This window comes from Pseudolysinimonas sp., from assembly GCF_049651805.1.
Classification (GTDB): domain Bacteria; phylum Actinomycetota; class Actinomycetes; order Actinomycetales; family Microbacteriaceae; genus Pseudolysinimonas_A.
The window spans coordinates 1-56541 of the sequence record NZ_JBASCU010000048.1 but is presented as its reverse complement, the minus strand read 5'-3'; the positions used below and the strand labels follow the sequence as shown (position 1 = coordinate 56541).

Below are 56541 nucleotides of genomic sequence, written 5' to 3'. Positions count from 1 at the left end.
GCCGCAGCGGCAGCGGGATGCGGCGGGGCGGCGCGATGAAGGCGGGCAGGGTCATCTGCCCATCTTCACCCGCGCGTCACTCGACCGGGCGCGCAGGCGATTCCGAGCCACAACCGCGACGTTCGGCTACGCATGGCTACGCATGGCTACAATCGAGGACATGACGACGATTCCGGTGCGCGACCTTCGCAACCGCACCGCCGAGGTGCTGCGTCGCGTCGAGGGCGGGGAGCGGGTCACGATCACCGTGAACGGCGTCGAGGTCGCCACCCTCAGTCCCCTCCGACGCGGACGCCGCCGCTCGATCCCCACGCAGGAGTTCTTGCGCGGGGTGCGGCTGAGCGACCCGGGACTGCGCGACGATCTGGCGCGTCTCGCTGGTGACACCACCGACGACCTGGACCCGCTCCCGTGACGACGTATGGCCTACTCGATACGAGTGTGCTGATCGCTCGCCAGCAACACAGGCTCGAGAGCAGCACCGCGCTGCCCGATGAGGTGTCGGTGAGCGTCGTGACCCTCGCGGAACTCCAACTCGGCGTTTACGCCGCCCGTGACACCGAAACCCGTGCCCGCCGAATGGCGACTCTTGACGGGATCAGCGGCTTCGATCTGCTTCCCATCAATGCCGACGCCGCCACGGAATGGTCCCGACTGCGCTACCGGGTCGCCGAAGCGCAACGACGGATCAATGTCAACGACCTGTGGATCGCAGCCATTGCTCTGGCCAACGGGCTGCCGATCGTGACACAGGATGCCGACTTCACCCAGCTGGAAGACCTAGGCGGCCCCGCTGTCATCCGGGCCTGACTCCGGGTTGGCGGGTCGGTCGTCCGCGTGCCGGGAGAGGTGTCTCGCGTAACGCTCGGTGAGTTGCACCATGAGGTCGGGGGTGTCGCGGTCGAGCCCGAACACGTAGCCGGGGAAGTCGAGTTGCAGCTGCCGCGCCCAGATCTCTTCGTGCTTGTCGGGCGAGAACATCTCGACCGGCGACCCGACGGCCACCCAGCCGATCGGCACGACCGACTCGGGCGGCAGCTCGGTGCGCAGGTGCACGACGGCGTTGATGCGCACCTCGCTGCGGTCACCGATCACGGCGCCGTTGAAGATGCGGGCGCCGGTCGCGATGAACACCTCGTCGCCGACGCGGGCGCCCGAGATGGAGGCGAGCGGCCCGACGAGGCAGTGGTCGCCGATGCGGAGCGGGTCGGAGGACGACGCGCGCAGCACCGCGTTCTCCATCACGATGACGTGCTCCCCGAGCACGATCGGCCCGCCTTCGGCGCTGATGACGGCACCGTGCAGCACCTGACAGTCGGCGCCGATCGTCACGTCTCCGCTGACCACGGCACCGGGTGCGACGACGGCCTCGGGATGGATGCGCGGGCTCTGTCCGAGGTGCTCCACCAGCATGCGCCGACTCTACGCCGACGCCCCACGCCGTGGGCTACCGCAGCGTGCGCGGCGTGAACAGCGTCACGCCGATCCCACCGAGCAGCAGGGAGGCGACGGCGATCGCGAGCCGCCCGGCGCCGTCGGGATAAAGGAACAGCGCGACCGCGGCGACGAGCACCGCGAGCCCCCCGACGAGCGGCAGGATGCGCGCGCCCGGCCGCACCACGGCGGCCCGCGCGACAGCAATCCCGAAGAGGGCGAGCGTCAGGCCTGTGGCTGCGGCGAGGGCACCTGCCGCAGACCCGAACCAGGCCGGCGGAGGACCGGGCACGACCCCCGCGACGACGACGAGCGCGATTTCAGCGAGCGCGACGAGCAGCAGCACTGAGGCGCTGCCGAACGTGGCGGCGACCGGTGCGAACGAGTGACGGCCCGCGAGTCCAGTGCGACCGATGAGCAGCACCGCAAGGGCCAGGAAGGCGCTGTGGATCGCGGCGAGAACGACGGTGCCGACGAACGGCCAGAAGCCGAGTGGAAGCAGCACCGTGAGTGCGACCGCGGTGAGCACCGAGAGCACGACGACGAAGACGCCGACCTGGCGACTGAGCAGGGGCGCGGGGATAGCGGTCACGAGACTGCACCGAGGGTGCGCCAGTCGGGGAGGTCGAACGTCGGGGGCATCAGGCCCATTACTATCGCGTCGGCGACCGGGGCGGCAAGCGTTGCGGTCCGGGCGGCCGGTGTTAGGGTCAGGCATGGCCGAGGGGTCCTCAGGATCGGGAATCGTCGCGACCGGGCTCGCGCGGTCGTTCGGGCCCGTGCAGGCGGTGCGCGATGTGTCGTTCGAAGCCCGCCCCGGCGAGATCACGGCGCTGATCGGGCCGAACGGTTCCGGCAAGACGACGCTGCTGCTCATGCTCGCGACCCTTCTCGAGCCAGAGCACGGCGAGATCCGCATCGCCGGCCACGACCCGGTGTCCGATCCGCTGGCCGTACGGCGGGTCATCGGTTGGATGCCGGACGTGCTCGGTGCGTGGGCGGCCCTCACGGTGCGGGCGACGCTCGAACTGACCGGTCGGCTCTACGGCATCCCGAAGGCCGCAGCCGCCGACCGTGCCGCCGAGCTGATCGAACTCGTCGACCTCGTGCCCCTGGCCGACCGCCCGACCCGTGTGCTGTCGCGCGGGCAGAAGCAGCGTCTCAGCCTGGCCCGCGCTCTCGTGCACGCTCCCGAGGTGCTGCTGCTCGACGAACCCGCGTCGGGGCTCGACCCGGCCGCGCGCGTCGCACTCCGCAAACTGCTGCGCCAGCTCGCCGACGGCGGTCGCACGATTCTGGTCTCCAGTCACGTGCTCGCCGAACTGGAGGAGATGGCGGATGCCGCGGTCTACCTTGAGGAGGGCACCACGGCGAGCGCCGAGCGGATCGCGGCCGCACGCGCCGCGGGACGCGAGTGGCGCATCCGCTCGCTCGACGCCGAGGCGCTGCGCACGGCGCTCGGGGCGGAGGCGGCTCGCTGGGACGGAGCAGATGCGATCGTCGCTCCGAAAGACGACCGGGCCGCCGCCGGACTTCTGGCTCGACTCGTCGCCGATGGTGTTCCGGTGATCGCATTCGCACCCGCGGTGGGCGACCTCGAACAAACCTTCTTGGGGTTGTCGACGGAGACGCCATCGTGACCGCGCTCTCGGGAATCTGGACGATCGCGTCGATCGAGCTGCGGCAGCGGGTGCGCGGGTCGGCCTGGTACGTGCTGCTTGGCGTGTTCGTGATGCTGACGCTCGCCGTCACGATCGGTGCGACTCTGTCGCTCAGCTACGCCCCCGAGCCCGGCAGCGCGCTCTACTCGATCGTCGTCTACTTCGTGCTGCTGCTCGTGACACTGGTGACGCCCGCGCTCTCGGGCAACGCCGTCAACGGCGATCGGGATGCCGGCACCCTCGCCACGACGCAGGTCACCCTGGTGTCGACGACGCAGATCGTGCTCGGCAAGTTCCTCGCCGCGTGGCTGTCGTCGCTCGCGTTCCTCGTCGCCGCGGTGCCGTTCATCGTGTACTCGTTCGTGCTGAGCGAGGTTCCGCCGCTCACCGTTGCGACGTCGCTCGCCGTGCTCGTCGCCGAACTGGCCGTCGTGTCGGCGATCGGCGTGGGCCTGTCGGGCCTCGTGCGGCGGCCGTTGTTTTCGGTCGTCGTCACCTACCTCGTCGTCGCGCTGCTGAGCGTCGGAACTCTCATCGCCTTCGGTATCGCCGGCACCGCGATTCAGACGCCCGTCACCGCCGAGAACCGTTCGATCGACTGGAGCCAGTACGAGGGCGAGGAGGTCGAGTACGACCCCGACACCGGGCTGCCCCGCGATGCCGAGTGCACCCTCGTCTCGACCTACGAGTTCAACGCGCCGCGCTTCGACTACGTGTGGTGGCTGCTCGCCGCGAACCCGTACGTCGTGATGGCGGACGCGGCTCCGACCAGTTATGACGCCTACGACAACCCGGTCGATGCCTTTGGGTTCATCAAGTTGAGTGTGCGCGGAGCCCAGCAGCCGCCCGACCTGAAGCCCCGCTGGGACGAGTGCGACCCGGCGAACTGGAGCGGCCAAGGCCCGTCGGCGCGCGACCTCATCGGGGATTCGACGCCGAGCTGGTTCGTCGGGCTCGCCATCCACCTCGGGCTCGGTGGCGCGCTACTGGTGGGCGCGATCTCAGCGACCCGCACGCCGGCGCGTCGGCTGAGTCCGGGCAGCCGGATCGCCTGACGCCCTCAGTCGGACTCTTCGGCCTCGACCCGACCGCGCAGCGAACGCAACGCGCCGCGGAGAGCTCGTTCGGCATCCAGCCCCTGCTCGCGGGCACCGGCGACGAGGGCGAGCAACTGCGCGCCGAGCTCGTCCTCGGTGGACGGCACGGGCGCGGGCGTCACGTCGATGCCGACGCGCGACGCGCGACCGAGCATCTTGTCGGCGAGCGCGAGCCCCGGCATCCCGGCGGGGATCCCCTCGAGCACGCTCGTGCGATGGGCCTTCTCGACCGCCTTGATCGCATCCCAGGTGGCGACGACGGCCTCCGGGGTCTCGGCGACGACGTCACCGAAGACGTGCGGATGCCGCCCCACCATCTTCTGCGTCATGTGCGCGGCGACGTCCTCCAGCGTGAAGCGCCCGGCCTCCGCGGCGATGTCGGCGTGGAACAGCACCTGGTAGAGCACATCCCCGAGCTCCTCGACCAGTTCGGCGTCGTCGCCCGACTCGATCGCCTCGACCAGCTCGGCGCTCTCCTCGACGAGGTACTGCACGAGCGAGGCGTGGGTCTGGTCGCGGTCCCAGGCGCACCCGCCGGGCGCGCGCAGGCGTTCGAGCGTCGCGATCAGCTCGTCGAGGCGAGGATGCGGGGCGTCGGTCACTCCGCCATCCTCACATCCCGGCGGGTCAGGCGGGCGACGCCTCGGCGGACGCTTCCTGGGCAGCCTCCGCCGCCGGCAGCGGAACCCGCGGCATGGCGATCGCCGCGATCAGCAGCACGACGGCGACGATCGCCCCGCCGAGGAACACGGCACCCGCAGCGGCCTCCATCGTCGACGAAATGGTCTCGTCGCCGCCGTTCGCCAGGATGACGGCGTTGGCGACGGCGCCGAACGCGGCGGCTCCGATCGACTGGCCGATCGAGCGGGAGAACAACTGGGTTCCGGTCACGACCCCGCGCTCGCTCCACTCGACGCTCGCCTGCGCGGCGACCAGGCTGGGCACCGACGCGAATCCGAAGCCGACACCGATCACGAAGCAGAGGCCCGCGACCACCCAGATCGACGGGCTCGCGGCCGACCAGGTCAACAGGCCGGTGCCGATCAGCAGGATCCCCGCCCCCAGGATCGTCGTCGAGCGGAACCCGAACCGCAGGTAGAGCCGGCCGGAGACGGCTGCGGCGACCGGCCAACCGATCGTCATCGCGCCGAGCGCCAGGCCCGCGGCGATCGGCGCCGCATCGGTGGTCACGGTGAGGAAGGTGGGAACGTACGCGGTGAGGCCGATGAGAACCGCTCCGACGCAGAACCCCAGCAGGTTCGTCGGCCACAAGAGGCGACGCGTCAGGGCCCAGAGCGGCAGGATCGGTTCCGCCGCTCTGCGCTCGACCAGCACGAACGCGACCAGAAGGAGCGCCCCCGCCCCCAGCACCGCGAAGCTCTGCGGCGAGTTCCAGGCCCACCCGGTTCCGCCTTGCAGCACCCCGAGAATGAGCAGCGACACCGAGACGCTGAACAGCGCGGCCCCCGCATAGTCGATGCGATGTTCCCGGCGTTCCACCTTCTCGGTGAAGCGCGACCAGATCATCCACCCGGCGAGAAGACACAGCGGGATGTTGATCAGGAAGATGCCGCGCCAGAGGTCGAACTGCGCGAAGACCCCGCCGAGCGTGGGGCCGACGACGGCGGCGATCGCCCAGACGCTGGCCATGTAGCCCTGCACCTTGGCGCGCTCTTTCAGGGTGTAGATGTCGCCGACCATCGTGATGACGATCGGCAGGATCGCCCCGGCCCCGATGCCCTGCACCGCGCGGAAGACGATCAGGCTCGGCATGTCCCAGGCGAGGCCGCAGAGGATCGAGCCGAGCAGGAACACGCCGATGCCCCACAGGATGAGCGGCTTGCGCCCGAACAGGTCGGCCAGTTTGGCGTACACCGGCACGGTGACCGCTGACGTGAGCAGATAGATCGAGAACAGCCAGGGGAACGAGGCGAAGCCGCCGATCTCGGCGACGATCGATGGCACGGCGGTCGCGAGCGCGGTGCTGTCGATGGCGACGAGGCCGGTGGCGAGCATCATCGCCAGAAGAAGGGGTCCGCGCTCAGAACGGAAACCGACGGCAGTGCTCACTCGCCCTAGCCAACCATCTCGATGCACGGTCGCGCTGGTGGTTTCGTGGATGATGAGCGGGTGGATCTCGCAGCTCTCGCCCTGCTCGGCGTCGTCGTCGGGGTGCTGCTGTGGCGAGCACTCACTCGCGAACGCCGCGAGTACGTGCGGTTCAAACGCCTGCGCTCCACCGTCGCCCGGCAGCGGGTCTACCGCCGGTGGCTCATCGAGGGCGCGATCGTTCTCAGCGGTTTGTCGCTCGCGACCATCGTCGGTGCCTGGGCGCAGATTCCGCTCGCCCTCACCGCGGCGCAGCAGTGGGAGCCGATCGCCGCCGCGCGGGCGTTCCTCGCGACGGATGCCGGCATCCCGGTCGCCATCGCGATCGCCGTCGTGGTGCTCGCCGGCCTGGTGCTGCCGATCGTGTTCCTGCGCAATTCGCTCGAAGAGGCTCCGGCGATCGGTGACATCCGGGCCCTGCTCCCGCGCGCTCGCGGCGAGTTGCCTTACGGAGCGGCGCTGTCGGTGAACGCCGGCGTGTTCGAAGAGCTGCTGTTCCGCCTCGGGTTTCCCGCTCTCGCCTTCGCGGTGACCGGCGATGCGCTCGTCGCCTTCCTCGGAGCGACGCTGCTCTTCGGCGTGCTGCATCTGTACCAGGGTGCCCTCGGCATCCTGTTCTCGGTCGTGCTCGGTGCGGTGTTCGTCGCGCTCTACCTGATCACCGGGTCGATCGTCGTGCCGATCGTGCTGCACGCGATCATCGACCTGCGCTCGATGGTGCTCATCCCGATCGCGCTGGGCAGGGCCTGGGAAAAGCCCTGAGCGTCGGCGGCGGGTGGAAAGCTGGCGCCATGTTGACGTACGACGGATCATTCAGCGGCTTCTCGGTCGACGACGAAGCGGCGGCGCTCAGTTTCTACCGCGACTCCCTCGGCGTCGAGGTCGACGACACCGGGATGGGGCTCCGCCTGCGGCTGCCCGGCGGTTCGGTCTTCATCTATGCCAAAGACGACCACGTGCCCGCGACGTTCACCGTGCTCAACTTCCAGGTCGCCGACATCGACGCGGCCGCCGCGCAACTCGCTGAGTCAGGCGTCGAGCTGGAGCGCTACCCCGGGATGCCGCAAGACGAGAAGCGCATCATGCGCGGAAAGGCGGCGGGGATGGGGCCCGACATCGCGTGGTTCACCGACCCCGCGGGCAATGTTCTGTCGATCCTCAGCGAGTGAGCCGCCACTCCGCGGGTTGAGGAGCGCACCGCCTGAATCCGCCAGCGGTACGCGTCTCGAAACCCACACGCCTGCGCTCCCGGTTTCGAGACGCGTCGCCCTTCGGGCGGCGCTCCTCAACCAGCGGGAGACGGACCCTCCGCAAACAAGGCCGTCAGTACTCCGTCGACCCAGGCGATGAGGTCGGCGTCGGTGGCCTGCGGCAGTGGGATGGCCAGCGCCTTCGCGGCGCGGAACTCACGCGCGCCGGGGTAGAGGCGCTGTAGTCGCAACTGGCGGGAGTCGGGCAGTTCGGCGGGGGCGATGCGCAGGTTGCCGCCGACCGCGACGACCTCCGAGAGACCCGCCTTGATCGCCGCCCGACGCAGACGGGAGATCGCGACCAGGTTCTGCACGGCATCCGGCAGGTCGCCGTAGCGGTCGGTGAGCTCCTCGGCGACCGCGTCGATCGCATCGTCGGTGGATGCCGGCGCGGCCGCCGTGGAGAGCTTCTGGTACGCCTCAAGCCGCAGCCGCTCGCTTTCGAGGTACTCCTCGGGGATGCGCGCATCCACCGGCAGTTCGAGGCGCAACTCGGTCTGGCCTTCGGCGACGTCGCCGCGGAAGGTCGCGACGGCCTCACCGATCATGCGCAGGTACAGGTCGAATCCGACCCCGGCGATGTGGCCCGACTGCTCTCCGCCGAGCAGGTTGCCGGCCCCGCGGATCTCGAGGTCCTTGAGCGCGACCTGCATGCCCGACCCGAGTTCGGTGTTCGCCGCGATGGTCTCGAGCCGGTCCTGCGCGACCTCGCCGAGCGGCTTGCCGTCGTCGTAAAGGAAGTACGCGTAAGCCCGCTCCCGCCCGCGACCGACTCGGCCACGGATCTGGTGCAACTGCGACAGCCCGTACTTGTCGGCCTGGTCGATGATGAGCGTGTTCGCGTTGGTGATGTCGATGCCGGTCTCGATGATCGTCGTCGAGACGAGCACGTCGAACTTGCGTTCCCAGAAGTCGACGATCACCTGTTCGAGCACGCTCTCGCTGAGCTGCCCGTGGGCGACCGCGATGCGCGCTTCGGGCACGAGGTCGGCGAGCTGCGCAGCAACCCGGTTGATCGACGACACGCGGTTGTGCACGAAGAACACCTGACCCTCGCGCAGCAGCTCGCGCCGGATGGCGGCGGCGACCTGCTTCTCGTTGTACGGGCCGACGAAAGTAAGAATCGGATGCCGGTCTTCCGGTGGCGTCGCGAGGGTCGACATCTCGCGGATGCCGGTGACCGCCATCTCGAGCGTGCGCGGAATCGGGGTCGCCGACATCGCCAGGATGTCGACGTTGGTCTTCAGCTTCTTCAGCGCGTCCTTGTGCTCGACCCCGAACCGTTGTTCTTCGTCGATGATCACCAGGCCGAGGTCCTTGAAGCGGATGCCGTCGCTGAGCAGTCGGTGCGTGCCGATGACGACATCCACCGAACCGTCGGCGAGCCCCTCGACTGTCTCCTTCGACTCTTTGTCGGTCTGGAACCGGCTGAGCGCCCGCAGGTGCACCGGGAACCCGGCGAAGCGCTCGGCGAAGGTCTCCGTGTGCTGCCGCACGAGCAGCGTGGTCGGTACGAGCATCGCGACCTGCTTGCCGTCTTGCACGGCCTTGAAGGCGGCGCGCACCGCGATCTCGGTCTTGCCGTAGCCGACGTCGCCCGAGATGAGCCGGTCCATCGGGATGGGTCGCTCCATGTCGGCCTTCACGTCGTCGATCGTGCTGAGCTGGTCGGGCGTCTCGGCGAAGGCGAACGCCTCCTCGAGCTCGCGTTGCCACGGGGTGTCAGGCGGGAAGGCGTGGCCGACGCTCGCCATCCGCGCGGAGTAGAGCTTCACGAGCTCGACCGCGATGTCACGCACCGCCTTGCGCGCCTTGCCCTTTGCTGCGGCCCAGTCGGATCCGCCCATCTTCGACAGTGCCGGTGCCTCGCCCCCGACGTAGCGCGAGAGCAGGTCGAGCTGGTCGGTGGGCACGCTGAGCCGGTCGGGCGGGCCGCCGCGCTTGCTCGGCGCGTACTCGATGACGAGGTACTCGCGCACCACCCGGGCGTGCTGCGTGCCGAGCGGTCCGCGCGCGGTGCGCTCCCCCGAAGCGACCTCGCGCTGGATGAGTTCGACGAACCGGCCGATGCCGTGGGTCTCGTGCACGACGTAGTCGCCCGCCTTGAGCTGCAACGGGTCGACGACGTTCTTGCGACGGCTCGCGAGTCGCCGGGCACCGCGCGCGTCGATCGACGCCGCCCGGCCGTAGAACTCGGCCTCGGAGAGCACCGCGATCTTCGCGTCGGGCAGCGCGAACCCCGCCTCGATCGCAGCCTGCTCGAGCGTGGGTGCCACCCCGGCCTCGGCCAACACGTCGCGGGCGCGCTCGACCATCCCGGTGCCGGCGGCGGTCACCGTGACGTTCCAGCCGTCGCGCACCAGCCCGGCGACGTAGTCGACCGCGCCCTCGACCTGACCGGCGAAGCTCGGGATGACGGTGCCGGGAATGCGCACCACCTCGTCGGCGTCGGAGTCGAACGGGCTGAACGTCCACCAGGTGCGTGGGCTTGCCGCCTTGCGCAGTTGCGACACGGTGAGGAAGTCGCCGCGATCCAGGCTGATCGGCGCTTTCGCCCCCGCGGTCGCCGCACTCCACGCCGCGTCGAGGAACTCGCGGTTGGTCTCGGCCAGGCTGAGCGCGCGCGTCGCGACTCGCTCAGGGCTGAGGATCGCGACCGCGGCATCCTCGGGCAGCAGGTCGGTGACCGGCACCAAGTCGCCCACGAGGGCGGGGGCGAGCGACTCCATCCCCTCGACCGGGATGCCCTCGGCGATCTTCGCCAGCATCCCTTCGAGGCTCGGGAACTCGCGCTCCATCTCGCGGGCCCGCTGCCGCACGGCGTCGGTGAGCAGCAACTCGCGGCTCGGCAGCAGGTCGACGCGGTCGAGATCACCGTCGAGCGAGCGCTGGTCGGCGACCGAGAAGAAGCGCAACTGCTCGAGCTCGTCGCCGAAGAAGTCGGCGCGCACCGGGTGTTCGGCGTCCGGTGGGAAGACGTCGAGGATGCCGCCGCGCACGGCGAACTCTCCGCGTCGGGTGACGAGGTCGACGCGGGCGTACGCGAGCTCGGCGAGCTGAAGCGCGAGCCCCGCGAGGTCGTAGCCGCGCGCGCCGCGGGTGAGGTCGAGGGACTCGACGGTCGCCAGGCCCGGCACGACGGGCTGCAGGGCAGCCCGCACGCTCGCGACGACGACGAGGTGGCCGCGACGATCGACGTTCCAGCGGGCGATCTCGCGCAGGGTGCGCAGGCGGCGACCGACCGTCTCGGCGCTCGGGCTGAGCCGTTCGTGCGGAAGGGTCTCCCACGCCGGGAAGTCGAGCACGGTCGCGTCGGGCAGGTAGGCGAGTAAAGACCCGGTGACCGCCTCGGCCTCGCGGCTCGTCGCCGTCACGGCGAACACCGCCTGCGCGGGGCCGCGGGCGTCGAGCAGCGCGGCGATGACGGGCACCCGCAGCCCCTCGACGAGCGAGAAGTCGGCATCCTTCGTGCTCAGCTTCAGCGCGGTTTCGAGCGCGCGGGCGTGCGCCAACCCCGGAATCAACGCGTGCAGACCCACTCGTTCGAGCCTACCGGCGCGAACCGTCACTCGCGGGTTGAGTGCCCGCCGCAGGCGGGTGTATCGAAACCCGACCCGGGTAACCCGACAGGAGGTCTCGATACACCGGCCGCTGCGCGACCGGCACTCGCCCGCGAAGAAGATCAGTCCTTCGGGGCGTGCACGCGCTGTTGCGCCGTGAGAAGCCCGTCGGTCAGCACGAGCTCGGTGGCATCCGCAGCCTCGACGATGAGGTTGGGCAATGTCTCCTGCTCCGCCTTCGCGAACGGCGACAACACGTAGTCGGCGGGGTCCTGGCGTCCCGGCGGTCGACCGATGCCGACCCGCACGCGCACGAAGTCGGGCCCGGCGACGGCGATGATGTCGCGCACCCCGTTGTGGCCGCCGGGACCCCCGCCGGACTTCAGACGCACGGTGTCGAACGGCAGATCGAGCTCGTCGTGGATGACGATCAGTTTCGACGCGTCGAGCGAATAGAACTTGAGCAGGCCGGCGACGGGGCGACCCGACACGTTCATGAACGTCGACGGCACCGCGAGTGCGATGCGGTCGCCCCCCGGACGCACCCGGGTCTCGCCGACCATCGCGCCGGCCTTGTGTGCTTTGAGCGTGGTGCCGAGCCGCGACGCCAACTCGGCGACCACCATCTGCCCCACGTTGTGACGATGACCGGCGTAGCCGGGCCCGGGATTCCCGAGCCCGACCACAAGCCAGCGATCGTCGGCCATGCGAGGTGGGGTTACTCCGCAGCGTCGGCGGCCGGGGCGTCACCCTCGGCAGCCTCTGCGGCCTCACCCTCGGCGGCTTCGCCCTCGGCGCCCTCGACCTCTTCGGTCTCGCCCAGATCGACCTGGGTCTCGCCGGTGATGCCGACGATGAGCACCTCGGGGTCGGTCACGAGCGTCGCGCCGGCGGGGAGCTTGACGTCCTTCGCGAGGATGTGGCTGCCCTCCGTGAGGCCTTCGATGCTGACGGTGACGCTCTCGGGGATGTGCGTCGCCTCCACCTCGAGCGAGATCGTGTTCGAGTCCTGGTTGACGCTCGTCTCGGGCGCCGACTCCCCCTCGAGGTGCACGGGCACGTCGACGACGACCTTCTCGCCCGCACGCACCACGATGAGGTCGAGGTGCTCGATGACCTGGTGCACCGGGTCCTTCTGCACATCCTTGACGAGCGCGAGCTGGCTCTTGCCGCCGATCTGCAGGTCGAGCACCTGGTTCGCCTTGCGGATGATGAGCGCCGTCTCGTGACCCGGCAGCGCGACGTGCTGCGGCTCGGTGCCGTGCCCGTAGATGACGGCGGGGATCTTGCCGGCGGCGCGCAGGCGACGGGCGAAGCCCTTGCCGAATTCGGTGCGCACCTCGACGGTGAGCTTGTTGTCGTCCGCGTGGCTCTTGTCGTTCGCGGCCTTGTTTTCCTTGGCGGTAGCCATGGCTTTACTCCTGGATTCCGGGGCGTCAGCCCCACTTGTCGGTTTCAACTCGAACGCACGAAAGCGCGAGGAAGACGTAAAGGCTCGCCCACCGCGTCGATCACGGCCCCGCTGACGGAGCCCTCGCCGAAGTTCAGTGGCCCATGTTACAGGGCGTCGGAGTCGTCGGGAACATCCCACCGCCACCGCACCGCTCCGGCGATCGCGGCAGCGAGGAAGGTGGCGCCCGCCACCATCACCAGACCGTAGGTGGCCGGAAGGCGCCCGGGGAACCAGGGAGGCAAAGGGAACACCGCGACGAAGAGCGCCACACCCGCGACGAACACGATCGTCGCCGGCAGGATCACGCCGAACGACGACCAGCGCAGCAACAGGCCGGCCAGACCCGCGAGGGCTCCGGCCACCACGACGATCGAGGCCGAGATGCTGTCGTGGCGCAGCAACACGACGATCTGCTGCACGAAGGCTCCCCCGGCGACCAGAAGCAGCGCCGACGCACCGAGCAGCGCGACCGCGCTCAGCGACGACGACACCGCGACCGCCTTCGCGCTCGACGGCCCTGCGAGATGGCGCGAGCGGATCCCGAGGGCGGCTCCGGCGAGGAAGGTGCCCACCACAAGCGCGGTGCCCGAGAAGTAGAAGATCGTCGCGCCGTCACCGACCGCCGGATCGAGCTTCGACAGCATCCGCGTGATCTGGAACACCGGGCTGAAGATGCCGCCGGCGAAAGCGTTGCCGAACGGCACGACGAGGGCCAGCAACCCGAGCAGCCCGTGGATGGCTCCGACGACGAGCGCGCCCACCCAGTGGATGGCGAGCGAGAAGGCCGCGGCCGCGAGCAGCAGGGCGCCGCCCAAGCCGAGGGCGAGACCGCCCGGGTCGGGTTCCGACCGCGCCACGAGGGCGGCGTGAGCGGCAGCACCGACCCAGCTGAGGCCCAACCCGGCCACGGTGGCGAGACCCGCCACGAGGAGGCTGACGAAGGGCCGGAACACGGCGTCAGCCTACCCGCGGTCACTCCGACTGCCGGAGGCGATCCGTCACCAATTCGACGATCTCATCGGGTCGGAGCATCACATCCACCGGAATCACGTTCTCGTCGCCGGCGGGTTCCTCGAGCGTCGCCAGCTGCGACTCCAGCAGCGCGGTCGGCATGAAGTGACCGTCGCGCTGGGCCATCCGCGACGCGAGCAGCTCGGGCGCGCCGTGCAGGTAGACGAGCACCAGGTCGGGGGCGGCGAGCCGCAGCCGATCGCGGTACGCGCGTTTCAGCGCGGAGCACGTGATGACGACGGGCCGGTCGAGTTCGGCGGCGATGAGGTCGAGCCACGGCCCGCGATCGGCGTCGGTCAGCGGGATGCCTGCCCCCATCTTGGCGACGTTGGACTCGGGGTGCAGGTCGTCGCCTTCGACGAACGGCAGGCCCAGCGTCTCTGCGAGGGCGCGCCCGATCGTGGACTTGCCGGTGCCCGAGACACCCATGACGACGATGACGCGGCGGAGAGACATCCAGTCAACGGTAGCCTGATGCGGTGAATTCCCCGTCTTCTGCCACCGCCAACATCGGAGTCGTCGGCCTCGCCGTCATGGGCTCCAACCTCGCCCGCAACCTCGCCAGTCGCGAGGGCAATACGGTCGCCATCTTCAACCGCTCGCCGGAGAAGACCGACACGCTCGTCGCCGAGCACCCCGAGGCGAACTTCGTCGCGACGAAGTCGTACGCCGAGTTCGCGGCGGCGCTGCAGAAGCCGCGGGCGGCGCTCATCATGGTGCAGGCCGGCAAGGGTACGGATGCCGTCATCGACGAGCTCGTGAAGGTGTTCGAGCCGGGCGACATCATCGTCGACGGCGGCAACGCGTTGTTCACCGACACCATCCGCCGCGAGGCCGCCGTGCGCGCCACCGGCATCAACTTCGTCGGCGCCGGCATCTCGGGCGGCGAAGAGGGCGCGCTCAACGGCCCGTCGATCATGCCCGGCGGATCCGACGAGTCCTGGGTCACGCTCGGCCCCATCCTCAAGTCCATCGCCGCGATCGCCGAAGGCGAGCCGTGCGTCACCCACGTCGGGCACGACGGCGCCGGCCACTTCGTGAAGATGATCCACAACGGCATCGAATACGCCGACATGCAGCTCATCGCCGAGGCCTACGACCTCATCCGCCGCGGCACCGGCAAGACCCCGGCCGAGATCGCCGACATCTTCGCCGAATGGAATGCCGGCGAACTCGAGTCGTATCTCATCGAGATCACCGCCGAAGTGCTGCGCCAGGTCGACGCCGAGACGGGCAAGCCGCTCGTCGACGTCATCCTCGACCAGGCGGGATCGAAGGGCACCGGCGTCTGGACCGTTCAGACCGCCCTCGACCTCGGCATCCCCGTCTCGGGCATCGCCGAAGCGGTCTTCGCGCGGTCACTGTCGTCGAAGCCGCTGCAGCGTGCCGCCGCCGGCAACCTGCCCGGCCCCGAGGTGCACCCGGTCGCGGATGCCGACGCCTTCATCGAGGACGTGCGGCAGGCCCTCTACGCCTCGAAGATCGTCGCCTACAGCCAGGGTTTCGACGCGATCGTCGCCGGCGCGGAACAGTACGGCTGGAACATCCAGAAAGGTGAGATCGCCAAGATCTGGCGGGGCGGCTGCATCATCCGCGCCTCGTTCCTCAACCGCATCACCGAGAGCTACGCCGACGACCCGGGGCTCGTGAGCCTCATCACCGCGCCGTTCTTCCGCGGCGTCGTCACCCGCACGCAGGATGCGTGGCGTCGCGTCGTCGCCGCGGCGGCCGTCTCGGGCATCCCCGCCCCGGCGTTCTCGTCCTCGCTGTCGTACTACGACGGGCTGCGCGCGGAACGGCTGCCCGCCGCGCTCGTGCAGGGCCAGCGCGACTTCTTCGGCGCCCACACCTACCGCCGCGTCGACCGCGAGGGCACCTTCCACACGCTGTGGTCGGGAGACCGCTCGGAGATCTCGGCAACCGACTCACACTGAGCCACACCACTCGGTGGTTGAGCAGCCCGCGCAGCGGGCTGGGCCCACGCCGCCCGTTCAGGGCGGTGGGGAGCGAAACCACACCCCCGAGTAACTCGCGGGGGTTTCGACACGCGCCTGCGGCGCTACTCAACCACCGATAACGGCCAACAGGATGCCGGCGGCTGCTCCTAGGAGGACGACCGACCAGGGGGGCGCTTTCGCGACGACGAGGAGTACGAAGCAGGCCACGGCGAGGGCGAAAGTCGTGGGGTCGACGATCGCTGAAGTGAAGACGGGGTCGTAGAGGGCGGCGGCGAGGATGCCGACGACCGCGGCGCTCGCGCCCCGGATGAAGCCCTGTGCGACGGGACGGGTGCGGAGGGTGTGCCAGAACGGGAGCACGCCGATCAGGATCAGGAAGCCGGGCAGGAAGATTCCGATGAGCGCGAGAGCCGCCCCCGCCACGCCGCCCGGCCCGGGTTCGGCGAGCGCCCCGAGATACCCGGCGAACGTGAAGAGGGGACCCGGCACGGCCTGGGCGGCCGAGTAGCCGGCGAGGAACTCGTCGGATCCGACGAGACCGGTCGACACGACCTCCGCCTCGAGCAGCGGCAGCACCACGTGACCGCCGCCGAACACCAGAGCCCCGGCGCGCACGAACGAGTCGAGCAGCGTGACGACGGGCGAGCGCGCCAGGACGGCGAGCACCGGGAGACCCGCGATGAGCAGCGCGAACACCGCGAGGGCGACGACGCCGACCCACCGCGGAATCGGGAAGGCCAGGCCGCTGTCGTCGGATTCGGCCGACGCCCGGCACAGCAGCATCCCGGCGATCGCTCCGACGAGAATCGCGCCCACCTGCCCGAGCGGTCCGGTGAACGCGACCACGATCACCAGGGCGGTGACCGCGATGGCGGCGCGGCGCAGGTCGGGGGTGAGGGTGCGCGCCATCCCCAATACGGCCTGCGCGACGATCGCGACCGCCACGACCTTGAGTCCGGTGAGTGCCCCCGAAGCGATCGGGCCGTCGAACCAGGAGACACCGAACGCGAAGAGCACGAGCAGTACCGCGGACGGCAACGTGAACGCGGTGAACGCGGCCAGCGCACCGAACGGCCCCGCTCGTAACAGCCCGAGCGTGAAGCCGACCTGGCTCGACGACGGGCCGGGCAGGAACTGGCTTAGCGCGACGAGCTCGCCGTAGCCGCGATCGTCGAGCCACCGGCGTCGCTCGACGAACTCGGTGCGGAAGTAGCCGAGGTGGGCGATCGGCCCGCCGAACGAGGTGAGCCCGAGCCGCAGGAAGGCGGCGAACACCTCGCCGACGCTGCCCGTGGTGGCGGGGGCAGCGGATGCGGTCACCGCGGCATCGTATCGGCGGCGGGTCGAGGGTGGTTGAGTAGAGCGGTGTCGCACGACGAAGAAGACCCTCCGGAACTGCGCGGCTACGTTCCGGACGATAACCGGCCGTTGCGGCATCCGGCGACCCTGCGCGTGATGCGCATCGTGATCGTGCTGGGCGTGATCGGGCTGATCGTGCCGAGCATTGTGCTGACCGTGGGGCTGCAGACCCGAACCGCGAGCGCGATCTGCGCCTACGCGGTAGCCGGCGCACCGCTCGACGCCGACCCGGTCGCGCGATTCGAGGTATTCGGCCCGGCCGGTCCGTCGTGGTATTGCTACGCCCGCGAGTTCGGTGGCCGTGAGACGTTGATCGGTTCGCTCGGCCTCATCCCAGGCTAATTCCAGGGACGGGCTGTTAGCCTCCCCGCGGATGTCTTCTGCAACGAACCAGCGCTTTCGCCGCTTCAACCGTCGGGCCCTCGGTCTGACGGCGGGTGCGTTCATCCTCCTGATGGGCGTGGTCATATCGCCCCTCGCCGCGGGACCCTCTCTCGAAGAGCAGCGCGCGGAATACGCCGCCCGTTACGCCCAAGAGTTCGAGGTGCCAGTCGCGCACGCGGTTCTCGCCGCCAGCACGAGCGCCCTCAGCCGAGACACCTTCGGCGCGACCCCGGGGCCTGAGACGTTCATCCAAGGCGGGACGAACTACGACTGGGCGAAGCTGGTGCTGGTCTACGCGGGCTGGCCGATCACCGACAGCAACGTCACCGTCATCCTGCGCTGGATGCGGCAGGAGAACGGCCCTCCGGACTGGTATCGCCGCAATAATCCGCTCAACATCGGGGCGGGCGGCTTCGCGTCCTACTCGAGTCTCGACGAGTCGGCGCGGGTGGTCGCGAAGGCACTGACTACGAGCGGAATGTACAGCGAGATCGCCGCAGGGTTCGCCGCATCGGCCGACACGGCGACGATCGAGTATGCGATCTGGGCGTCACCGTGGGCGGGCGGCAACTACGCGTGGGGCGGCCACTGGTCCTATCGGCCGGTTGAGGTCGTCGCCGCACCGCGGAGCGCCTGGGGCTCCTAAGCGGCGCCGTCGAACATCGAGGTGACCGACCCGTCGTCGAACACTTCGTGGATCGCGCGGGCGAGCATCGGCGCGATCGGCAGAACCGTGAGGCGGTCCCAACGCTTCTCGTCGGGAATCGGCAGGGTGTCGGTGACGACGACCGAGTCGATGACGTCGCTCTGCAGAATCTCGACGGCGGGGTCGGAGAAGATGGCGTGCGTCGCGGCCACGACGACGCCGAGCGCGCCCTGCTTCTTGAGCGCTTCGGCGGCTTTGACGATGGTGCGTCCGGTGTCGATCATGTCGTCGACCAGCAGACACACCCGGCCCTCGACCTCGCCGACGATCTCGTGCACGCTCACCTGGTTGGCGACCCGCGGGTCGCGGCGCTTGTGGATGATGGCGAGCGGTGCGCCGAGTTTGTCGCTCCAGATGTCGGCGACCCGCACGCGGCCCATATCGGGACTCACCACGGTGAGGGTCGCGGGATCGAGTTTCGACCGGAAGTGCTCGAGCAGCACCGGCATCGCGAAGAGGTGGTCGACGGGGCCGTCGAAGAAACCCTGAATCTGGGCGGCGTGCAGGTCGACGCTCATGATGCGATCGGCACCGGCGGCCTTGAACAGGTCGGCGATCAGGCGGGCTGAGATGGGCTCGCGGCCACGGCCCTTCTTGTCTTGCCGGGCGTAGGGATAGAACGGGGCGACGACGGTGATGCGCTTGGCGCTCGCCCGCTTGGCCGCATCGATCATGATGAGCTGCTCCATGAGCCACTCGTTGATCGGTGGACAGTGCGACTGGATGACGAAGACGTCGGCGCCGCGGATGCTGTCGCCGTAGCGGGCGTAGATCTCGCCGTTCGCGAAGGTGCGGGCCTCGGTCGGAACGAGTTCGGAATCCAGCTCTTCCGCGATGTCTTCGGCGAGCTGCGGGTGGGCCCGACCGCTGACGATGACCAGTCTTTTCTCACCGGTGATCTTGATGGCCGACACGCCTGGCTCCTGCCCCTTTGGAGTTCCAGCTTAGAGGGTCACTCCTGGGCGTCCGCGGCAGCTTGGGCCGACGCGCGGTGCCGTTCGGTCCAGCCCTCGACGATCTTCAGCTGTGCGACGCTGACCGCGAGCGCGCCGGGCGGCACGTCGCGTCGCACGACAGTGCCGGCTCCGATCGTGGCGTCGTCGCCGATCGTCACGGGGGCGACGAACGAGTTGTGGGTACCGGTATGCACGTGCGACCCGATCGTCGTTGCGTGCTTGGTGAAACCGTCGTAGTTCGCGGTGATCGCTCCCGCGCCGATGTTGGTGCCCTCGCCGATGGTCGCGTCTCCGATGTACGACAGGTGCGGAACCTTCGCGCCGGCGCCGATCTTCGCGTTCTTGGTCTCGACGTAGGTGCCGATCTTGCCGCCCTCGCCGAGTTCGGTACCCGGGCGAAGGTAGGCGAACGGCCCGACCGTCGCGCCCTTGCCGATCACGGCGAGCGTCCCGTCGGTGCGCTTCACCACGGCATCCTCACCCACTTCGCAGTCGAGAAGCGTCGTGTCGGGGCCGATCCGGGCACCCCGCGCGACGGTGGTCGAACCCGAGATGTGGGTGTTCGGCAGCAGCTCGACGTCTTCGGCGAGAGTCGCGCGCAGGTCGATCCAGGTGCTGCCGGGATCGTGCACCGTCACTCCGGCTAGCTGCCAGCCGCGCACGATCATCGCGTTCAGCCGACCGGCGGCGCGGGCGAGTTGCACGCGGTCGTTGATGCCCTCGACGATCCAGGCATCCGGGGCGGGCACCGCTTCGACGGGCGCTCCGGATGCGTGCAGCAGTCCGACGACATCCGTGAGGTAGCGCTCGCCCTGCGCGTTCGCGGTCGCGAGCTGCGGCAACTGGGTGCGCAGTGACGAGACGGTGAAGACGTAGGTGCCCGAGTTGACCTCGCTGATCGCCCGCTCGTCGTCGGTCGCGTCGCCGTGCTCGACGATCCGGATCAACGCACCGTCGGCATCCCGCACGATGCGCCCGTAGCCGGTTGCGTCCTCGACGATCGCCGAGAGCAGCGTGGCGGCGGCGGTGGCGCGGCGGTGCGCTTCGAGCAGCCCGGCGATCGTGCCGGCGTCGAGCAGCGGCACGTCGCCCGAGATCACGACGACGTCACCCTCGAAGTCGTCGGGCAGCGCCCCAACGGCGACCTCGACGGCACGACCGGTGCCCGGGATGTCATCCTGGTCGACGACGAGCGCCTCCGGCAGGAACTCCGCGACCGCGGCGGCGACGAGGTCTCGCTCGTGCCGCACGACCGTGACGACGTGAGCGGCCGACAGTTCGCGCGCCGTGGCGAGCACGTGCCCGAGCAGTGGCACGCCCGCGAGGTCGTGCAGCACCTTGGGCCGGGATGACTTCATCCGAGTGCCCTGCCCGGCAGCGAGGACGACGATGGCGAGCCGTGAGTCGGTCATTGCCCCATTCTCTCCTGCCGAACGGGCCAGTCCTCACCTTCGATCGGCGGCCCGGCCGCCGTGACGGCGCCGACGATCAGGGTCGTGAGCCGATCGACGAACTGCTCCGACGACTCGGGGTCGCCGGTGAAGAAGTCGGCCCCGTAGATGATGCGCACGACACATTCCGAGAAGACCGTGCGCCCAGCGGCCTCGACCGCGGTTCGCTTGCCCGGCACGTGCTCGAAAACGCCGCGGAGGGCGATCCGGGATTCGATCGCGCCTCGGCCGCGGAACTCGGCGTCGACCGAGGCGCGCAGAATGACGGCCCGCAGCAGGGCCCCGTGCCGCTCGAAGGTTTCCAGCATCGCCTCGGTGGCCCGCCGAGCGGCCGTCTCGAGACCTTCGCCGGGCCGGACAGACTCGGCGAGTTGCGCCTGGGTCGACGCGACCCGCACCATGCCGTACTCGTAGACGGCGTAGAACAGGCCGTTTCGGCCGTCGACCCGCGCATAGAGCGACGGCGCCGAGATGCCGCATCGGCGGCACACCTCCGAAACCGTCAGTGCCTCCCATCCGCCGGTCTCCAGCAGTTCGAGGCCGGTTTCGAGGATGCGCTGCCAGCTCTCGCGGGTGCGGTCCTGTTTCGGCGGGCGCACCGCGGGCAGACGGGCGGACGGCGGGGTCGGCATCTTGCGATCATCTCGCACCCGACCCTCGCCGCCTGCGATGCTCACGCGTTCGCCAGCGTCTCCTCGCCCATTTCCTGCAACTGGTCGACGATCTCTTGCGGGCTGCGGTCGCCGACCTGCTTCTGCAGCATTCCGGTGCGGTCGAGCATGAAATCGCGAAACGGGCGCAGAAGTCTCGGGATGTGATGGAACGCCTGCCCCAGCACGTAGGCCTGTTGAACCTGCGCGGTGGTGTGCGGGATCCGCTTCTCGTCATACACAGCGAGAGCCGCCGCGACATCCGTCGTCGAGCTCAGGTCGACGTGTTTCAGCAATTTAGCGAGTGCGTAGCCGTCACCGATCGACATGCCCGCGCCATACGCGGCGTAGGGCGAGGTCGCGTGAGCCGCATCGCCGGCAAGCGTGATGCGGCCCTTCGACCACTGCGTGAGCGGCTTCCGATCGCGGATGACCCACCGCTGGGTGTTCTGAGGCGTCGTGGCCGCGATGAGGTCGGTGAGTGGCGCACCGAAGTCGCGCGCGGTCTCCAGTGCGTGGGCCTTGAGGTCGGCCGGCCCGGGCTTCTCGGGATCCCAGGCCTGGAGCACCCACCATTGGTAGCCGTCCTTGCCGTGGTCGCGAATCGACGAATAGCTGCCTTGCACCCATTTCGTGTGCGAGATCACCGCCTCGTTCATCGTGGCACTCGCCGGTAGCTGGTCGGTATGCCCGCCGATGATCTGAAGCCGGTGTTCGCGCTTCGGCGCGTCTCCCCACAGGTGCGCCCGCACCGTCGAGTCGATGCCGTCGGCTCCGATCAGAAGTGGCGTCTCGACCTTCGACCCGTCGGCGAAGGTGAGTTCGACACCGTCGCCGTGATCGTGGATGCCGGTCACCGTGTGATTGACCTTGATCACGCCATCGGGCATCGCCGCAAGCATCCGCTCGTAGAGCACCGGGCGCAGCATGCCGATGAAGCCGCCCTGATAGCGCGCAACCACTTCGGCAGGCAGATGCACGTCGGCGCGCACGTGCCCCGTGTACGCGTTCACGAAGGAACCGTGGCACGGCGACCCCAGGTCGACGACATTCACGCCCATCTCTTCGAGGGCCCGGATGGGCGGTGGCCAGAGGTTGAGGATGTTGCCCGCCGCACGGGCTTCCGGGTAGCGCTCGTAGACGCGCACGTCGTGTCCCACCGTGTGGAGCGCCAGCGCGGCAGCCATGCCGGCGGGGCCGCAGCCCAGGACGGCTATCGGGTTGGTCATCGTGATTCCTCTTCCTCGAGGGTCGGGTCCGAAAGATCGGGATGCGGCGACGCTAAGGCCCTGGATGCAATTTGTAAACCCATTACAGTTACTATCGACGACACCGATCCGAGCCATCAGCAACGAGGATGAACGCTCGCCACCGCAATCACTGAACCTGATATCAGGGATCGACAACCACACGTTCCCGGATAAGTCCCGCGGCCGTAGCGTGGCTAGGGCGCGACGGTGCGAGCCGCGACGCGGCGAGCGGAGATTCCATGTTCATGTACTTCCCCACCAACTACGTCTGGAGCATGGCCGCGGTCGCGGCCCTCAACAACGGCGGTTTCATCGACGAAGTCGACCGGGCGTGCAAGCCCGTGCTCGAGGCCTCCCAGAACGGCGACGACGTCGGCACCGAACTGCTCTACGCGTCGTGGGCGGCCGTCGCCGATCGGCTGGTCGCCTCTGCGGATGCCGATGTCGCCATCGGGCGGTTGATCGGCGCCGGCGACAAGCTCTACCGCGCGAGCCTCTACACCTCCCAAGCCGAGCGACTGCAGGCTCCCGGATGGGACGGCCGGGTCGCCGCGTACCAGAAGTCGATCGACCTGCTGCTGCGTCACATCGAGCTCTCGGGCAGTCCCGTGACGACCGTCGAGGTCCCTTACGAGAACACCAGCCTGCCGGGATACTTCCACCCGGCCGACGATGCGTCGGTGCCCGAGGGCACGAAGCCGCCGGTCATCATCCTCTGGAACGGTCTCGACTCGACCAAGGAGATGATGTACTACTCCGGCTTCCCGCAGATGCTCGCCCGGCGCGGCATCGCGACCCTCATGGTCGACACTCCCGGATCGGGCGAAGCGATCCGGATGCGCGGCCTGACCTCGCGTTATGACACCGAGGTCTGGGCTGCGGCCTGCGTCGACTACCTCGAGGGCCGCGGCGACATCGACCCCGCAGCGATCGGGATCACCGGCTGGTCGCTCGGCGGCTACTACGCGCCGCGCGCCGCGGCGTTCGAGAAGCGCATCGCCCTCGTCGTCGCGTGGGGCGCCAACCACGACTGGGCCGAAGTGCAACAGCGCCGGCTGCAGCGCGAGGGCGAGAACCCCGTGCCCCACTACTGGGACCACGTGCAGTGGGTCTTCGGCGCCACCTCGATGGACGACTTCATCGAAAAGACGAAGAACATGACTCTCGACGGGGTCGTCGAGAAGATCACGGTGCCGTTCCTCATCACCCACGGGGCGAACGACCGGCAGATCCCCGTCGCCTACGCGCAACGCTCGGCGGAGCAAGCCGTCAACTCCCCCAAACTGGAGCTGCGCATCTTCGACGAACCCGAGGGCGGCACGGAGCACATCTCGATCGACAACCTCACCTACGTCGCCGGCTTTGTCGCCGACTGGGTCGCGGAGACGTTCACCGAACTGCGCGGCTGACGACGCGTTAGCCTGCCAGCATGGCGACGAAGCCGCTCTCTCGACTCGACCTCAACCTGCTGGTCGCCCTCGACGCCCTCCTGACCGAGCGCAGCGTCACGCGCGCGGCCGAACGATTGAGCCTGAGCCAGCCCGCCCTCAGCGCATCGCTTTCCCGGTTGCGCATCCACTTCGGCGACCCGATCCTCGTGCGCGAAGGCAACAGCTACACGCTGTCGCCGCTCGCCATCCGTCTCGTCGATCAGACGGCGATCGCACTCGAGTCGGCCAGGCGGGTGTTCGCCGCGCACGCCGAGTGGGATGCGAGCGAGTCCACCCGTGAGTTCGTCATCTACGGCTCCGACTACTCGTTCGTCGCGATCGGGCGGCACGTCTCCGCGCTCGCGGCCGAGCGAGCTCCCGGGGTGCGGTTCCGGTTCAACCTGCACTATCCCCAGTTCGTCCAGGATGCCGGGCACGTTCTGCGTACCGTCGACGGCATCCTCATTCCACACGGCCCCGTGGAGGGCTTGCGGTATGTCGACCTGTTCTCGGATGGCTGGGTCGGGGTGGCCGCGACCGACAACACGCTGGTCGGCGACGAGATCACCATGGAGGTCGCGGCGAGCTCCCAGTGGGTGTTCACGTACCAGTCGCAGCTTGCCTTCACCTCCGCCGGTCGCCAGCTTCAGGAACTCGGCGTCGAGCCGAAAGTCCAGACCGTCGTCGAGGGTTTCCTCGCGATGCCCGCGTTCATCGCCGGAACCCAACGGCTCGGACTCATCCAGGCACGTCTTGCCCCGTTCGCCGCGAACCATGGTGGGGTGAAGGTCGTCTCCCTGCCGTTCGAGGCGACGCCTCTCCAGGAGGCGCTCTGGTGGCATCCGGTGCACGACCGCGACCCCGAACATGTGTGGATGCGGTTGCTCTTCGCGGAAGCCGGCCGAACGATCGCCGCCGAGTGACGCCCGGCTAGAGCTCGGCGCGGGTGCGGGCACGCGAGCGGACGCGCGCCGGGGGGATGGAAGGGGTCTCCCGGGATTCGGCGATCACGTTGCGGATCTCGCCGAGGCGCTCGACCCGCATGACGACCTCGTCGCCGAGAACGAGGGGCGAGGGCAACAGATCGCCCGCGCGTCCCCAGAGCTCCGCAAGACATCCGCGGCCGCACGTGCCGGAGCCGAGAACGTCTCCCGGCACGACCCGGGTGTCGCGGCTTGCATACGCGACGAGTTCCTCGAACGGCCAGCCCATGTTGCCGAGCAGATCGGTGCCGACGGTCACGCCGTTCACCAATACCTCGAGTTCGAGCTGCAGGAAGCCATCTTCGTCGACGAGGTCAGCCACTTCGTCGACCGTCACGAGCACCGGCCCGAGGGTCGTCGCAAAGTCCTTGCCCTTGCTCGGGCCGAGCCGCACGGCCATCTCGCGGGCCTGCACGTCGCGGGCCGACCAGTCGTTCATGATCGTGTAGCCGAAGATGTGCTGGGCGGCTTCGGTGGGATCGAGGTGCGCGCCATCCCGGCCGGGCACCGCGCCGATGACGGCGGCGACCTCGAGCTCGAAGTCGCGTCGGGCCGAGGCCGCCGGGAACACGACAGGGTCGCCCGTGGCGATCACCGAGTGCGGGTTGCTGAAGTAGAACGTGGGGTACTCGTACCACTCCGCAGGCACGTTGCCCCGGCCGTCCGGACCCGCCGTCATGCCCTCGACGTGCTCCTCGAAGGTCACGAAATCGCGGATCGTTGCCGGGCGCAATGGCGCGAGCAGGGTGACGCCGGCGAGCGAGACTGCGTCGTCGGTCATCCCCGCTGCGACGTCGGCACCGATCGCGAGCGCGCGGTCGAGGCCGGCTTCGAGGAGATCCTGGATGCCGACGCCGGCGGGGAGTTCGGCGACGCGGTCGCGCACGACCACTCCCTCGCGGATCGCGGAGTCCCCCGGGATCCGCCAGCGCGCCAGTCTCACGCGGGGACGCTCGTCAGCGCGGCGATGCGACCCATGAGGCCCGGCACGTCGCCTTGCACATGGTCGAGCTGCCACTGGCCGAGTTGCAGTGAGGCCTCGACGATCGTGCGGGCACGGTCGAGCCGGCGGCGGGTGAACTCATCCCACCCGGCGTCGTCAACGGCGGTCGCGCGCGCGAGGATGTCGCACAGCACGAGCGCGTCTTCGGCGGCCTGCGCGCCACCTTGGGCGATCGTCGGCGGGCAGCTGTGCGCCGCGTCGCCGATCAGCACCACGCGTCCCCGGTTCCACGGGCCGTCGATGAGGTGCGACGTGAACCAGGTGTAGTTGACCCGGGAGTCGGCGCCGAGGCTCTCGCGGATCTGCTCCCACGGACCGCCGTAGGCCCGCGACGACTCGCGCATGATCTCGATGGCCTGCTCAGGCGTCACCGCGGTGCGATCCTGCTTGTCTTCGACGAGGTAGGCGTACATCATGGCGTCGCTCGTCGGGCAGTAGCCGGCGATGTACATCGGCCCGCCGTAGTAGAGGTCGGTGTGCGTCACCTCCTTCGGGCGCGGCACGAAGGCACGCCAGATGCCCATACCCGTGGGCTCCGGCTTGACGTCGATGCCGATCATCGTGCGCACGGCCGAGTTGAGACCGTCGGCTCCGATCAACAGGTCGACGCGTGCGGTCGAGCCGTCGCTGAGCGTGAGGTCGACACCGTCGGCATCCTGAGTGAGCGCGTCGACGACGATGCCGTAGTGAACGCGCGCCCCGAGCGACGTCGCCCGGTCGAGCATGATCTGCGCGAGGTCGGGGCGGTACATACCCGCGGCGGCGGGAAAGTCGGGGCCACCGGTCTTCGCGTCGGGGATGACCGCGATCACCGGTGCGTCGGGCCCCGGCGCGCGAAGGCCGAGCCGGTCGGATGACCAGCACTTGGCTTGCACCTCGTCCCAGATCCCGAGGCGGGCGAAGCTGCGCAGCGCGTTGCCCTGGAGGGTGATCCCTGAACCGAGCGCCGACAACTCTGGCTTGATCTCGTAGACGTCGACCTCGACGCCATCCTCGGCCAGCAGGATGGCGGAGGCGAGTCCGGCGATGCCGGCTCCGGCGATCGCGACGCGCTGCACTGCGCTCATGGGCGTATCCCTTCGGTGGTGGATGCCGCTACTTGACGGCGATGGGGTTGACGGGTGAGCCGACGGCGCCGGTGATGCGCAGCGGCGGGGCGGTGAGCAGAAAGTCCCAGCGCCCGTCGGCAGCGCAGTCCTCGGCGAGCGCGTCGAAGTCCCACATCTCGCCGATGGTCAATCCCATATTGGGGATGACCACCTGGTGGAGGGGCTGGAAGGCGTCGTCGAACTCGTTGGGGCGCACCTCGAAGCCCCAGGTGTCGGTCGCGACCGCGGCGAGTTCGGTGGCGTGCAGCCAGCGGGCGGTCGTGAAGCTGAGCCCGGCAGCCGGGCCACCGGCATAGCCGTTCCACCCGTCGCGTTTGGCTCGCGCGAGCCGGCCGGTGCGCACCAGCAGGATGTCGCCGCGACCGACGCGCGCGCTCTCGCCCTGCGCCGAGATGGTGGCCTCGAGGTCGCCGACCGTGATGGGGTACCCGTCTTCGAGCTCGCCGTCGCTCCTGAGGTGTCGAGCGACATCCAGGAGCACCCCTCGCCCGACGAGCTGGGACGCCATATGCTCGATCCCGGTGACGAGGTCGCCCTCGCTCGTGACGACCCGTTCGGCCCGCCGCCCATTCCAGGCCATCCCGTGGTCAAAGATGTGCCCGAGTCCGTCCCACTGGGTCGAGCACTGCAGCGGCATGGCGATGACGTCATCCGCGCCACCGATGCCGTGCGGAAAGCCCTGGTTTCCGAGGGCGGCGTCGACGCCGGTGTCGGTCATGGTGTGCACCGGGTTGGTGCGGCGGCGCCAGCCGGTCTGCGGGCCATCGGTGTCGAAGCGCTGCGAGAGCGAGAACGTCGCGCCGCGCCGCACGAGGGAGGCGGCCTCGAGCCGCTTGGCCTCGTCGAGAAAGTTGAGGGTGCCGAGCACGTCGTCGGCGCCCCAACGGCCCCAGTTGCGCACGTCGTTAACGACCCGGGCGATCTCGCCTTCGGGATCCGAACGGTCCAGGGTCATGGGTCTCCTCCCGGCGATCCGCAGCGTCGCGCACCCGTCGGGTCTCCAGTGTCGACCAGTCGGCGATCATCATGGAAGGCGCACTCGATGATGCGGGTCATCCACCAGATTGATGACCCACACCGGTATCGGTGTCATCGATTCCCGGCATCGGCGTTCTCGTATTCCCTGATATCCCGTCGAGGGCGACAGTGGACCAGACCGGGCACGGAGCCCGTCACCGTGACCGAAGAGGATCGACGATGATCAAGTTGCTGTCCCACCTCGCCCACATCGAGATCACCGCTCCCGATGTCGAGGCGAGCGTGAAGTTCTACGAAGAGCAAGTCGGCCTGCGCGTCTTCGCCCGCGAAGGTGACAACGTGTACCTCCGCTGCTGGGGCGACTACTACAACTACTCGCTCGTGATCGCCCCGGGCGACCAGCCGTCGCTTGGCGCCATGGCGTGGCGCACCTCGAGTGCCGAAGCGCTCGACGAGGCGGCCAAACGGGTCGAAGCCGAGGGCATCGAGGTGACGTGGTCGAACGACCGCCTGAGCCTCGGCAAGAGTTTCCGCTTCGTCGGGCCGTACGGCCACACGATGGAGTTGTTCTGGGAGGTCGAGAAGTTCCACGGAACCGGCGACCAGGCGTCGATCTACCCCGACCGGCCCGAACGCCGTAGCCGCCACGCGGTCGCGCCGCGCCAACTCGACCACGTCACCGTCGCCGCGAGCGATGTGCGCGGGATGGCCGACTGGTACAGCCGGGTCCTCGGTTTCCGCATCATGGCCCACACCGTGCTCGAAGAAGCGCCGGTCACGGTCTTCACCGTGGTCACGACGAATGAGAAGTCCCACGACCTCGGCATCGTGCTCGACGGTTCGAAGGTCGCCGGACGCATCAACCACTACGCGTACTGGGTCGACACCCGCGAAGACCTGCTCCAGGCGGCCGACATCCTCATGGAGAACGGCACCGACATCGAGTACGGCCCGAGCATCCACGGGATCGGCGAGCAGAACTTCCTCTACTTCCGCGACCCGTCGACGATGCGCGTCGAGGTCAACACCGGCGGCTACCGCAACTACGTGCCCGACTGGGAGCCGAACGTGTGGAAGCCCTCGCAGGGCCCGAACAACTTCTACCGCAACTCGTCGATGCCGATGTCGATGACCGAATCGTTCCCGCCGGCCGACATGCCGTCGGCGACCGAAGAGGGCATCCACCCCGACACCCGCGAGGCGCTGTTGCAGAACATGAACCCCTACTCGAAGCACGGGCAGGGCTGATCCGAGGGCGCGAGGGAGTCACCGTGCACCCGGAGTTCGCGGGACGCACCGTCGTCGTGACGGGGGCGTCCCGCGGACAGGGCCGTGCCACGGCGCTCACCCTGGCCGAGCGCGGCGCACGCGTAATCGCGCTCGACCTCGACGATCAGGCGCAGTATCCGGATGCCGGCATCGTGTACCGCCGACACGATGTCGCGAACGAAGCCGACTGGACAGCGCTGGCCGAGTCGCTGCTGGCCGAGTCGTTCGCGGGCGACCCCGTTCATGGGCTCGTCAACAATGCGGGTGTCACGCTGCGCAGTCGACTCGGCGAGGTGAGCCTCGACGACTGGAACCGTGTTCTCGCCGTCAATCTCACCGGAGCGATGCTCGGGATGCGCACCCTCGCGCCCCTCATGATCGACGGATCGTGCATCGTCAACGTCGGCTCGACCGCGGCGCTGATCGGCCACTACCCGGTCGCCTACACGGCGAGCAAGTGGGGTCTGCGCGGCCTGACGCACTCGGCAGCGACCGAGCTCGGACCGCGGGGGATCCGCGTCAACATCGTGCATCCCGGCTACATCGAAACCCCGATGACGGCGAATGCACCCGCCGCGATGCTCGAAGCGCACCTCGAACTCACCCCCCTCGAAAGATCGGGACTGCCCACCGAGGTCGCCGAGGTGGTTGCGTTTCTGCTCTCCGACGCCGCCGGCTACCTGACCGGAGCCGAGATCCCGGTCGACGGCGGCACCAGCTCGTCGGGCGGCGCGAAGCTCATCGCCGACCGCATCGCCCGCGCCGCTCCGCGCATATAGATCGCATCGATTGCTGATATCCACGAATCAGCCTTCCCAATGACCTAGGCGCGGAGCATCGTGAGGAGCGATCGCTCCTTGCACCCACGAAGGAACCGAGAACGGCCCGAGGGCCACGTCGTCAAAGGAGACAACAACCCATGCATCGTCAACCCCTGTTGCGCCGAGCCCTCGTGGTCGGCGCGTCGGCGACCATCGCGCTCCTCGCGCTGGCCGCGTGCACCACTCCCGAACCCGCCGAGACCACCCCTGCAGCCGGAGGCACCGATTCGTCGGCCCTGCTCGCGGAGGCGTATGCCGGAAACTTCCAGGCTCCGCCGACCGAGCCGGTCGAGGTAACCGAAGACATCTCGCTCTGGCACGTGTCGTGCGGTGAGGCCATCGTCACCTGTTCGGCGCCTGCTGCTGCCGCCGTCGAAGCGGCCACGGCTATCGGCTGGGAGGCCAACATCTGCGACGGCAAGTTGAACCCGGAGGGTTGGGGCACGTGCATCCGCCAGGGCATCGCTGCCGGAGCCGACGTGATCACCCTGATCGGCGTCGACTGCGCACCCATCGCCGGCCCGCTCTCCGAGGCCGCAGACGCCGGAATTCCGACGATCGGCGTCGGGGCGAACGACTGCGACGTGATCGGCGGCGACCCGCTGTTCACCGCGGTCACCACTTCGCTGCCCGACACCGCGTACGAAGAATGGTGGAAGAACGTGGGCGCCACGCAGGCCAAGTGGCTCGTCGGCGTCAACGATGGCGCCGCGCAGGCCCTGCAGATCGTCTTCCCCGACCCGGCGTTCGGCCCGGTCATGGCCGCCGGCTTCGAGGAGGAAATCGCGAAACACGAGGACAGCTCGATCGTCGCAACCCTCGAGATCACCAACGCCGACGTCGGATCTGGCGCGCTGGTGCAGAAGTTCTCGACGGCGCTGCTGCAGAACCCCGACATCAACGCGATCGCGATTCCGATCGACGGCTGGCTTCTGGCCGGTGTCGCTCAGGCGATCGAAGCGTCGGGACGCTCGGAGCAGCTGGCGGTCATCGGCGCCTTCGGATCGATCCCCAACTTCGGCCTGATCGCCGAAGGAACGGGTGCGGATGCCACCGTCGCCTGGCCCACCGACTGGGACGGTTACGCCGCGGTCGACGCGAGCCTGCGGGTTCTCGCCGGTCAGGACGTACTGCCGACCGGCCTCGGGGTTCAGGCCGTCGATGCGGACAACAACCTTCCCGCACCCGGCACGCCGTTCAGCTTCGAGCCCGTCGTCGACTTCCGCGCCGCCTACCTGGCGGCCTGGGGCGTCGACTAAACCATGACGGTCCCGCCGGCACTTGAGGCCACCGACGTCGTGAAGACGTTCGGCGGGACCGTCGCCCTTGCCGACGCGCAGCTGCGCGTCGGCAAGGGCACCATCCACGCTCTGCTCGGCGGCAACGGCTCGGGCAAGTCCACCCTCATCAAGTGCATCGCCGGGGTGTATCGCGCCGATGCCGGACGAATCGTCGTGCACGGGCAGGAGCGGGCAGCCGGCGACCAGACCCCCGCGATCGCCCGCCGCTCGAGCCTGCACTTCGTGCATCAAGACCTCGGCCTCTTTCCCCAGCTCAGCATCGCCGAGAACATCGCCCTCGACCGCGGCTACCCGACCGTGCGGGCACTCGGCGCGGTGCGCTGGTCGCGCCTCGAGGCAGACGCCGCCGCGCTGCTCGAACGCTTCGAGATCGCCGCCTCACCGCGTACCCCGGTTGGCGCGCTTCGACCCAGCGAGCGCAGCATGGTCGCCATCGCGCGAGCCCTCGCCGACGCTCGCGACGACGCCATCCTGCTGCTCGACGAACCGACCGCGACGCTGGCCGAGCACGAGTCTCGGGAGCTGCTCGCCGCGCTGCGGAGGCGGGCGGATGCCGGCCAGACCATCGTGCTCGTCAGCCATCGGTTTCCTGAGGTACAGGGTGTCGCCGACGACGTGACCGTCTTCCGCGACGGCCGGGTCGCCGCGAGCGACACGATGGGGCAGATGCCGATCGAACGGCTGGTCGCCGCCATGACGGGTGGCGCCGAACTTCCGCATCCCGCGCGCGTCGCCGTGAAGGCGGGCTCGACCGAACGATTGCGACTCTCGGGGCTCGAGGCAGGAGCCCTTCGGGGGGTGGACCTCGCGGTGGCCGCCGGCGAGATCGTCGGCTTAGCGGGGCTCGGCGGCTCGGGGCGGTCGAGTCTGCTCCGCGCCGTGTTCGGGCGCATCCCGCTGCGCGCCGGTTCGATGGCGCTCGACGGCGTCCACTTCAGGTCCGAATCAGCAGCGCAGTCGATGGCGCACGACGTCGCTCTCGTGCCGGAAGATCGGCTCGGGGAGGCCGCGTTTCTCGACATGTCGGTGCGTGAGAACACCAGCATCACCGTTCTGCGCCGGTTCTGGCGCCGATTCCGGATCTCGCCGTCGGCGGAGCGGCGGTCAGCAGAAGGTCTCGTCACGATCTTCGGCATCCGTACACCCGGCATCGAGACAACCCTCGGATCGCTCTCCGGCGGCAACCAGCAGAAGGCCATCCTGGCCCGCTGGCTTCAGCGCGACCCGAAGGTGCTTCTGCTCGACGAGCCCAGCCAAGGCGTGGATGTGGTGGCTCGCGCCGACATCTCGGCCCACGTCGTCGCCGCCGCTGCACGGGGCACCGCCGTGATCGTCGCCTCATCCGACCTCGACGAGCTGTTCGCGCTCACCCACCGCATCGTGGTGCTGCGCGCGGGACGGATCGTCGCTGACCTCGAAACCGCGCGAACGTCCCGCGACGAGGTCGCCCACCTGTCGATGCTCGATTCCGAGGAAGGGATCTCCACATGAGCCAGGCCGCCATCACAGCGCGCCGTACCCCCGTTGCCGAGTGGGGCGAGCGCCTCGGGCTGCCGATCCTGCTCGCGGTGATCGTCGTGTTCTTCTCGGTCTTCCCCGCGAGCAGCCGCGCGTTCTTCTCGGTCGCCAACCTCACCGTCGTCCTGGCGAATCAGTCCGTCATCATGCTCGTGGCGATCGCGCTGATGTTCCCACTCATCGCCGGGCACTTCGACTTCTCGGTGGGTGCGATGACCGTGCTCGCCGCCGTGGTGTGCGCCGGAGCCAACGTGCGCCTCGGGCTCCCCCTCGCTGTCAGCATCCTGCTCGCGATCGCGGTCGGGCTCCTGATCGGACTCGTCAACGGCATCCTCGTGGCGCGATTCGGGCTGAACTCGTTCGTCTCGACGCTCGGTGCGGCAACCCTCATCGGCGGGCTCGTGCAGTGGTACACCGGTGGGCAGGCGATCATCGGCATCGACGCTGTACTACTGCAGTTCGGTTCACGTCAGTGGTTCGGGGTGCCTCGAGTTCTGTTCGTCGTCGTGATCGTCGCCGTCGTGGCCTGGTATGTGCTCGGCCACACGCCGTTCGGTCGCGCGCTCTACGCGATCGGCTCGAATGCCCGCTCCGCGGATCTCGTCGGCCTGCCGCGCACGCGCTATACGGTGCTCGCCTTTGCGACGTCCGGTCTGCTCGCCGGCATCGCCGGAGTGGCACTTACCGCACGCACCGGGGGCGCCAACCCGGATACGGGCACCTATCTGATCTTTCCTGCGCTCGCCGCGGTGTTCCTCGGAGCGACGGCCATCATCCCGGGACGCTTCAACGTTCTCGGCACGGTCATCGGCGTGCTGTTCGTCGCGGTCAGTGTGAGCGGCCTGACGCTCGCCGGCGCGCAGAACTGGGTGGACGCCGTGTTCAACGGCGCGGCGCTCATCATCGCCGTTTTCGTGTCGAGCATCCTGCGCAAGCGGCGATCAGGGGGCTGACGGGCCGAGCGACCGCAGACCGGGGCGGCCGTCAGCCCTTCCAGACCGTCTTGAGGTTGCAGAACTCGCGGATACCGGCAGCAGCCAGTTCTCGGCCGACTCCGGAGTCTTTCACCCCACCGAACGGCAACTCGGGGTACGAGATCGTCATGCCGTTGATGAACACGGCACCGGCGTCGAGGTTCTGGATGAACCACTCCTCGTCGTCGGCGTCGTTCGTCCATACCGCAGAGCTGAGGCCGAAGGTGGTGCCGTTGGCGATCGCCAGCGCCTCCTCGCGGTCTTTCACCCGGTAGACCGAGGCGACCGGGCCGAAGGCCTCCTCGAGATACAGGCGCATCGCGGGCGTGACGCCGTCGAGCACCGTGGGGGTGTAGAACCAGCCGGCGCGGTCGGGCGCGGAGCCGCCGGTCTGGACCGTCGCACCCTTGGCGACGGCATCCGCCACGAGCTCGGCGAGTTCGTCGCGCCCCGACTCGGTCGCGAGCGGACCGACATCCGTGGATTCGTCCAGCGGGTCGCCCACCGTCAGGGCCGCGACCTTCTCGGTGAACAGCCGCACGAACTCGTCGTAGACGTCGGTGTGCACGATGAACCGCTTCGCGGCGATGCACGACTGGCCGTTGTTCTGGTTGCGCGCCGTGGTCGCGACGGTGCTGGCTTTGTCGAGGTCGGCGGTGGGCAGCACGATGAAGGGGTCGGAGCCCCCGAGCTCGAGCACGACGTGCTTCACCTCCGATCCGGCGATCGACCCGAGTGAGCGTCCCGCCGGTTCGGAGCCGGTGAGGGTTGCCGCCTTGATCCGCGGGTCGCGCAGCACCCGCTCGACCCCGGATGCCGGGATGAGCAGGGCATGGAAGGCGCCGGCCGGAAAGCCCCCCCGTTCGAAGAGGGTGTCGAGGTAGAGGGCCGCCTGCGGCACGTTCGACGCATGTTTGAGCAGACCGGTGTTGCCCGCCATCAGCGCTGGAGCGGCGAACCGGATGACCTGCCAGAGCGGGTAGTTCCACGGCATGACCGCCAGCACGATCCCGATCGGGGCGTAGCGGGTGCCAGCGGCGGAGGCGTTGACCACCGACGGGTCGGCGAGCGTTTCGGGTGCCAGAAACTCTTCCGCGTGATCGGCGTAGTAGCGCATTCCCTTGGCGCACTTGAGCACCTCGGCGCGGGCTCCCGCGATCGGGCGGCCCATCTCGACGGTGATGATGCGGGCGACGCGCTCGACGTCGTCTTCGAGGAGCTGGGCTGCGGCCTTCATCCATTCCGCGCGCTGCGCGAACGTCGTCGAGCGCAGCGAACGGTAGGCGGCGTCGGCTGCCGCGATCCTGCGCTCCACCTCGGCTTCGCCATGCGGCTCGAACGTCTGCTCGGTCTGCCCCGTGAACGGATTGATCGTCGCGATGGCCATGCGGGTGCTCCTCGTCGGGTGAAGAAGTGACTCAACGAGCCTACGGCGCTCGAGAAGCGGGCTACGACGGAGGCTTCGGCCAGCATTATCAGGTCATATCGACGTCATGAGGTCGTAGGTGTGATGTATGCTGTTTCCGGTTGCGACGAGCGCGCCGAGAACGTCGAAGGTGTCGATGAAGATCACGGGGTACCGCATCCTGCGTTCCTTCCACGACTGGGGGCGTCCGGTCGGCGACGTCAACGGCCACATCGAGTCGGGCCTCACTCCCGTGCCGATCGTGCTCGTCGACACCGACGAGGGGCTCACCGGAGTCGGCATGGGGTCCGACCACGACATCGCGCGCATCTTTCCCGCGATCGAGGGCGAAGACCCCCGCTCGGTGGTGGCGCTCTACGACCGGATGCTCGCGCAAGTCTTCAAAGCCGGGCACTCGGGTGCGACCTTCGGGGGCATCGGAACCCTCGACATGGCGCTGTGGGACATCAAAGCCAAGGCTGCAGGTGAGCCGTTGTGGCGGCTGCTCGGAGCACGCGACCGCTTCGTCGCCGGCTACGCCTCCGGACTCGACATCGCGCTCGACGACGAACGGCTCGCCGCCTGGTACGCCACGATGGCCGCTCGAGGGTTCACCAGCGGCAAGCTCAAGGGCGGCAGAGACGCCGCCGCCGACATCCGCCGCCTCGGCATCATCGCCGACGCGCTTCGCGTCAACACTGCGACCCCCGCGCTCATGCTCGACGCCAACGAGACGTGGAATCTCAAGCAGGCCGTGCGCCACGTGAGCGCGGTCGAGGCAGTGCACGACCTGGCCTGGATCGAAGAGCCGCTACGACGCTGGGATGCCGCGGGTCACGCGCGGCTCACCCGATCCATTCGCGCCGCGGTCGCCACCGGCGAGAACCTGACCGGGCTCGAGCAGTACCTGCCGCTGTTCGACGCGGGCGCCGTCGACGTGGTGCAGGCCGGCAGCGTCTGGGGCATCACCCACTTTCTGCGTGTCGCCTTCGCCGCACACAGCCGCGACCTGCCGATGAGCCCCGTCGGCCTGACCGGCAACAACGCCGTCGCGCACGCCGCTGCCGCCATCCCGAATCACCTCTCTGCGGAGGTGCAAGACCTCGGAGCGCCGTTCGGAGTGAGCGTCGACCAGGAGTTCGCCGACGGCGGCATCGTGCTCGGCGACACTCCCGGCGCCGGGGTGTCGATCGACGAGTCGGCCATCGAGAAGCGGACTGTCGCGGCGGCCGACTGGCTCGTCAACGACGGACCCCACGTGCGACCCAAGCGCGCCGGGCTACAGCTCGTGGCCGACCCGCCCGCCCTGCGGAACTGATAGATCGGGCGCCCTACACTGAATCGCATGACCGAGGATGCTGGCCAGGGCTCCGGGCGGCGCCCCGTTCTCGTGGCATCCGCCGGTCGCGTTCCGCCCGCCCGGCTCGGCGTCGCGGTCGTCGCCGATCTCGTCGCGGCGATCGTCACCGGCACGCTCGAACCGGGCGAAGTGCTGCCCCCGGAGGGCGAACTCAGCCAGCAGTTCGGGGTGTCGCGCACCGTCATCCGCGAGTCGGTGAAGCGCATCGAAGAGAAGGGCCTCGTCGTCGTCGCCCAGGGGCGCGGCACGACCGTGAACCCGGCGAGCGCCTGGAACGTGCTCGACCCGGTCGTGCTCTCGGCGATGGTCGACCACGACGACTCGCTCGGGGTGCTCGACGAGCTCTCGATCGTGCGCGGCAGCCTCGAGGCCTCGATGGCGCGGGCTGCTGCCGAGCAGCAGACCCCGGAACGCACGGCCGCACTTCGTGCTGCCTTCGAAGAGACCCGACGCCGCATCGACGACTTCGAGGCGTACAACCAGGCCGACGCCGACTTCCACTACCTGATCATGGAGCAGTCGGAGAACCGGCTCGCCGCCAACATCACCCGCATACTGTTCGCCCGGGCCCGCGAGAGCGCCCGGTTCATCGGCACGCCCGGACCTGCCGCGATGGACGTTACCCTCGATGAGCACGAAGCGGTTCTCGAGGCGATCGTGCGCGGCGATGCCGACGGTGCTGCCCAGGCGATGCGCGATCACATCGCCAAGGCCTGGGCTCGCCGGCGCCCGCCGAACCCCCGCACCGGCGCTTAGCTTCAGCGGCGTCGCCGCCAGATGACGAACTCGGCAACGGCGAGGTTGGCGAGCCAGGCGGCCGTCATCGCGACGACGCGCCCGACCTCGTGGCTCGCTCGACCCGAGCAGGCGCACGATTTGCAGGAGCGGACCGTCACCGGCGGGCCCGTCGGCGAGCGACGCCATACAGGCCGATGAGCGCGCCGGAGGCGCCAACGCCGAACAGGATGCCGCCGACGACATACAGGATGACCGGCAGCGGGAACCCGGTGGGCCAACCTCGTCGCGACGGTCGACGGCGGGCCGGGCTCAGGTTCTGAGCCGCGCCAGTGCCCGGGATCGGGAAGGCAGCGGAACCGGTTGCTGTCGCGGGTCTTCGGTGCGGGGTGGGATGGCGACGAATCCGTGGGTCGGATCCCGCTCGATTCTCCACCCGTTGTCGTGGGTGAGCATGTGATGGTGTCGGCAGAGCAGGATGCCGTCGTCGATGTCGGTGCGCCCGCCTTCGGAGACCGGGACGATGTGGTGACTTTCACACCAGGAGACCGGCCTGTCGCATTCGGCGAAGCGACACCCTCCGTCGCGGGCGGCGAGGGCTTCGCGTTGCCGGGGGCTGAAGAAGCGCTTCTCGACGCCGAGCCGGAGTGCCTCTTCGGCGCCTTCTCGGAACTCGATGGGCAGGATGCCGGTGTCGCACATCGTGCGGGCTGCGGTTTCGACGGGAACCGCTTCGGTCTGGTCGCGGAAGAACGCGACCCCGGTGCCGGCGGCGAGGTCGCGGGCGGTGACAAGCACCCGCACCGAGTGCCGCTTCGCGCCGAGGATACGGTCAGGGTCGACCTCGCTGCCGATGCGCAGCAGGTCGACGAAGGTGTCGAGCGCGATCTGTCCGGTCGTGCGCGGGTCGGCGGCGATCGCGTCGGCCGCGGCCTGGGCCTCGGTGTCGACGAAGCGGGGACCGCCGCGGCGTGGTGAAGTTGCGGCGTCGTAGGCGGCTCCGACGATCGCGGCGGACTCGGGGTCGAGCAGCCCGCTCAACCGGGTCATGCCGTCGGCCGTCGGGATGAGCGACAGGTAGCGCTTGGCGCGGAGTTTGGCGTGCCGGTCGCGCACCCCGGCGACGTCGAGGGAGTCGCGCAGCTCCCGAGCGCGGGCAGCAACCTTCTCGACAGGGAGGGTCGGGGCGATGGAGACCAGGTGTGCCGCGGCGTCGGCGAGGTCATCTGCGGCGACGTCGGCGTCAGGAGACCCGAGCCCGGTCGAGATAGCATCCGCCTTCTCGATCGAAACGCGCCCGGAGGCCACCGCCGAGCCGACCTCGGAGAGCCAGGGGTCGGCATCCACCGTCAACAGGGTGCCCACCCGCACCAAGGCGATCGCGTCACGCTTGGAGGTGTCGGAAATCTGTTGCACGAGGTTCTCGGCGTTGCGCATCCCCTTGCGCTGAGCGAGCCCGCTGAACCCGAGCTCGGGCCGCGACCGATGGGCGATCTCGGCGGCGAACGCGGCCTGCTTCGCACCGACCAGCCGTCGGATCTCTGCCAGTTCGAGCGATCCCGCGATCAGCGCGTCGTCACCGAGCGCGGCCGGATCGGCCTGCAGCAGTTCGGCGGCGGTTGCCACGACGGGAGGGGTCATGCATCCATTCTCCCCGACATTCGAACGTATGTACTAGATAGACGAACCTGTCCGTTGATAACTCGTCGCGACGCCCCCTGTGGAGGACTCACTCTCCCACCGCGGTCAACGTGTAGAACCGCTCGAAGAACTCGCCGAGCTTCACCAGCACGCGCTGCTTCTTCTCCCCGTGACCACCGTCGGCCGAGAATCGGGATGCCGGCGGAAGCACCCGAGTGATCGCTGTTCCGGTCGCCCGCACGGCGCCATCCCGAAAGGCCGTCTCAATGAAGGCGCGCGTCTCCTCGGCCTTGAGGTTCTCGGAGGCGATGATCTGCTGCAGTTCGGCTTCCCGCCGCGCGGCGACGAAGGCCGCCCACTCGGCGTCGATCTCGCTCGTTACCGACACCGAGTCGACGAAGGCTTCGATCAGGTCCTTCTTGTTGCGCAGGCTCGGCGAGGCGTCGACCGCGCGGGTGATCTGCGCGCGGATCTCGGTGTCGTCGCCGTCGCCGCGTTCGTCGCGGTACTTGGCGACGAGCATGAGGATGTAGTCGACGTTGATCTCGATCTGCTTGATGAGTTCGATCTCGAACACGACATCGTCGACGATCGACTCCCGCTCGGTCTCATTGAGCCGTCGGAATTCGGCGTAGAGGTTGAGGTAGATGCCCTGGTAGTCCTGCCGCTGCCGTTCGGTGAGCAGCTCGTTGCCCTCGAACTCGTCGAACGAGGTGAGGATGTTGAGCAGCCGCAGCACGGCGCCGAAGATCGCGATGAACTCCTTCTGCGCCGTCTCCCCCACGATCGGCTGCCCGAGCGGGAACGCCGTCAGCAACTCCTGCACCTTCGATGAGTAGTCGGCGTAATACTCGGCATACGGCTTGAGCACCGCGATGCCGCGCGCTTCCTTGTTGCCGAAGAGCGCGAGCGCGTCGTTGGTCTCTTCTTCGAGGTCGCGGAAGGTGACGATGTTGCCGTAGGTCTTGACCGAGTTCAGGATGCGGTTGGTGCGCGAGAAGGCCTGCACGAGTCCGTGGCTGCGCAGGCTCTTGTCGACGAACAGAGTGTTGAGGGTGGTCGCGTCGAACCCGGTGAGGAACATGTTGACGACGATGACGAGGTCGATTTCGCGCTGCTTGATGCGCAGCGAGAGGTCTTTGTAGTAGTTCTGAAACTTGTCGCTTGAGGTGTCGAACGACGTGCCGAACATGTCGTTGTAGTCCTGGATCGCGTCTTCCAAGAACGACCGGGCGTCGCCGCTGAGGGCCTCCGTCTCAAAGCCTTCTTCGTCGAGCGCGCCGTCTTCGACCGCTTCGTTGGAGGCGTAGGAGAAGATCAGCCCGACCTTGAGCCGCTGGTCGGGAGTGCGCCCGAGCTGCTGCGACGCGAACTGGTTGTAGTAGATGCGCGCGGCGTCGATGGATGCCGTGGCGAAGAGCGCGTTGAACCCCTTCACCCGTCGCTCGCCGAGCGCGTACCCCTGATTGCGATGCGTCTTCTGATCGAAATGCTCAAGCGTGTACGCGACGATCTGCCGCACCCGCTCGGGCGCGAGCAGCGCCTTCTCGGTGTCGATCGCACTGACCTGCTTGTCGATAATGCCCGTCGGAGCTTTGACGGTGTTGACGTAGTCGATGCGGAACGGCAGCACGTTCTTGTCTTGGATGGCGTCGACGATCGAGTAGACATGCAGCCGCTCGCCGAACGCCTGCTCGGTGGTCTTCAGCTTCGGATTGCCACCGGATGCCATGTTGGCCGTGAAGATCGGCGTGCCGGTGAAGCCGAACAGGTTGTAGCGCGTGAACGCCTTCGTAATCGAGGTGTGCATGTCGCCGAACTGCGACCGGTGGCATTCGTCGAAGATGATCACCAGGTGGCCGTCGTAGATCGCATGGCCCTTGTTCGCCGGCGAGTCGACAAACTTGGCGAGCTTCTGAATCGTCGTGATGATGATGCGCGCGTTCGGGTCTTCGAGCTGGCGCTTCAGGACCGCCGTCGAGGTGTTCGAGTTGGCGGCACCCTTCTCGAAGCGCTCGTACTCGCGCATGGTCTGGTAGTCGAGGTCTTTACGGTCGACGACGAACAGCACCTTGTCGACATCCGGCAGTCGCGAGGCGAGCTGCGCCGTCTTGAAGGACGTGAGGGTCTTGCCCGACCCGGTGGTGTGCCAGATGTACCCGCCCGCCCCGACGGTGCCGAGCTTCTTGTAGTTGGTGGAGGTTTCGATGCGCTGCAGGATGCGCTCGGTGGCGACGATCTGGTACGGCCGCATGACGAGCAGCAGCCGGTCGGCGGTCAGCACGCAATACCGGGTGAGGATGTTGAGCAGCGTGTGCTTGGCGAAGAACGTCTTCGCGAACCCGGTGAGATCTTGAATCGGCTTGTTCTCGGCATCCGCCCACCACGAGGTGAACTCGAAAGAGTTGCTGGTCTTCTTGACCTTCGTGGCCCCGGTCGCATCCGCGATGTGCTGCCGGCGGGTGGTGTTGCTGTAGTACTTCGTGAGCGTGCCGTTGCTGATCACGAACAGTTGCACGTACTCGAACAGCCCCGAGCCGGCCCAGAAACTGTCGCGCTGGTAACGGTCGATCTGGTTGAACGCCTCCCGAATGTCGACGCCTCGACGCTTCAACTCGACGTGCACCATCGGTAGCCCGTTGACGAGCACCGTCACGTCGTACCGGTTGGCGTACTTCGCTCCGCCCGCGGCCTTGTCGATCTCGTACTGGTTGATCACCTGCAGCCGGTTGTTGTGGATGTTGCGCTTGTCGATCAGGGTGATGTTCTTCGTCGTGCCGTCGTCGCGCGCGAGCAACTGCACCGGGTCTTCCTGGATGCGTACCGTCTTGTCGACGATGCCGTCGTTCTGCCCGGCAATCTTCGTCTCGAAGAACTTCGCCCACTCGGCGTCGGAGAACGTGATGTCATTGAGCGCCTCGAGCTGGGTGCGCAAGTTCGCTACCAGTTGCGCCTCAGACGTGATCGTCAGGCGCTCATATGCCTGCGACTGGAGGAGCCGGATGAACTCACCCTCGAGTGCGGCTTCGGACTGGTAGGAACTCGCGGCCTGCGCATCGGGCACGTACTCGGCGACCACCGTGCTCTCGGAAGAGACGGCAATCGGGTCGTACTTCACCGGACCCGCGTCGCTCACGCCGCCGCCTCGGGGAACGTTAGGAGCTTGTCGCGGTAGTACTCGTACTGCTGGCGACGGGCGTCGATCTCCGCGGGCAATCCGATCGAAATGTCGTTCACGAGGGCGTCGAACTTGTCGAGGATGCCCGCGATCCGTGCTTGCTCTCCCGTGGGTGGCACAGGCAAGATGACACGCGAAAGATCGTCCTGACTGACCTTCCATACGCCAGACGACGCTTTCGCCAATCCGGCGATTTGGGCCCGAACTGCTCGGCTACCCCACACGTGGAACAAGTACCGTTGCGAAATCAACCCAAGATCGGGGCGCACTCGGATCATGGTGTCCGGGAAGGCGACTTCCGTTGTCTCGTGAACCATGGAGGCACGCGCTAGGAGGTCCCTCGAGCCGTTGCCCCGAGCGACCAGGAGGTCGCCAGCCTCAATTCGAAATCGCTTGGCAGTCTGCTCGTCCCAGGCACCGAGTTTTTGTTGGCGAACATCGACGACCGGGCCCCGCAGTGCCGTGAGTCGGAGCACTGGATAGCCGGACCCGTCGGGAACTGAACGGCCGTTCGCCAGCGGTTCTGACAGCAATCCTCCAAGCGGAGCTCTTGGAATCTCTGGCGGGAGATTCAGAAGTCGGTCCCGGTAGAACTCGTACTGGCGGCGCCGCGCTTCCAGCTCCGCTTCCAGCTCCGCTTCCAGCTCCGTGAATTGATCCAGAATTCTCACGATCCCGCGCTGCACAGCGAGTTGCGGAACCGGGATACGAAACTCCGTGATCATCGGTTTTCGGATCGAGGTCACGGTGGCTGTGACAGCCTTTGCGAGAATGAACTTCTTGAAGTGCGCTGAAAAGTAGTAGTAGGCGAACTTGGTGTCTATCGCAGGATCGTCGAAGCGGATCCGGTACGCCCGTTGGTGGAGGCCGTAGCGACCCTGGACATAGTGAAAGATCTCCCCGACGCCCCCTTCCCCTGGTATGAGAATGGCGTCTTCGTCGTACTCGTATGTGTCGCCTCGGAGGACCTCCTTCGAGCGAACGTAGAGGGGGTAGCGACCTGCATCCGTCGCGTCCTTGCGGTCGCTACTCCCGGTGCCGACCTGAGCGATGTCGCCGATCTTGAAGTACGGCGCGCCGCCCACCGGAAACCGAACGTGCAGATCGTCGACTCGGCTCACGGGGTGGTTTCCAGTCTCGCGAGGATTTCATCGATCGAGGTTCTGAGCTCGGCCTGACGCAGCACGATTCGCGCGATTTCAGCATTGAGCGTCGTGATGTCAACGACCTCGCGAGTGTCCTCCTTATCGACGTACGACGAGACGGAAATCAGGTAGTCGCGCTCAACAATCTCCGTGTTCGGCACGACCCTCGCGAAGTGGTCGGCATCCTCTCGTGCTGCGAAGGCATCCAGCACCTTCTGCTGGTGCTCGAGCAGGAGCTTGTTCTTGTTGCCGATGCGCGTGAACTCCGCCGAGGCGTCGATGAAGAGCACGTCGTTCGTCTTCTTCGACTTCTTCAGCACCAGGATGCACGTGGCGATTGTTGTGCCGAAGAAGAGGTCCGCCGGCAGCTGGATGACGGCATCCACATAGTTGTTGTCGATGAGGTACTTGCGGATCTTCTGCTCCGCTCCGCCGCGGTACATCACTCCGGGGAACTGCACGATCGCGGCGGTGCCGTTGACGGCGAGCCACGAGAGCATGTGCATCGTGAAGGCGAGGTCGGCGGCCGACTTCGGTGCGAGTACGCCGGCGGGGGCGAAGCGCGGGTCGTTGATGAGCAGCGGGTTGGCGTCGCCCTCCCACTTGATCGAGTAGGGCGGGTTGGAGACGATCGCCTCGAACGGCTCATCGTCCCAGTGGGCCGGCTCCGTCAGCGTGTCGCCGTGAGCGAGGTTGAAGTGCTCGTAGTTCACGTCGTGCAGGAACATGTTGATGCGGGCGAGGTTGTAGGTGGTGAGGTTGATCTCCTGGCCGAAGAAGCCCTGCCGCACGTTCTCTTTGCCGAGCACGTTAGCGAACTTCAGCAGCAGCGAGCCCGATCCGACGGCCGGGTCGTAGACCTTGTTCACTTGCGTCTTGCCGACGACGGTGATGCGGGCCAGCAGCTCTGACACCTCTTGCGGCGTGTAGTACTCGCCGCCCGACTTGCCGGCCTGCGACGCGTACATCTGCATGAGGTACTCGTAAGCGTCGCCGAAGAGGTCGATGGAGTTGTCTTCGAAGTTGCCGAGCGGCAGGTCTCCGATGGCGTCCAGCAGCTTCACGAGCTTCTCGTTGCGCTTCGCGACGCTCTGCCCGAGCTTCGCGCTGTTCACGTCGAGGTCGTCGAACAGGCCCTTGAGGTCATCCTCGGAGTCGGTGCCGACCGCCGAACCCTCGATGTTGCGGAACACCCGTTGCAGCGTCTCGTTGAGGTTCTCATCCTGCTTCGCCCGGCGGCGCACGTTGACGAACAGCTCCGAGGGAAGGATGTAGAAGCCCTTCTCTTTCACCGTCTCGACGCGGCCGAACTCTGCCTGGGCGTCATCCAGTGCGGCGTAGTCGAAGGCGGCATCGCCGGCCGCGTGCTCGAGCTTCGTGATGTACACCGTGAGGTTCTCGGAGATGAAGCGGTAGAACAGCATCCCCAGCACGTAGCTCTTGAAGTCCCAGCCGTCGACCGAGCCCCGCAGGTCGTTGGCGATACGCCAGATGGTCTTGTGCAGCTCGGCTCGCTGAGCCTCTTTGGTCGTCGGCGTCATGGTGGGTCCAACCTACCGACGGGGGCAGACTCTGAGGGGTCGGGCGGGCCGCCTCGGGTCAGGGTTCGGCGTAGAACGCGTAGGGGTTGAGCACTTGCCGTCGCCACAGGTAGGCCTTGTCGTTGGCACTCAGTTCGCCGATCTCAGCTGCGGCATCCCAGTTTCGCTCGATGCCATCTACGAGCAGGTCCACGCGGGCCGCCGCGTCGGTGCGGTCGAGTCCGTACTCGCGCGCGTGGCGCACCAGTGCAGAGAACTGCGAGGAACGTTCCTTTCCCTGCGAGTCAAACGCGAGGGCCTGAGTCGAGGTTTCTCCGCTGCGCGCATTGGGTGCGAGGTCGTATGCGGGCGTGAGCTCTAGCTCGGTGCCGTCCCAGAACGCCGCGTGATTGCGGGCGTGGTCGTCGCTGTTGCCGACCGCGATATTGAAGGCGATGCGGTCGAAAAACTCGGGCCCGGGGTCGACGAACCCGGTGCGCCCGCGGGAACGGATGCCCTCGAGGATCTGCGGGTACGTGGCATACCGGCCGTTCATCTCGTCCAGCCGGGCGATGGTGAGCCCCGAGACGACGTGCCGACGCCCGCCCCCAGGTATACGGTCGAAACGCTCAACCAGCAGCACGTCTCGGCCTGCGGAACGGATGAGCTTCGTGGTGGGAACACGGATGCCCACGCGTCGGGCGAGTTCCAAATAGGTCGCCTCCGACCGCACCACCGAGAACGCCTGGTCAGATGAGGATGAGAGCTTCGCGATCCATTCGACGCCGTCGTCGCCGCGCAGCAGCACCTTCGGGCGGGCACCCCCGATCGCCGTGCCGTGTTGAAGCGCGTCGGCCAGAGGCTCGCTGACCGGCTTGCCTTCGTTGATTCGAGTCGCGGCCTCAACGAGTTCGTCGAGCGACGCGGTGTCGAGCCGAGGGACGTAGTCGGTGCGCGAGATCTGGAAGTCGTTGGCCCCGAATCGATTGGTGCCCGACAGCAGCAAATACCCGATCTCGGTGATGTCTTGCTCCGCAGCGCGCTGGTGGTAGCGGATTACGCTCCGCCCCCACGAATCGGGGCTGCCATCACGCAGGCTGCCGGGGATGGTGAGGCCGTCTGCTGGTTCGAAGGTGCCGGGCCGCAGCGGCAGCTCTGGGGTGTAGAGGCTGATCGCGTCGGGGCGCTGGCGGTACGAGAGCGCGTAGGTGAAGGTCACGAACCCGGCTCGTTCGTCGACCCGACCCGCGATGACGGGCTCGGTGGCGCCTGGGAGCCATGTCCAGACGTAGGCCGTCTCCGGGCGCTGGTTAGAAGTTGTCATCGACATCGTCTCGACTCGTGCGCACCCGCGCAGGGAGCAGGGCGAGCGTGTCTTCACCTTCGCGCCGGAGGCGCGCAAGTTCGGCCGGGTCGTCGATTCCGAACACTGGCATTCCGACGAGGAAGGCCACGTGAAACACGGTCCCGACCGCGGTGCCCGTGGCGCCCGCCTCGATGTTTCGGATCGTCGGCGCAGAGATGAGGCTGCGAGCGGCGAGGTCGGCAATGGTCCAACCGCGCTGGATACGAGCAACCTTGATGCGCTGGCCGAGCGTGATGATCGCGTCGCGGGCGACGGGCGAGATAGCTACCTCATGCTTGGCCATGCTGCATTATCCTTTCTCTTAAGGCGGTTAAGAGAAAGGATAACATCACTTCGCGATCAGCACAGGGCAGAACCGACGGCCGACAGGATCGCGAGCATCGACGCCTCACCTCGCTCGCGGGCAACCCCGACAGCTGTGATCTCACCGCCGTCGACGATGCACGTCAGGTGCGAGGTGACCATCCCGGTGGACCCATTCCACTCATGCACCTCGCGCACGACGCGAACGTCGATGCCCTCGCGGCGCACGATGTCGAGCAGCGCTGCGACGCGACCTGGGTCGAGGATGTCGGCGGTCAAGCGATCGGGCAGATCGATCGCGACGGCAAGCGTGTTCATCATTGAAAAGCTCCTCACGTCTTGTGGACATGCGTTGTGATACGTCCCGCTTGTGGCGGAACGTGGAGCGATTCTATGCCTGACTCATTGCTCCGCCCCCAGGATTCGAACCTGGACCTAACGGCACCAAAGGCCGTCGTGCTGCCGTTACACCAAGGCGGATCACGAACCCGGCTCACCGGGCGCCCATCTAGCTTGCCAGCCCGTGTGGCGGGCCGGCGCCACCGGGCCACGGATAATGGGCGAGTGCCCCCATCCGACGAGGTCGACCGCATCGTCGACGCGTGGTCGCGTGAGCGGCCCGACATCGACTTCGCGCCCTTGCAGGTGCTGTCGCGGGTCGATCGGTTGGCCCGGCACCTCGACCGGGCGCGCCGCTCGGCGTTCACCGCATCCGGTCTGGAGTCGTGGGAGTTCGACGTGCTCGCAGCCCTCCGCCGCGCGGGGCACCCATCGCAGTTGAGCCCGAAGGCGCTGTTGCAGCAGACGCTCGTGTCGAGTGGCACGATGACGAACCGCATCGACCGGCTCGTCGAACGCGGGCTCGTCGAGCGTCGCACCGACCCGCACGACGGGCGCGGGGTGCTGGTCGTGATGACGGATGCCGGCCGCCGGCAGGTGGATGCCGCGATCTCGGTGCTCGTCACCGATGAAGCCGAGATGCTCGCCGGGCTGTCGCGCGCCGACCAGGAGCGCCTCAGCGGTCTGTTGCGGAAACTCAGTCTCGACTTCGACGACTGACTGTGCCCGTCGCCGAAGATCTCTCGTCGCCGCCCCGGGAGCGGCGGCTCTCGCTGTGGCGCGACGGCATCGGCACCGGCGCCGCTGCGCACGAACACCGGCTGCTGAGCGCCGCTCGCCCGGCGCTTCCCGTGCTCAACTGGCTCGGCCAGTTCGCCAAGCCGATCATGAAGGTGCCGAGCCTCGGCTGGATCACCGCCGACCCGCGCACCGCCCGGGCACTGCTCAACGACCCCGAGCACCTCACCCTGCTCTCCGAGGGCGGCGTCGGGCACCTGTGGGCGCAGATCCTGGGCGACTGGGTGTACGACCTGTTCGACGGACCTGGGCACCACGACCTGCGCACCCGCAGCCGCGAGCTGTTCACCGAGAAGACCTCCGCCGCCTTCGTGGCGCGGGCGTGGGGCGACCGGCTCGCGGAAGCGCGGGCATCCTTCGAGGCGGGCGCCCAACTCGACCTCGCCGACCTGTCGCGCGTGCTCGTCGGGCACATGGTGGTCACCCTGCTCGGGCTGCCGGTAGACGACAGCCGGGGGGATGACGCCTACCGCGACATCTTCGCCACCGGTGAGCAGCTGGCATCCATCGCCCTCGGCACGACCGCCGACACCACCCTGCCGCCCGCGAAGATCGCCGTCGCGCGCGACATCGTCGAACGGCTCACGGGCCACATCGGGGATGTCTTCGCCACCGCGCATCCCGACACGATCATCGGGCGCTGCCGCGAGATCGGCCTGACCGTGCAGGAGACGCAGGGTCTCTCGACGCTGCTCATGGTCGCCGGAACCGAGACCGCGGCCTCCGCGATGGCCCGCACCGCGGCGCTGCTGTATGACTCGGGCGAGCAGCACCGGCTGCTGGCGATGCCCCACCATCGGGATGACGCCATCCGCGAGGCGCTACGGGTCACGTCGCCTGCGCCGCTGATCGGGCGCTCGGTGCTCGCCGACGTGTCGGTGGCGGGCCGCACCCTGCGGGCGGGTGAACGGGTGATGGTGCTCACCTGGACGGCCAACAACCTCGCCGGCCCGTACCGCATCGACCGGCCCTACCTGCCGCAACACCGCCAGCTCTGGTTCGGCGCCGGGCGGCACCTGTGCCTCGGCGGGCCGCTGGCTCGAGCCGAGCTCGGCGCGATCGTCGACCTGTTGCTCGGCGACGGGCGGCCCTTCCGAGTTGTCTCCCGCCGCTACGGCCGCCGCGTGCTCATCCCCGCCTACGCGTCCCTGGTGGTGCAGAAGGCTCCCATCTCGGTGGTCGAGTAGCGCCCGCAGGGCGCGTGTCGAGACCGGGCCGCAATAGGAGTAGGTTTCATCGGTGCAGTTCAGCGGCCGCGATGCGGTGCGACCACGTCGCCAGCGGCGGTTCCATCCCGCACAAGTGATCTTCGGAGCATTCACCGCCGCCACCCTCGCCGGCACCGGCTTGCTGCTGCTGCCGTTCGCGAAAGTCGACCCGGGCAGCGCCACGTGGGTCGAGTCGCTCTTCACCGCCGTGTCGGCACTCGCCGTCACCGGGCACGTCATCGTCGACACCGCAACCTACTGGACGCCCTTCGGGCAGGTCGTCATTCTCGTCCTCATCCAGCTCGGCGGCCTCGGTGTGATGACCTTCGCCTCGTTCGTGGGACTCGTGGTCGTGCGGCGACTGTCGTTCCGGTCGCGGCTCAACGCCGCAACCGAGACGAAGTCCGTCGGCCTCGACGAGGTGCGCGGGCTCGTGCTCGGCGTCGTCAAGGTGTCGCTGTTGATCGAAGCGATCGTGGCGAGCATCTTCGCGCTGCGGTTCGCGTTCACCTACGGCTACGCCCCCGGCGAGGCGATCTGGCTCGGCGTGTTCCACGGCATCTCGTCGTTCAACAACGCCGGGTTCGCGCTGTTCAGCGACTCGATGATGGGCTTCGTCAGCGACCCGGTGATCAGCCTCACCCTGTGCGCGTCGGTGATCCTCGGTGGCCTCGGATTCCCGGTCATTCTCGAACTGCGCAAACGCTTCCGTCGCCCCCTGCTGTGGAGCATGAACACCCGCCTGGTGCTCGTCTTCACCGCGTCCCTCCTCGTGCTCGGCACCGCCTTCATCACCGCGCTCGAATGGAACAACCCCGCGACGCTCGGCGACCTCGCGTGGCCCGACCGCATCCTCGCCGGCTTCTTCCAGTCGGTGCAGACCCGCACTGCCGGGTTCAACAGCGTCGACATCAGTCAGCTCGGCGGCGCGACCCTGCTCGGCATGGATGTGCTCATGTTCATCGGCGGCGGCCCGGCCGGCACCGCGGGCGGCATCAAGGTGACGACGTTCGGGGTGTTGCTGTTCATCCTCATCGCCGAGATGCGCGGCGACGGAGTCGTCAACATCTTCGGCAAGCGACTCTCGCGGGCCGTTCACCGGCAGGCGATCGCCGTCGTGCTCGCCTCCGTCGCCCTCGTGATCGGCAGCACCATCGCGATGATGATCATCAGCGGACTCGACCTCGACCGGGTGCTGTTCGAGGCGATCTCGGCGTTCGGCACCGTCGGGCTGTCAACCGGCATCACCGCCTCGCTGCCCGTGCCGGCGCAGCTCATCCTGGTGATGCTGATGTTCCTCGGCCGGCTCGGGCCCATCACTTTCGCGACCGCGCTCGCCCTGCGCCCGCGGTCGATCCTGTACCAACTTCCGAAAGAGAGGCCCATCATTGGCTAACCAGCGAAAGACAGGTGCCCGCGGCGACCTGGGGCGGATCGCCGCCGCGAACTCGGTCGCCGTCATCGGTCTCGGCCGGTTCGGCCGCGCCCTCGCACTCGAACTGATGGCGAGCGGCACCGAGGTGCTCGGTATCGACACCGACGAAGACATCGTGCAGAGCCTCAACGGGCAGTTGAGCCACGTCGTCATGGCGGACTCGACCAAGGAAGAGGTGCTGCGCCAGCTCTCCGTTCCCGAATTCGAGCGCATCGTCGTCGCCATCGGCAGCGACGTGCAAGCCAGCATCCTCACCAGCTCTCTGCTGTTGTCGTTCCACCCACAACACCTCTGGGCGAAAGCGGTGAGCGATGCGCACGGCCGCATCCTCGAGCAACTCGGGGTGCAACACGTCATCTACCCCGAGAAGGAGATGGGCAAACGCGTCGCCCACCTCGTGCGCGGGTCGATGCAGGACTACCTCGAAATCGGTGATGACTTCGCGCTCGTCAAGACCAAGCCCGGTGCCGCGTTCGTGGGCAGCCCGCTCGGCCAGCTCGGCATCCGGTCGACGTACGGCGTAACGGTGACCGCGGTGAAGCGCCCCGGCGAACGGTGGACCTACACCACCGCCGAAACCGTGCTGGGATCGCAGGACGTCATCCTGGTCGCCGGCGAGACGCGCAAGGCGGAGGCGTTCAGCCAGCTGCGCTGACTCACCAGTGCTCGGCACCCTCCAGAGTCGTCGGGGTCGGGTGGTAGCCGAGCCGGGTGCGGGCGGCGGTGAGGTCGAGGGTGCGTTCCATGCCGACCTGGCTCACGGCGTAGCGGGTGAGCGCAGGGCGGCGACGACGGATGCGGGCGCCCATCTCGAGGGATGCCGCGAGCGCGAACGCCGACCGGTACGGGATCGATGCGATCCGCGCCCGCATCCGGCGGCGCTCGAATACCTCCCGCAGCACGGCGGCGAGCACCACCGGGGAGTCGTCGGCGATGTTGTAGGTGCCGCGCGGCGTCGACGGATCGAGCGCCCGCCGCACGGCGAGCACGAGGTTGTCGATGTGGGTGAGCGAATGCCGCACCTCGGCGCCCTCGGGCAGCACCAGGCGTCCCCGCCGCACCCCCGCGATCAGCCGCGGCAGCAGCGTCGTGTCGCCCGGGCCGTAGACGGCGTGGGGTCGCAGGATGACGGCATCCGCACCCGCCAGCTCGAACTCCGCGTAGGTCTTCGATTCCGCGTAGGTCGAGAGGAACCGTCGCACCGGCGCCGCCGACTCAGGCACGCCGATGTTGGGCACGAACGCGTCGTACACGCTCGACGTCGAGAGGTGCACGATGCGCGCGCCCGGGAAGCTGCGCACCACCGTGCGGGTGCCGTCGCGGTTGGCCCGCAACGCGGCGGCGAGGGCCGCCCAGTCGTCGGCGAGCGCCGCGCAGTGCACGACCGCCTCGAAGTCGCGGTCGGCGCGCAGCGGGCCGGTGTCGAGATCCCAGACGCGGTAGCGGGCATGCGGATGCGACCAGCCGTGCGGTCGGCGACCGAAGCCGACGACCTCGTGATGTTCTTCCGCGAGCGCCGTCGCCACCGCTCCCCCGATGAATCCGCTCGCCCCGGTCACCGCGATCCTCACTGCGTTTCTCCGGAGTTTCGGAGTGCTTCCCCGGAGAGCTGCCGAGCGATTGCCCGGCGATCCAGTTTTCTCGAGCGCCCGGAGCGCGGAAATTCCGGAGAAGCGAACACGGCATCCGGAACGACGCCGGCGTCGATGAGCCCCGGGAGTGCCCGCGCGACCGACCGGGCGAGCGGATGCCGGTCATCGATGGCTGCCGGCGGGTCGACCGCGGGAACCACGAGCACGACGATGCGGTCGTCGCCGATCGCGTCGGGCACCCCCGTCATGACCGCCTCGCGAACCCCGGGGATGCCGGCGATCACCGGCTCGTACAGCCCCGGATACACGTTCTGCGTGCCGCGGATGAACATGTCTTTCGTGCGGCCGAGCAGCACGAGCTCGTCGCCGTCGACGCGGGCGAGGTCGCCGGTGCGCACCTCGATGAGTGGTGGTTCGCCGAGGTAGCCGGATGCCATGCCGGGGCCGGCGAGCACCAGCTCCCCGGCCTCGATCCGGGCGCGCACGCTCGGCACCAGGCGCCCGGCGTAGTCGCCCTCCCCGGGCGGGCGCGCGAGCTTCTCGGCGCCGTCGGCGATCGCGACCGGGAGGATCTCGGTCATCCCGTACACGGCGCGGATGCTCGCGCCGGGAAAGCGGTCGAACGCCCGCTCCAGCAGCGGACGCAGCACCGGAGCGCCGCCGAGAATCAGCGTCTCGAGCTGCGTTGGGGCGAGTTCGGGTTGCGTGTCGAGTAACCGCAGGATCGCGTCAAGCGCCGCCGCCGAAGTGAACAGCACTTCGGCGTCGGGCAGCAGCCCGAGGTACTTCTCCGGTGACGCCCCGGGCTCGAGTCCCGGCGTCGGCATGATCCAGTGGGCACCCGCGATGAGCGCCGGGATGCCGACCATCAACTGGTCGGTCACGACGCGTTGGCCTGCTCGCACACTGGCGGCAGCGACATCCGCGAGCCCCGCCCCGAGCGACCCGCGCGTGTGCACCACCGCACGCGGAGCCTCCGTGGTACCCGACGTGAACACGATGAGCGCCTCATCGCTATCCCGCGCCGCCGCTGGTTGCTCCATCCGCGACTTTTCGTCCGCGTCGCCGCTCGATCCGCGCGAAAAGTCGCGGATGGAGGTGGCGCCGCGCGGGACTCCGGGGAGCCAGGGGCCGGAGTAGAGGTGGCGGGCATCCGGAACGAGGCGGGCGTAGGGGGCGAGCTCGAGACCCCGCCGACGGGCGATCGGCCTCAGCAGGGGGGTCGACGCGAGGTAGAGCAGCGACTCCGCGGCGACCCACTTCGGGGCGGCGAGGGCCGCGCGCGCGCGGAACAGCGCTTCGCCCGCACCCGGGTCGGCGAACACGACGGTGCCGCCGGCGAGCACGATACCGAGGGCGAGGATGACGGCATCCGGGCCGGGGCGGAGGGAGAAGAGCACGCGGTCGCCTCGCTGCATCCCGGAGGCTTGCAGCCCCGCCGCCGTAGAACGTATCGCCGTCCGGAGCCCTGCGTATGTGTGGGTCTCGACACGCGGCCGTCGGCCGCTACTCGACCACCGAGAGAGGGCCGGGTGCGACCCATTCGCGTCGCAGGAGGCGAGTACGGCATCCAGAAGGTCGCTCACGATCGCTCCAGGTGGAGCGACGCGTAGGAGGGGATGAGCACGCCGCGCGACGGGCGCCGCGACACCACCCGCAGGGTTGGGGTCTCGAGCAGGGCGTCGAGGGTGAGCCGGATCTGCGCCATCGCCAGCGGCGCACCGAGGCAGTAGTGGGTGCCCGCACCGAACCAGAGTTGCTTGAGCTGCGCCGCCGGGTTCGTCGCGGGATCGAACTCACCGAGAGCGCGATTGGCCCAATAGGTGCCGAGCAGGATCCGCTCCCCCGGTCGCACCGCGACCCGGCCGATCGTGCGGGGTGCCACCACCGAGCGCAACATCATCGGTGACGGGGTGGTGACGCGCAGCCCCTCGGCCACCGCCGCATCGACATACTCAGGGGAAGCGGCGAGCCGCGGCAACCAGCCCGAGTCGATGAGGATCGCCGCGAGCCGCGGCACGTACGACACGATCGTCTCGGTGCCGGTGAGCACGAAGGCGGCGACCGCCCCGAGGGCTTCGCGTTCGTCGAGCCCGAGGGCGCGCATCCGCCCGGGCACCGTCGACTCGTCGCCCGCGTACGCGCGCTTCGCGTGTTCCCCCAGTTCGGCGAGGATGCCGCGCGCGACCGCGAGCTGAGGCGGAGTGAGTCGCGGACGGGCGAGGGTGACGAACCCGGTGACCCGCGACACCCGCGCGAAGAGTTCGTCGTCGACGACCGAGGCGTCGAGGCCGACGAGTTTCGCGATCACTGCCGAGGCGGAGCGGCGCGAGTGTGCGACGAGATCCACCCCGTCGCCCCGAGCCAGCGCATCCGCAAGCTCGCGAGTCGCCTCCCCGAGACTCGACGCGACGAGCGCATCCACGAACGCGGGGGCGAACAACGGGCCCAGCTTCCGGCGCAGCGCCCCGTGCTCGGCACCCTCCATGTTGAGCAGCACGCTCGGTCCGAGCACCGGCGTCCACAGGTCGCTCGGAGCGCCCGGGCCATTCTTGGTGAACCCCTCGGTGTCCATCAGGGTCGCCCGCAGCAGCGCGGCATCCTTCACGAGCACCCCGAGGCCCGGGATGCGACGCACCGGCCCGCGCATCGCCGACAACAGCGGAAAGGCGATCGGATGCGCCGCGCGCATCACGCGCTGTTCCCAGCGGCGGGCGTCGGTCAGGCTCATCGGATGTCCACGTGCTCCGGGCGGTAGGCGTGGTCTTTGTACCAGAGCAGGGTGTTCTTCAGGCCCCACGCCCTCACTCGCCGGGATGAGCCGTAGACGACGACATCCGATCGGCGGGCGTAGGCGCGGGTGAGGCGGCGAACGGCGTTGACGAGGGCGCGGTCTTCGTGCAGGTCTTCGATCTTGGTGCGCGGAAACCCGCCCGCCGCGAGGTACAGCTCGGCGGTGATGCCGACGTTGCAGCCGGCCGCCATCATGTAGGGCCCGAGATACTCGCTTCCGCGGTTGCCCGACCGGATGCGGCCGAACGCTTCCGCGAGGTGCACCGCCCCGCGCAGCACCGCACGCGTCACCAGCGACGTACCCTCGTCGCGGCGGGGCACGAGCTCGCCGCCGACGAGGCCGAGACCCCGTTCGGTCAACGCGCGACGGATCGCGGCGGTCCAGTCGGCGCGCGGCAGACAGTCGGCGTCCGTACGCGCGAGCAGCGTCGCCCCCGCCTCGATCGCGGCGCGCATCCCGGTGTCGGCGGCAGCGCCGGTGCCCTTCTGCGGCTCGCCGATCACGCGCCACCTCGTCAGCCCGCGCTCGGCGATGAACGCCTGGATGACGTCGGCCGACCCATCCCGCGACCCGTTGTCGACGAACACCACGTCGAAGTCGCCGTCGTGCTGCCCCGCGAGCGCCTCGAGAGTGGGACGGATGCCTGTGGCCTCGTCATACACGGGAACGATGACAGCCATTATCGGTGGTCGAGTAGCGCCCGCAGGGCGCGTGTCGAGACCCGCCTGCGAGTTACTCGCGGGTGGGGTCTCGACACGCCGCCTGCGGCGGCTACTCGACCGCCGAGGGGTGGTCACAGCCGCACCACCATCAGCCCGAGGGAGATCCCGCCGGCGAGGCCGATCATCAGCACGAGCGACCCGGGGCCGACCATGCCGCGCTCCCGGGCGAGCCGCAGTTGCAGCGGCAGGGTCGCCGAGGCGATGTTGCCGTGCTCCGCGACGGTGACGATGGTGCGGTCGTCGCGCACCCCGAGCCGCTCGAAGACGGGCGCGAGGTACGGCAGGGCGACCTGGTGGATGGCGACGAGGTCGAAATCGTCCATCGTGTAGCCGGTCTCGCGCAGCATCCGCTCGACCGGTTCCGGGCCGAGTTCGAGGAACGCCCGCTGCAGCCCCGCGCCGTCCATGTCGAAGTAGTTGGCATCGGGATCGTGGGTGCGCATCGTGCCGCCGCCGGGCAGCGTGCCGACGGCCCAGTGCCGCGACGCCGCGTAGAACCGCGAGGCACGGATGCCCGAGTCGGGATCGTCGGAGGCCTCTAGCACCACCGCGGCGCCGGCATCCCCCATCACGTAGCCGGGGAACGACGGCAGAAACTGCTTCGGGTCGCTCAGCCGCCAGCGCACCGACACCGACGTCTTCTCGCCGCTGGCGACGAGCACTCGCCGGTACTGCCCGGTGCGGATGAGCGCATCCGCGACCTGCAGGCCGTTGATCACCGAGTTGCAGGCGTTCTTGACGTCCATCACCGGGGCGGTGAGCCCGAGCTTGGCGGCGACGATGTGGCTGGTGGCGGGTTCGACGAGGTCTTGCGCTGCGGCCGTGAACAGAACGAGGTCGATGTCGCCGGGGCTCTCGTCAAGGGCCTGCCGGGATGCCGCCACAGCCAGGTCAGAGGCCTGCCAGTCGTGTGGGGCGACATGCACGCGTTCGACCCCGGTCATGCGCGAGATGAGACCGGTCGCCAAACGCATGCCGGGGTTCTCGGCTCTCAGGCGCTGCTCGGTCTCGGCGGTCGTCCTCACCTGCTCGGGAAGGTGCACCCCGAGTCCGGCGATTCGGGTCGACGCGGACATCGACTGGAGCCTAGCGGCCCCTCGGGCGGACACTGATCGGGTGGCCATTCGTGCGCCGGCCGCTGCCGGTCATCTTCGGAGTCGCGCAACAGCTCGGGATCGGGCCGGCATCGGGATCGGCTGCTGGTGCGGGTCGACGGATCGGGGTGGGATGGCGACGAATCCGTGAACTGGGTCTCGGTCGATGGCCCAGCCGTTGTCGTGGACGAGCATGTGGTGGTGGCGGCAGAGCAGGATGCCGTCGCGGGT

At 68.5% G+C, this 56541-nt stretch carries 54 protein-coding genes and 1 tRNA gene (1 of these 55 only partly in view); 22 read left to right on the top strand and 33 right to left on the bottom strand.

The features are described 5' to 3' along the window. Positions 1-55, bottom strand: the 5' end (the start) of a protein-coding gene (locus tag WBL06_RS11950; protein WP_424456360.1) for a carboxymuconolactone decarboxylase family protein. Its footprint begins 485 nt before the window's first position; 55 of the gene's 540 nt are visible here — the first part of the coding sequence; its start codon is at positions 53-55; the stop codon falls past the left edge of the window. A 105-nt stretch (positions 56-160) separates the two neighbouring features. Here WBL06_RS11950 and WBL06_RS11945 point away from each other — a divergent pair, with 105 nt between their 5' ends. Both WBL06_RS11945 and WBL06_RS11940 read left to right on the top strand, forming a co-directional pair. Beyond that, the gene (locus tag WBL06_RS11945; RefSeq protein ID WP_424456358.1) at positions 161-415 is read left to right on the top strand and encodes a type II toxin-antitoxin system Phd/YefM family antitoxin; all 255 of its coding nucleotides are present in this window, start codon (positions 161-163) and stop codon (positions 413-415) included. Then, a complete protein-coding gene (locus WBL06_RS11940) occupies positions 412-810 on the top strand; it encodes a type II toxin-antitoxin system VapC family toxin (RefSeq protein WP_424456356.1) in 399 nt (132 codons plus the stop codon). The genes WBL06_RS11945 and WBL06_RS11940 overlap by 4 nt, the downstream gene beginning before the upstream one ends. Here the strand turns inward: WBL06_RS11940 and WBL06_RS11935 are convergent. After that, entirely contained in the window at positions 781-1413 is a 633-nt protein-coding gene (locus WBL06_RS11935; protein WP_424456354.1) for a gamma carbonic anhydrase family protein, read from the bottom strand. The two genes, WBL06_RS11940 and WBL06_RS11935, sit on opposite strands and share 30 nt — an antisense overlap. A gap of 34 nt (positions 1414-1447) precedes the next feature. Then, positions 1448-2026 (bottom strand): hypothetical protein, encoded by a 579-nt coding sequence (locus tag WBL06_RS11930; RefSeq protein WP_424456352.1) that lies wholly within the window; start codon positions 2024-2026, stop codon positions 1448-1450. 124 nt (positions 2027-2150) lie between these two features. On the opposite strand from WBL06_RS11930, the gene WBL06_RS11925 reads away from it, so the two are divergent. Beyond that, a complete protein-coding gene (locus WBL06_RS11925; RefSeq protein WP_424456350.1) occupies positions 2151-3074 on the top strand; it encodes an ABC transporter ATP-binding protein in 924 nt (307 codons plus the stop codon). After that, complete coding sequence (locus tag WBL06_RS11920) at positions 3071-4150, top strand: ABC transporter permease (protein WP_424456348.1); 1080 nt, start codon at positions 3071-3073, stop codon at positions 4148-4150. The genes WBL06_RS11925 and WBL06_RS11920 overlap by 4 nt, the downstream gene beginning before the upstream one ends. A gap of 5 nt (positions 4151-4155) precedes the next feature. On the opposite strand, the gene WBL06_RS11915 is transcribed toward WBL06_RS11920, so the two are convergent. Together WBL06_RS11915 and WBL06_RS11910 are read right to left on the bottom strand one after the other, a co-directional pair. Beyond that, positions 4156-4794: a MazG family protein gene (locus WBL06_RS11915; RefSeq protein WP_424456346.1), complete on the bottom strand. Its 639-nt coding sequence runs from the start codon at positions 4792-4794 to the stop codon at positions 4156-4158. A gap of 25 nt (positions 4795-4819) precedes the next feature. Further along, positions 4820-6262 (bottom strand): MFS transporter, encoded by a 1443-nt coding sequence (locus WBL06_RS11910; protein WP_424456344.1) that lies wholly within the window; start codon positions 6260-6262, stop codon positions 4820-4822. Between the two features lie 60 nt (positions 6263-6322). On the opposite strand from WBL06_RS11910, the gene WBL06_RS11905 reads away from it, so the two are divergent. Both WBL06_RS11905 and WBL06_RS11900 read left to right on the top strand, forming a co-directional pair. Next, entirely contained in the window at positions 6323-7063 is a 741-nt protein-coding gene (locus WBL06_RS11905; RefSeq protein ID WP_424456342.1) for a CPBP family intramembrane glutamic endopeptidase, read from the top strand. A gap of 29 nt (positions 7064-7092) precedes the next feature. Next, a complete protein-coding gene (locus tag WBL06_RS11900) occupies positions 7093-7470 on the top strand; it encodes a VOC family protein (RefSeq protein WP_424456341.1) in 378 nt (125 codons plus the stop codon). A 116-nt stretch (positions 7471-7586) separates the two neighbouring features. Here the strand turns inward: WBL06_RS11900 and mfd are convergent, their stop codons facing one another. From mfd to WBL06_RS11875, 5 genes are all read right to left on the bottom strand, one after another. Then, entirely contained in the window at positions 7587-11090 is a 3504-nt protein-coding gene (mfd, locus tag WBL06_RS11895; protein WP_424456339.1) for a transcription-repair coupling factor, read from the bottom strand. 143 nt (positions 11091-11233) lie between these two features. Then, positions 11234-11818, bottom strand: a complete 585-nt coding sequence (gene pth, locus WBL06_RS11890) for an aminoacyl-tRNA hydrolase (protein ID WP_424456337.1) — start codon at positions 11816-11818, stop codon at positions 11234-11236. Between the two features lie 11 nt (positions 11819-11829). Then, positions 11830-12522 carry a 50S ribosomal protein L25/general stress protein Ctc gene (locus WBL06_RS11885; protein ID WP_424456335.1) on the bottom strand — a complete coding sequence of 231 codons (693 nt, stop codon included), beginning with the start codon at positions 12520-12522 and terminating at the stop codon, positions 11830-11832. A gap of 146 nt (positions 12523-12668) precedes the next feature. Further along, positions 12669-13517 (bottom strand): hypothetical protein, encoded by an 849-nt coding sequence (locus WBL06_RS11880; protein WP_424456333.1) that lies wholly within the window; start codon positions 13515-13517, stop codon positions 12669-12671. A 19-nt stretch (positions 13518-13536) separates the two neighbouring features. Further along, positions 13537-14031, bottom strand: a complete 495-nt coding sequence (locus WBL06_RS11875; protein WP_424456331.1) for a gluconokinase — start codon at positions 14029-14031, stop codon at positions 13537-13539. A gap of 23 nt (positions 14032-14054) precedes the next feature. Between WBL06_RS11875 and gndA the strand changes: the two genes are divergently transcribed. Beyond that, complete coding sequence (gene gndA, locus WBL06_RS11870) at positions 14055-15509, top strand: NADP-dependent phosphogluconate dehydrogenase (RefSeq protein WP_424456329.1); 1455 nt, start codon at positions 14055-14057, stop codon at positions 15507-15509. Between the two features lie 129 nt (positions 15510-15638). Here the strand turns inward: gndA and chrA are convergent, their stop codons facing one another. Further along, positions 15639-16853: a chromate efflux transporter gene (gene chrA / locus WBL06_RS11865; RefSeq protein WP_424456328.1), complete on the bottom strand. Its 1215-nt coding sequence runs from the start codon at positions 16851-16853 to the stop codon at positions 15639-15641. Between the two features lie 45 nt (positions 16854-16898). Here chrA and WBL06_RS11860 point away from each other — a divergent pair, with 45 nt between their 5' ends. Together WBL06_RS11860 and WBL06_RS11855 are read left to right on the top strand one after the other, a co-directional pair. Then, the gene (locus tag WBL06_RS11860) at positions 16899-17234 is read left to right on the top strand and encodes a hypothetical protein (protein ID WP_424456326.1); all 336 of its coding nucleotides are present in this window, start codon (positions 16899-16901) and stop codon (positions 17232-17234) included. A gap of 31 nt (positions 17235-17265) precedes the next feature. Beyond that, complete coding sequence (locus WBL06_RS11855) at positions 17266-17922, top strand: hypothetical protein (RefSeq protein WP_424456324.1); 657 nt, start codon at positions 17266-17268, stop codon at positions 17920-17922. Here WBL06_RS11855 and WBL06_RS11850 read toward each other — a convergent pair. From WBL06_RS11850 to WBL06_RS11835, 4 genes are read right to left on the bottom strand one after another with little or no spacing between them, the layout of a single operon-like run. Further along, positions 17919-18896: a ribose-phosphate diphosphokinase gene (locus tag WBL06_RS11850; protein WP_424456323.1), complete on the bottom strand. Its 978-nt coding sequence runs from the start codon at positions 18894-18896 to the stop codon at positions 17919-17921. The two genes, WBL06_RS11855 and WBL06_RS11850, sit on opposite strands and share 4 nt — an antisense overlap. Before the next feature lie 38 nt (positions 18897-18934). Then, positions 18935-20350 carry a bifunctional UDP-N-acetylglucosamine diphosphorylase/glucosamine-1-phosphate N-acetyltransferase GlmU gene (gene glmU, locus WBL06_RS11845; RefSeq protein ID WP_424456321.1) on the bottom strand — a complete coding sequence of 472 codons (1416 nt, stop codon included), beginning with the start codon at positions 20348-20350 and terminating at the stop codon, positions 18935-18937. Continuing rightward, entirely contained in the window at positions 20347-21021 is a 675-nt protein-coding gene (locus WBL06_RS11840) for a TetR/AcrR family transcriptional regulator (RefSeq protein WP_424456319.1), read from the bottom strand. Before WBL06_RS11840 ends, glmU begins: the two co-directional genes overlap by 4 nt. Positions 21022-21062: 41 nt before the next feature. Continuing rightward, on the bottom strand, positions 21063-22268 hold the full coding sequence (locus WBL06_RS11835) for an FAD-dependent oxidoreductase (RefSeq protein WP_424456317.1): 1206 nt from the start codon (positions 22266-22268) through the stop codon (positions 21063-21065). Positions 22269-22528: 260 nt separating this feature from the next. Here WBL06_RS11835 and WBL06_RS11830 point away from each other — a divergent pair, with 260 nt between their 5' ends. Both WBL06_RS11830 and WBL06_RS11825 read left to right on the top strand, forming a co-directional pair. Beyond that, positions 22529-23698 (top strand): alpha/beta hydrolase family protein, encoded by a 1170-nt coding sequence (locus WBL06_RS11830; RefSeq protein ID WP_424456316.1) that lies wholly within the window; start codon positions 22529-22531, stop codon positions 23696-23698. A 20-nt stretch (positions 23699-23718) separates the two neighbouring features. Next, entirely contained in the window at positions 23719-24642 is a 924-nt protein-coding gene (locus WBL06_RS11825; protein WP_424456314.1) for a LysR family transcriptional regulator, read from the top strand. 7 nt (positions 24643-24649) lie between these two features. Here the strand turns inward: WBL06_RS11825 and WBL06_RS11820 are convergent, their stop codons facing one another. From WBL06_RS11820 to WBL06_RS11810, 3 genes are read right to left on the bottom strand one after another with little or no spacing between them, the layout of a single operon-like run. Continuing rightward, a complete protein-coding gene (locus WBL06_RS11820; protein ID WP_424456312.1) occupies positions 24650-25645 on the bottom strand; it encodes a fumarylacetoacetate hydrolase family protein in 996 nt (331 codons plus the stop codon). Next, positions 25642-26772, bottom strand: a complete 1131-nt coding sequence (locus WBL06_RS11815; RefSeq protein ID WP_424456310.1) for an FAD-dependent monooxygenase — start codon at positions 26770-26772, stop codon at positions 25642-25644. The genes WBL06_RS11820 and WBL06_RS11815 overlap by 4 nt, the downstream gene beginning before the upstream one ends. 28 nt (positions 26773-26800) lie before the next feature. Continuing rightward, complete coding sequence (locus WBL06_RS11810) at positions 26801-27769, bottom strand: cyclase family protein (RefSeq protein ID WP_424456308.1); 969 nt, start codon at positions 27767-27769, stop codon at positions 26801-26803. 242 nt (positions 27770-28011) lie between these two features. Between WBL06_RS11810 and WBL06_RS11805 the strand changes: the two genes are divergently transcribed. From WBL06_RS11805 to WBL06_RS11785, 5 genes are all read left to right on the top strand, one after another. Further along, positions 28012-29040, top strand: a complete 1029-nt coding sequence (locus tag WBL06_RS11805; RefSeq protein WP_424456306.1) for a VOC family protein — start codon at positions 28012-28014, stop codon at positions 29038-29040. 23 nt (positions 29041-29063) lie between these two features. Continuing rightward, the gene (locus WBL06_RS11800) at positions 29064-29840 is read left to right on the top strand and encodes an SDR family NAD(P)-dependent oxidoreductase (protein WP_424456304.1); all 777 of its coding nucleotides are present in this window, start codon (positions 29064-29066) and stop codon (positions 29838-29840) included. A 140-nt stretch (positions 29841-29980) separates the two neighbouring features. Then, positions 29981-31141 (top strand): sugar ABC transporter substrate-binding protein, encoded by a 1161-nt coding sequence (locus WBL06_RS11795; protein WP_424456302.1) that lies wholly within the window; start codon positions 29981-29983, stop codon positions 31139-31141. Positions 31142-31144: 3 nt separating this feature from the next. Continuing rightward, entirely contained in the window at positions 31145-32674 is a 1530-nt protein-coding gene (locus WBL06_RS11790; protein ID WP_424456300.1) for a sugar ABC transporter ATP-binding protein, read from the top strand. Continuing rightward, on the top strand, positions 32671-33654 hold the full coding sequence (locus WBL06_RS11785) for an ABC transporter permease (RefSeq protein WP_424456298.1): 984 nt from the start codon (positions 32671-32673) through the stop codon (positions 33652-33654). Before WBL06_RS11790 ends, WBL06_RS11785 begins: the two co-directional genes overlap by 4 nt. A 31-nt stretch (positions 33655-33685) precedes the next feature. On the opposite strand, the gene WBL06_RS11780 is transcribed toward WBL06_RS11785, so the two are convergent. After that, a complete protein-coding gene (locus WBL06_RS11780) occupies positions 33686-35062 on the bottom strand; it encodes an NADP-dependent succinic semialdehyde dehydrogenase (RefSeq protein WP_424456296.1) in 1377 nt (458 codons plus the stop codon). Between the two features lie 175 nt (positions 35063-35237). On the opposite strand from WBL06_RS11780, the gene WBL06_RS11775 reads away from it, so the two are divergent. Together WBL06_RS11775 and WBL06_RS11770 are read left to right on the top strand one after the other, a co-directional pair. Beyond that, positions 35238-36398 (top strand): mandelate racemase/muconate lactonizing enzyme family protein, encoded by a 1161-nt coding sequence (locus WBL06_RS11775; protein WP_424456294.1) that lies wholly within the window; start codon positions 35238-35240, stop codon positions 36396-36398. Between the two features lie 27 nt (positions 36399-36425). Further along, positions 36426-37196 (top strand): FadR/GntR family transcriptional regulator, encoded by a 771-nt coding sequence (locus WBL06_RS11770; protein WP_424456292.1) that lies wholly within the window; start codon positions 36426-36428, stop codon positions 37194-37196. 2 nt (positions 37197-37198) lie between these two features. On the opposite strand, the gene WBL06_RS11765 is transcribed toward WBL06_RS11770, so the two are convergent. The 9 genes from WBL06_RS11765 to WBL06_RS11725 form a co-directional block, all read right to left on the bottom strand. Then, positions 37199-37336, bottom strand: coding sequence for a hypothetical protein (locus WBL06_RS11765; RefSeq protein ID WP_424456290.1), 138 nt, complete (start codon positions 37334-37336; stop codon positions 37199-37201). A gap of 151 nt (positions 37337-37487) precedes the next feature. Then, positions 37488-38816, bottom strand: a complete 1329-nt coding sequence (locus WBL06_RS11760) for a DUF222 domain-containing protein (RefSeq protein WP_424456288.1) — start codon at positions 38814-38816, stop codon at positions 37488-37490. Between the two features lie 88 nt (positions 38817-38904). Next, entirely contained in the window at positions 38905-41952 is a 3048-nt protein-coding gene (locus tag WBL06_RS11755) for a type I restriction endonuclease subunit R (protein WP_424456286.1), read from the bottom strand. Next, the gene (locus tag WBL06_RS11750; protein WP_424456284.1) at positions 41949-43115 is read right to left on the bottom strand and encodes a restriction endonuclease subunit S; all 1167 of its coding nucleotides are present in this window, start codon (positions 43113-43115) and stop codon (positions 41949-41951) included. Before WBL06_RS11750 ends, WBL06_RS11755 begins: the two co-directional genes overlap by 4 nt. Then, entirely contained in the window at positions 43112-44680 is a 1569-nt protein-coding gene (locus tag WBL06_RS11745; RefSeq protein WP_424456282.1) for a type I restriction-modification system subunit M, read from the bottom strand. Before WBL06_RS11745 ends, WBL06_RS11750 begins: the two co-directional genes overlap by 4 nt. Positions 44681-44738: 58 nt before the next feature. Further along, positions 44739-45983 (bottom strand): type II toxin-antitoxin system HipA family toxin, encoded by a 1245-nt coding sequence (locus WBL06_RS11740; RefSeq protein ID WP_424456280.1) that lies wholly within the window; start codon positions 45981-45983, stop codon positions 44739-44741. Continuing rightward, on the bottom strand, positions 45970-46308 hold the full coding sequence (locus WBL06_RS11735) for a helix-turn-helix transcriptional regulator (RefSeq protein WP_424456278.1): 339 nt from the start codon (positions 46306-46308) through the stop codon (positions 45970-45972). Before WBL06_RS11735 ends, WBL06_RS11740 begins: the two co-directional genes overlap by 14 nt. A 56-nt stretch (positions 46309-46364) precedes the next feature. Continuing rightward, positions 46365-46649, bottom strand: a complete 285-nt coding sequence (locus tag WBL06_RS11730; protein ID WP_424456276.1) for a hypothetical protein — start codon at positions 46647-46649, stop codon at positions 46365-46367. An 87-nt stretch (positions 46650-46736) separates the two neighbouring features. Further along, positions 46737-46808: transfer RNA gene (locus WBL06_RS11725), tRNA-Gln, on the bottom strand. 84 nt (positions 46809-46892) lie between these two features. Between WBL06_RS11725 and WBL06_RS11720 the strand changes: the two genes are divergently transcribed. From WBL06_RS11720 to WBL06_RS11705, 4 genes are read left to right on the top strand one after another with little or no spacing between them, the layout of a single operon-like run. Next, a complete protein-coding gene (locus tag WBL06_RS11720) occupies positions 46893-47387 on the top strand; it encodes a MarR family winged helix-turn-helix transcriptional regulator (protein ID WP_424456275.1) in 495 nt (164 codons plus the stop codon). A 2-nt stretch (positions 47388-47389) separates the two neighbouring features. Continuing rightward, a complete protein-coding gene (locus tag WBL06_RS11715; RefSeq protein WP_424456273.1) occupies positions 47390-48652 on the top strand; it encodes a cytochrome P450 in 1263 nt (420 codons plus the stop codon). A 52-nt stretch (positions 48653-48704) separates the two neighbouring features. Beyond that, complete coding sequence (locus WBL06_RS11710; RefSeq protein ID WP_424456271.1) at positions 48705-50069, top strand: TrkH family potassium uptake protein; 1365 nt, start codon at positions 48705-48707, stop codon at positions 50067-50069. Next, a complete protein-coding gene (locus WBL06_RS11705; RefSeq protein ID WP_424456269.1) occupies positions 50062-50763 on the top strand; it encodes a potassium channel family protein in 702 nt (233 codons plus the stop codon). Before WBL06_RS11710 ends, WBL06_RS11705 begins: the two co-directional genes overlap by 8 nt. Position 50764: 1 nt before the next feature. Here the strand turns inward: WBL06_RS11705 and WBL06_RS11700 are convergent, their stop codons facing one another. The 5 genes from WBL06_RS11700 to WBL06_RS11680 form a co-directional block, all read right to left on the bottom strand. Next, a complete protein-coding gene (locus WBL06_RS11700; protein ID WP_424456267.1) occupies positions 50765-51667 on the bottom strand; it encodes an NAD-dependent epimerase/dehydratase family protein in 903 nt (300 codons plus the stop codon). Between the two features lie 8 nt (positions 51668-51675). Beyond that, entirely contained in the window at positions 51676-53286 is a 1611-nt protein-coding gene (locus WBL06_RS11695) for a class I adenylate-forming enzyme family protein (protein WP_424456265.1), read from the bottom strand. Then, positions 53283-54431, bottom strand: coding sequence for a cytochrome P450 (locus WBL06_RS11690; protein WP_424456263.1), 1149 nt, complete (start codon positions 54429-54431; stop codon positions 53283-53285). The genes WBL06_RS11695 and WBL06_RS11690 overlap by 4 nt, the downstream gene beginning before the upstream one ends. Beyond that, complete coding sequence (locus WBL06_RS11685) at positions 54428-55174, bottom strand: glycosyltransferase family A protein (protein WP_424456261.1); 747 nt, start codon at positions 55172-55174, stop codon at positions 54428-54430. The genes WBL06_RS11690 and WBL06_RS11685 overlap by 4 nt, the downstream gene beginning before the upstream one ends. A gap of 113 nt (positions 55175-55287) precedes the next feature. Next, complete coding sequence (locus tag WBL06_RS11680) at positions 55288-56292, bottom strand: 3-oxoacyl-ACP synthase III family protein (protein WP_424456260.1); 1005 nt, start codon at positions 56290-56292, stop codon at positions 55288-55290. Positions 56293-56541 lie beyond the last annotated feature (249 nt).

Excerpts from the sequence above, each read along its gene's own strand:
- WBL06_RS11945 (WP_424456358.1), top strand. The coding sequence starts at position 161 with ATGACGACGATTCCGGTGCGCGACCTTCGCAACCGCACCGCCGAGGTG.
- WBL06_RS11935 (WP_424456354.1), bottom strand. The coding sequence starts at position 1,413 with ATGCTGGTGGAGCACCTCGGACAGAGCCCGCGCATCCATCCCGAGGCC.
- WBL06_RS11925 (WP_424456350.1), top strand. The coding sequence starts at position 2,151 with ATGGCCGAGGGGTCCTCAGGATCGGGAATCGTCGCGACCGGGCTCGCG.
- WBL06_RS11900 (WP_424456341.1), top strand. The coding sequence starts at position 7,093 with ATGTTGACGTACGACGGATCATTCAGCGGCTTCTCGGTCGACGACGAA.
- pth (WP_424456337.1), bottom strand. The coding sequence starts at position 11,818 with ATGGCCGACGATCGCTGGCTTGTGGTCGGGCTCGGGAATCCCGGGCCC.
- WBL06_RS11885 (WP_424456335.1), bottom strand. The coding sequence starts at position 12,522 with ATGGCTACCGCCAAGGAAAACAAGGCCGCGAACGACAAGAGCCACGCG.
- WBL06_RS11875 (WP_424456331.1), bottom strand. The coding sequence starts at position 14,031 with ATGTCTCTCCGCCGCGTCATCGTCGTCATGGGTGTCTCGGGCACCGGC.
- WBL06_RS11855 (WP_424456324.1), top strand. The coding sequence starts at position 17,266 with ATGTCTTCTGCAACGAACCAGCGCTTTCGCCGCTTCAACCGTCGGGCC.
- glmU (WP_424456321.1), bottom strand. The coding sequence starts at position 20,350 with ATGACCGACTCACGGCTCGCCATCGTCGTCCTCGCTGCCGGGCAGGGC.
- WBL06_RS11840 (WP_424456319.1), bottom strand. The coding sequence starts at position 21,021 with ATGCCGACCCCGCCGTCCGCCCGTCTGCCCGCGGTGCGCCCGCCGAAA.
- WBL06_RS11835 (WP_424456317.1), bottom strand. The coding sequence starts at position 22,268 with ATGACCAACCCGATAGCCGTCCTGGGCTGCGGCCCCGCCGGCATGGCT.
- WBL06_RS11830 (WP_424456316.1), top strand. The coding sequence starts at position 22,529 with ATGTTCATGTACTTCCCCACCAACTACGTCTGGAGCATGGCCGCGGTC.
- WBL06_RS11825 (WP_424456314.1), top strand. The coding sequence starts at position 23,719 with ATGGCGACGAAGCCGCTCTCTCGACTCGACCTCAACCTGCTGGTCGCC.
- WBL06_RS11815 (WP_424456310.1), bottom strand. The coding sequence starts at position 26,772 with ATGAGCGCAGTGCAGCGCGTCGCGATCGCCGGAGCCGGCATCGCCGGA.
- WBL06_RS11810 (WP_424456308.1), bottom strand. The coding sequence starts at position 27,769 with ATGACCCTGGACCGTTCGGATCCCGAAGGCGAGATCGCCCGGGTCGTT.
- WBL06_RS11805 (WP_424456306.1), top strand. The coding sequence starts at position 28,012 with ATGATCAAGTTGCTGTCCCACCTCGCCCACATCGAGATCACCGCTCCC.
- WBL06_RS11795 (WP_424456302.1), top strand. The coding sequence starts at position 29,981 with ATGCATCGTCAACCCCTGTTGCGCCGAGCCCTCGTGGTCGGCGCGTCG.
- WBL06_RS11790 (WP_424456300.1), top strand. The coding sequence starts at position 31,145 with ATGACGGTCCCGCCGGCACTTGAGGCCACCGACGTCGTGAAGACGTTC.
- WBL06_RS11785 (WP_424456298.1), top strand. The coding sequence starts at position 32,671 with ATGAGCCAGGCCGCCATCACAGCGCGCCGTACCCCCGTTGCCGAGTGG.
- WBL06_RS11780 (WP_424456296.1), bottom strand. The coding sequence starts at position 35,062 with ATGGCCATCGCGACGATCAATCCGTTCACGGGGCAGACCGAGCAGACG.
- WBL06_RS11775 (WP_424456294.1), top strand. The coding sequence starts at position 35,238 with ATGAAGATCACGGGGTACCGCATCCTGCGTTCCTTCCACGACTGGGGG.
- WBL06_RS11770 (WP_424456292.1), top strand. The coding sequence starts at position 36,426 with ATGACCGAGGATGCTGGCCAGGGCTCCGGGCGGCGCCCCGTTCTCGTG.
- WBL06_RS11760 (WP_424456288.1), bottom strand. The coding sequence starts at position 38,816 with ATGACCCCTCCCGTCGTGGCAACCGCCGCCGAACTGCTGCAGGCCGAT.
- WBL06_RS11745 (WP_424456282.1), bottom strand. The coding sequence starts at position 44,680 with ATGACGCCGACGACCAAAGAGGCTCAGCGAGCCGAGCTGCACAAGACC.
- WBL06_RS11740 (WP_424456280.1), bottom strand. The coding sequence starts at position 45,983 with ATGACAACTTCTAACCAGCGCCCGGAGACGGCCTACGTCTGGACATGG.
- WBL06_RS11735 (WP_424456278.1), bottom strand. The coding sequence starts at position 46,308 with ATGGCCAAGCATGAGGTAGCTATCTCGCCCGTCGCCCGCGACGCGATC.
- WBL06_RS11730 (WP_424456276.1), bottom strand. The coding sequence starts at position 46,649 with ATGATGAACACGCTTGCCGTCGCGATCGATCTGCCCGATCGCTTGACC.
- WBL06_RS11690 (WP_424456263.1), bottom strand. The coding sequence starts at position 54,431 with ATGAGCCTGACCGACGCCCGCCGCTGGGAACAGCGCGTGATGCGCGCG.
- WBL06_RS11685 (WP_424456261.1), bottom strand. The coding sequence starts at position 55,174 with ATGGCTGTCATCGTTCCCGTGTATGACGAGGCCACAGGCATCCGTCCC.
- WBL06_RS11680 (WP_424456260.1), bottom strand. The coding sequence starts at position 56,292 with ATGTCCGCGTCGACCCGAATCGCCGGACTCGGGGTGCACCTTCCCGAG.